Source organism: Brevundimonas sp. FV1ye7S, from assembly GCF_058680995.1.
The window spans coordinates 337492-391200 of the sequence record NZ_CM178726.1; the positions used below are offsets into that span (position 1 = coordinate 337492).

The window sequence follows — 53709 nt, forward strand, 5'->3', positions numbered from 1 at the left end:
GGATCAGTGGGTCGAGGGGCTCCTGCCTCATCTGGCGGCGGTGCTGCTGTTCCTGTTCGGCGCCTTCTATCTGGCGCGCGCCACGGTGTTGCGGCCCGCAACGGCCGGCGGCCCGACGATGGAGGCCGCGCCGCCGGCCGTGTCCGACAAGGCCGCCTTCCTGGGCCTGGTCGCCATGATGGCGGTGTCGCCGGGCGAGGTGCTGCTGCCCATCTATCTGTCTTCGGCCTCCCAGGGCCTGGCGGCCCTGGCTCTGCTGACCCTGGTCTTCGCCGTCGGCACCATCGCCGGCATGGCGGTGTTCACGGGCCTGGCCAGCGCGGGCGCGTCGATCCTGCGGATGGAGCGGTGGGCGCGCTATGAGGGGGCGGTGCTGGGCGTGGCCCTGATCGCCCTGGGGCTGGTGATCGTTCTCCAACCGCATTGATGGATATTACATGATAACATTCAATGCGTTATCAAGTACCAGCTTGGCCGTTGGCGCAAAAGGCGTATAGGCGGAGCCATGAACGTCTCGCTCGAACACGACCATTCCGATCATGGGCACGATCATGGGCACGATCATGATGATCACGGCCATGACTCTTCGCATGGCCATCACCACCATCATCATGGGCATGGGCACGCCCATGGACCGGTGGACACCGGCGACTGGCGCTACGCCGTCGGCCTGGTGGTCAATCTGGCCTTCGTGTTCTGCGAGTTCGGCGCGGGGCTGATCGCGGATTCGACCGCCTTGCTGGCCGACGCCGGGCATAATCTGTCGGATGTCCTGGGCCTGGCCATGGCGGGCGGCGCGGCCTGGCTGGCGCGGCGCGGGGCGCACGGGGCGGCGGGCGGCCGGCGCACTTACGGCTTCGGCAAGGCGACGGTGCTGGCGGCCCTGGGCAACGCCCTGCTGCTGATCTTCGCCTGCGGGGCCATCGCCTTCGAGGCCGTGCGGCGTTTTGCAGAACCCGCGCCGGTCGGCTCGGGCGTGATCATGACGGTGGCGGCCATCGGCTTCTTCATCAATCTGGGCACGGCCCTGCTGTTCATGAAGTCCCAGCACGACCTCAACGCGCGGGGCGCCTATCTGCACATGATGGCCGACGCCGGCGTGTCGCTGGGGGTGGTGGCGGCCGGCGGGCTGATCATGCTGACCGGCTGGTCCCTGGTCGATCCGATCGTCAGCCTGGTCATCGTCGCGGTGATCCTGTGGTCCACCTGGGGCCTGCTGAAGGATTCAGTCAATCTGGCCATGGACGGCGCCCCAGGCGACGTCGACATGATCGCGCTGGAACGCGCTCTGGCGGGGCTGGACGGGGTTCGCGAGGTCCATGACCTCCACGTCTGGGGCTTGTCCACCACCGAGACCGCCCTGACGGCCCACCTGGTCCATGACCGCGAAGACGGGGCGGCCTTGCTGATGGAGGCCCAGGCCGTGGCGAAACGCCATTCGATCCGCCACACGACGCTTCAGCTCGAGAGCGAGGCCCTGCCGGACTGTCCGGGGTGTTGAGTTCCACCCACCCCCACAACCGTCATCCTGGGCCTTGTGCCTAGGATCCATAGACTCAGGACCCGCCGCATAGCGAAGAGCGGCAAAGTCTGCGCCTCATAGTCCGACACCGGGAGTATGGATCCTAGGCACAAGGCCTAGGATGACGTGCGGTGGCGGAGCACCGCGTCGGCGCCGTGTCCGCCCCTACGCTTGGGCGAACGCCAGCGGCGCGCCCCAGAACTGCGACACCATCTCCGACTGCGGACCGGCCTGGCCCGTCGTCAGGAAGTCGCGGCGGCCGCTGTCGCCCAGTTCGAATTCGGGGTGCCGCGCGAAATACCGCTCCAGCGCATCGGCCACGGCTGTCGGCTGATTGATCAGCACCGTGGCCGCCGGCAGGGCCGAGGCGAACAGTTCGGCGATGATCTCATAGTGGGTGCAGCCCAGGATGGCCTTGTCCGGGTGGCGGCCGATGCGGCGGCGTAGGGCGTCGACGTGGTCGTCCACCACCACCTTCAGCTCCTCGCGCGGGGCGCCCAGCTCGATCAGGCCCGCCAGGCCGGGGCAGGGTTCGGAGAAGACGGCGATGTCCTCGCGCCGCTTGTCGATCTCGATTTCGAAGACGCGGCTGATGGCGGTGGCGGCGGTGCAGAAGACGCCGGTGACAGCGATCGCCTCGACTTTATCCCCTTCTGCGGCGCGCTCCGCCTCGAAGCTCCAGGGCTTGCCGGTGGCGGCCTCGATGGTCGGCACGATGATGCCCAGCACATTGACCGGACGGCCCAGACGTTCGCGCAGGCCGGGGATCCAGGTCTGCTGCAGACGGCGCAGGGCGATGGCGCTGGCGGTGTTGCAGGCCAGGACCACGACCGAGGCGCCGGCGTCGAACAGCCGCTCGCACCCCGCCCTGGTCAGTTCGACGATGTCCTCGCCGCCGCGCCCGCCATAGGGGGCGTGGGCCTGGTCGGCCAGATAGACGAAGTCCCGCTGGGGAAAGCGTCGGGTCAGTTCACGGTGGACGGTCAGGCCGCCCACGCCGGAGTCGAATACGCCAATAGCCATGACCGCGCTTTAGAACAGTGCGACGATCGATCCAACAAGATTACGGGCCTTTAAGGGGCGGGGCAGGTGACGATCCGGTCCGGTGCGCCTAAGTGTGACCCCGACATGATTTTTCCACGGAGCATTCCATGCACAGACGCCAGCTTCTCATCGCGGGCGGCAGCCTGATGGCCCTCTCGGCCTGCGCCTCCACCGGATCCGGCGCTACGCCCGCCGCCGGCGCGCCGACCGCCATGGACCTGGCTGAAGAAGGCCGCATCGCCCGCGCCGTCCTGCCGGCCGCGACGCCCAAGGCCGAACTGCTGCAGCCGTGGACCGGTTCGTATGACGGCCTGCCGCCGTTCGACAAGGTGACCCCGGCCAAGCTGCGCGAGGCCATGCTGGAAGGCATCGAGATGCAACGCGCCGACATCGCCGCCATCGCCAACAATCCCGAAGCCCCCACCTTCGCCAACACCATGGCGGCGCTGGAGCTGGCCGGCGAGCCGCTGGACCGGGCGTCCAACCTCTATGGCGTCATGACCTCCAACATCGGCGGCGAGGCCTATGACGCGGTCGACACCGAACTGTCGCCCATCCTGTCGGCGGCCTCGGACGAGATCACCTTCAACGCGGCCCTGTTCCAGCGCGTCAAGACCGTCGCCGACAACGCCGACGCCATGGGCCTGAGCGCCCAGCAGAAGCGTCTGGCCGAGCGTCGTCGCGACGCCTTCATCCGTTCGGGCGCGAATCTGGACGCGGCCGGCAAGGCCGAGCTGGGCCGGATCAACACCGCCCTGTCCAACGCCTTCACCCGTTTCGGCCAGAAGGTGGTGGCCGATGAGAACGCCTGGACCCTGATCCCGAACGAAGCCGGTCTGGCCGGCCTGCCCGCCTCGAACAAGGCCGCCGCCGCCTCGGCCGCACGCAGCCGCAATCTGCAGGGTTGGGCCATTCTGAACACCCGTTCGGCCGTGGACCCCTTCCTGACCTTCGCCGACGACCGGGCCCTGCGCGAGCAGGTCTGGAAGAAGTTCGTCAACCGCGGCGACAACGGCGACGCCAACGACACCAATGCGACCATCGCCGAGATCGTGAAGCTGCGCGACCAGCGGGCCAAGCTGCTGGGCTATCGCAACCATGCCGAACTGCGCATGCAGGACACCATGGCCAAGACCCCAGCCAATGCGCAGAGCCTGATGGACCGCGTCTGGGCGCCGGCCAAGGCGCGCGTCGCCGAAGAGGTCGCCGACATGAAGGCGATCGCCAGCTTCGACATCGAGCCCTGGGACTACCTCTACTTCGCCGAGAAGGTCCGCAAGGCCAAGTACGACCTGGATCAGAACCAGCTGAAGCCGTATTTCGAACTGAACGCGGTTCGCGCCGGCTCCTTCGCCATGGCCGAACGTCTGTACGGCTTCAAGTTCACCAAACTGCCCAAGGGTTCGGTCCCGACCTTCGAGCCGGACGTCGAGGTCTATGAACTGCACGACAAGGCCACCGGCAAGCTGATCGGCCTCTACTACACCGACGACTACGCCCGTCCGGGCAAGCGTTCGGGCGCCTGGATGACCACCTACCGGTCCTTCTCGACGCTGGACGGATCGAAGGTGATCCTGGGCTCGAACAACAACAACTTCACCAAGCCCGAGCCCGGCGAGCCGGTGCTGATCTCGCTGGACGACGCCGAGACCCTGTTCCACGAGTTCGGCCACACCCTGCATTACTTCTCGTCGAACGTGACCTATCCGTCGTTTGGCAATACGCCGCGCGACTTCGTCGAATATCCGTCGCAGGTGCACGAGCACTGGGTGCTGAGCCGGCCGATCCTGGACGGCTATCTGAAACACTATCAGACGGGCGAGGCCATGCCCCAGGCCCTGGTCGACAAGATCCAGGCCTCGTCGACCTTCAACCAGGGTTATGCGACCGTCAGCTATCTGTCCTCGGCCATCGTCGACATGGACCTGCACACCCAGGCCACGCCGCCGACCGATATCGACGCCTTCGAGAAGGCCAGCCTGGCGCGCATCGGCATGCCCAGGGAGATCGTGATGCGGCACCGCCTGCCGCAGTTCAATCACCTGTTCACGTCCGACGCCTATTCGGCCGGCTACTACAGCTACCTGTGGTCCGAGACGATGGACGCCGACACCTGGGCCTATTTCGAGGAGTCGGGCGACGTCTTCAATCCGGACATCGCCGGTCGCTTCAAGTCGATCATGCTGGCCCCGGGCAACACCACCGACCGCGCCGAAGCCTACCGCGCCTTCCGCAGTCGCGACCCGGACGTGGCGGCCCTGCTGAAGGTCCGCGGCTTCCCGGTGTCCTGATCGGGCAGGCTTGGGGCGAAAGCCTATAACGGGGACGCCGTCGGACGATCGGTCCGGCGGCGTCCTGCGTTCAGGCTTCAAAGGAGCGGCTGCCCCGGGCGTATTCGGTCCGGGCGTGCGCGGGCAGGTTCGACAGGGCTTCGTCGCGCACGCCTGCGCGGCAGGCGAGGCGTTCGAGGGGCGTGCGGTTTGCGCACAGTTGGTCGGCCACCTGACGAATGCGGGTGTCCAGCCGCGCCGCGCCGTCGCGGGTGGCCAGGTCCAGATCCCCATAGGAGATGCGAAGGTCGGATGCGGAGGCGGCGCTTGCGGCCAGGACGGCGGCGGCCGTTAGAGAGACAATCCTGAACATGATCCTGTTTCCTTTTTTCCCGCCCCTCTATCGGCTGGGGCAGGGAAGGGTGGCGCAGAACCGCATCCAAACGGCGAAGCTTCCGCGGCGGAAACACGGCTGATTCATAATTCGGCGTCATGACATTTCGGACAGGCGAACGTCCCCGCTGGGGCCGTCGATGCGAGGCGCCTCGCGCGTTGAGCGCATTTCGTCACGCGCCGTCCTGCACTAAGGCGTTAGCAACGCATCCGTTTTCGGGAGATTCCATGTCCGTCGTCGCCTCCTGTGTATATCGAGAGGGACAGCGCGTACGGGCGGCGCCCCTGACGGAAAAAGGCCTGACGATGAAACCCGGCGAATTCGTCTGGATCGGCCTGCACGAGCCGACCGACGCCGAGTTCGATGTCCTGGTGAAGCGGTTCCACCTTCACCCCCTGGCGGTGGAAGACGCCCTGTCGGCCCACCAGATGCCCAAGGTCGAGGTCTATGGCCACGAACTGTTCGTCGTCGCCCGCACCGCCGAAAAGGTGGACGATACGATCAGCTATGGCGAGACCCACGTCTTCGTCGGCACGGACCACGTCATCAGCATTCGCCACGGCTCGGCCCGGTCGCACACGGCCCTGCGCGCCCAGCTGGAGGCCTCCCCCGAACAGCTTCGCGCCGGTCCCGACTTCGTCCTGCACGGGGTGCTGGACTTCATCGCCGACGCCTATGTGCCGATCGTCGACGGAGCCGAGGACAGCGTGCTGGAGCTGGAGCAGCGCGCGCTGGAGGCCTTCCTGTCGCGGCGCGAGATCCGCCGCCTGTTCACCCTACGCCGCGAACTGCTGAAGTTCCGGCGCATCCTGGGGCCGATGGAGGAGGTGGCGGGTCGGCTGCAGTCGCTGGACCTGCCCTGTATCGACCCGGACATCCGACCCTATTTCCGCGACATCGCCGACCATGTGCGTCGGGTGAACAGCCGGTTGAACGGGCTGACGGACATCCTGGCATCGGTGTTCGAGGTCGCCAATCTGCTGGAGCAGCAGCGGCAGGGGGTGATCACCCGCAAGCTGGCCTCATGGGCGGCGCTGCTGGCCGTGCCCACCGCGATCGCCGGCATCTATGGGATGAATTTCGAGTTCATGCCGGAACTGCACTGGCGTTACGGCTATGCGGTCGTGATGGGTCTGATCGTCGCGGTCTGCGTCGGCCTCTACATCACCTTCAAACGCACGAAGTGGCTGTAGGCCGGCCGATGCGGCGAAGGGCGACGGGCGCCCTTCGCCGGTCTTGGATCAGCTGTTGGCGAACAGGCCGACGACCTGGGCGACCTGACGGGCGTCGCGCGGGGCGCGGGCGTAGTCGACCTGGCGCGAACGCGGCAGTTGGCGCATCGCCTCGGCGCGAACGGCCGAGCGGCAGGCGTGGCTGCGAACGATCCGGCTGCCCGTAACGGTGAAGTTGCGGCACAGGTCTGCGGCGGCCTGGTCGATGCGGCCGTCGAAGGCGGCGGCGCCGGCGGCCGAGGACAGGTCCAGATCGCGGAAGGCGATCCGCGCGTCATCGCTTTGGGCCAGGGCGGGGGACACGGACAGGACGGCGACGGCGAAGAGAACGGGGGAGAGAACCTTCATCGCTTTGCTCCTAAAGAGAAAGATAATCGCTCGAAACGGCGACGAAGGCGCAATACGCGTGTTGTGTAACAGCTCAATGAGGGTTCAGCCGCCGATCCAAGACAGGCGGATTAAATCGTCGTCATGGTTGCGGCTGTAATCAGCCGCTGTTGCGCAGCCCCGCCGCCACGCCGTTGATCGCCAGCAGAATCCCCTCGCGAACACGGGGGTCTTCATCCCCAGCGCGGCGGCGGCGGATCAGTTCGATCTGCACATGGTTCAGCGGCTCGACATAGGGCATCCGCAACCGGATCAGCCGATCCAGCTCGGGTTGGCCGCCCAGCAGCCTGTCATGGCCGGTGATGGCCAGGACGGCGTCGTGGGTTCTCTGCCACTCGTCGCGGATCTCGCCATAGATGCGCGCCGCCAGCGCCGGATCGGGCACCAGGGTGGCGTAACGGCGGGCGACCGTCATGTCCGACTTGGCCATGACCATTTCCATGTTCTGGACCAGGGTGCGGAAGAAGGGCCAGACCTCGGCCATGGCCTTCAGTTCGGCCATGTCCTGGCCCTGGACGGCCGAACCGAAACCGAACCAGCCGGGCAGCATGACCCGGCTCTGCGACCAGCTGAACACCCAGGGAATGGCGCGCAGATCCTCGATCCGGGTCGAGGCGGTGCGCGATGACGGGCGCGAGCCGATCTTCAGGTCGGCGATCTCGGCGATGGGGGTGGCGGCGCGGTAATAGTCGACGAAGCCGTCGGTCTCATAGACCAGCTTGCGATAGGCGGCCATCGACCGGGCGGACAGGTCCGACAGGGTGGCGCCGTGGTCGGCGGTGAACACGTGATCCTTGCCATGGTCCAGCGAGGCCAGGACGGCGCCGCAGGTCAGGGCGTCGAGGTTGCGCAGGGCGATCTCGGGCTCGCCGTACTTGTTGGCGATGACCTCGCCCTGTTCGGTGGTGCGGATCCGGCCCTGAACCGTGCCTTCCGGCTGGGCCAGCACCCCGGCGAAGGACGAACCCCCGCCGCGCCCGACCGTGCCGCCGCGCCCGTGGAACAGCTGCAGCTTCAGGCCGGCGGCCTTGGTCACCTCGACCAGGGCGCGCGAGGCCTCGTGCAGCTCCCAGCCGGACGTCAGATACGAGCCGTCCTTGTTGGAGTCCGAATAGCCGATCATCACTTCCTGAACGCCGCGCGCCTTGGCGACGGCCAGGGCGGACGGCTCCTTCAGCAGGCGCTCCAGCGTCGGACGCGAGGCGCGCAGGTCTTCGATGGTCTCGAACAGGGGGGCGGCCTGGATCGGGCAGGCGGCGGGATCCTCGGGGTGATAAAGGCCGACCTCCTTGAGCAGCAGATAGACCTCCAGCAGGTCCGAGGCCGCGTCGGTCTTGGACACGATATGGGTGCGGATCGCCTGGGGGCCGAAGGCGGCCAGGGCCTCGGCGGCGGCCTGAAGAATGCCGCGCTCCTTCAGGGTTTCAGCCGCATACTCGGCATAGGGGCTGAACAACAGGCGCGGCGAGGCCAGTTCTGCGGCCAGCACCGCAAGCCGCCCCTCTTCGTCCAGGCCGGAATAGTCGGCGCAGACCCCGGCCGTCTTCAGCAGGTCGGCGACGACCCGTTCGTGGACGTCCGAGTTCTGGCGCAGGTCCAGGGTCGCCATGTGAAAGCCGAAGATCTCGACGGCGGTGACCAGGTCGCTGAGCCGGTCGTCGGCGAAGACCTCGCCATTATACGCCACCAGGCTGTCGCGCATGATCTTCAGATCGGCCTCGAAGGCGTCGGGGCCGGGGTAGGGCTCGGCGGCGACAACGGCGCGACGGGGCGGCGGGGTTCCGCCCCGCGCCTCATAGGTGGCGGCCAGGCGGCCGTAGACGCCGGTCAGGGCGCGTCGATAGGGTTCGTCGGCGCGATGGGGGGACGGGTCGTGGGCGGCGTCCGCCAGGACGGCCAGTTCCGGCGAGACCTGGGCCAGTTCGGCCGCCAGACTGAGCTCGGCGCCCAGGGCGTGAACCTCTTCCAGGTAATAGCCCAGGACGGCGCGGGACTGGGTGCGGAAGGCGGCGGCCAGCACGGCGCCGTCAACGTTCGGATTGCCGTCCCGATCGCCGCCGACCCAGGTGCCGACCCGCATGAAGGGCTGAAGGTCCGGGGCGTCCAGCAGGCGCCGCCAGGCCGACAACTGCTTCGGCGCGACGCGCAGGAAGATGCGGTCCAGGAAGGAGACGACGGTGTCGATCTCGTCCTGCACCACCAGTCCCTGGGTGCGGACCAGACGCGTGGCCCACAGGATGACGATCTGGCGGCGCAGGGGTTGGTTGATCTGGGCGGCTGAACAGGCGTCGCCGGCCTTGTCGCAGGCGTCCAGCATGTCGCTGACGGCGGCGATCCGGTCGATGACGCTCTTGCGCCGCACCTCGGACGGGTGGGCGGTCAGGACCGGCGAGACCAGGGCCTCGTCCAGCAGGGCGCGCACCGCCGCCTTGTCCACCTTCTGTTCGGCCAGCCGTTGCAGGGCGCCTTCGGGCGTATCGGGACGGGCGCCGGCCACGACCTGGCCCTGGGCGCGACGACGGGTGGCGCGATCCTCGGCGATATTGGCCAGCAGGGAGAACAGGGCGAAGCCGTGGGCCAGGCCGGCGGCCTGATCCACCGTCATGGCGGTCAACAGCTTCTCCAGCCGCTTGGCCGGATGCGAGGCCGGGTCGCGGTGATAGGCGACCGAGGCCTGGCGCACCGCCTCGACATGATCGAACAGATCCTGGCCGCCTTCCTGACGAATGACCTCGCCCAGAATGCCGCCCAGCAGTCGGACTTCTTCACGCAGGGCGTCGTCGGCGGCGGGGGTCATCATCGGCATGTCCTAGTCGGCAGCGGGGAGACCGGCATGTGAAAGAGCCGAAACGCCGCCGTCAACGCACGTTCCATGACAGGTCGCGATAGGAAAGGTCATGGTGAACCCGCCGTTAGGGTTTCTTAACCGGCGCGATGCAAGACTGGGCGTGAAGGATTCCGCCCCGTGTCCATGTTCGCCAAACGCCAGTCCGCCCTCGCCGCCGCCGCCGGTTCTCCGCCCGCGGCGCGTGGAAAGCCGAGCCTGAAACCTGTCGTCGCCGCGCTGAAGAAGCCGCCGGTGATCGCGGGGCTTTCCGGCCTCTTCCTGCTGTCCGCGACGGCCCTGTTTCTGACCGTCCTCGGCGACCCGCGCGCCGGCACGCCTTCAGCCCGGATCGCCCTGCATCGTGAAGAGGCCGCGCCCGCCCCGGCCCCGACCGGGTTCGAGGCCTTCTCCATGGGGGCCATGGGCCTGTATCAGGACCTGACCGGAACCGGGGATCCCAGCGGCGCCGCAGGCGGCGAGGCGGTGATCACCCTGCCGGACGGGGCCACCGTCGCGGGCGGGGCCAGCTATAGCGCCCCCGTCCAGGCGGCGTCTCCGCTGGCCAAGGCCCCGATCGCCGGCCTGTCGCAACCCGGTCCCAGCGGCCCCCTGCCGATGATCGCGCCCGACGGCCGCGTTCCGGCTCAGGCCTATGCCCGGCCCTTCCGCTCGAACGGCAAGCCGCGCGTGGCCCTGATCGTCGGCGGCCTGGGGCTGAACGCCGTCACCACCCGCGCGGCCATCGAACGCCTGCCCCCCGAGGTGACGCTCAGCTTCGTGCCCTATGCCGACAATCTCCAGTCCTGGATCGACCAGGCCCGCGCCCAGGGCCACGAAGTCATGCTGGAAATGCCGATGGAGCCCACCGGCTATCCCGACAACGACCCCGGCCCCTATACGCTGCTGGCCAGCGGAACCCCGGACGACGTCCAGGCCAAGATGGACTGGCTGCTGGGCCGCGCTGTCGGCTATTTCGGCGTCACCAACTATCTGGGCGACCGGTTCGCCACCTCGGACACGGGGATGAGCGCCTTCCTGTCGACCCTGCGCCAGCGCGGGATCGCCTTCCTGGATGACGGTTCGTTCCAGCGCCGTCCCGGCGCCTGGGCCCGCGCCAGCGCCGACAAGGTCATCGACCAGACCCAGTCCCCCGCCGCCATCATCGCCGCCCTGAACAGTCTGGAAGCCCAGGCCAAGCTGCGCGGCTCGGCCCTGGGGACCGGCTTCTCCTATCCGGTGACGGTCGAGGCCGCCGCTCGCTGGACCGCCGGTCTGGAACAGCGCGGTCTGCAATTGGCCCCGGCGTCTGCGATGACCCTGCGGCCGGGGCGCTGAGAAGTGGCGAGTGGCGCGTGGCGAGTGGCGAGTGAGGACTCTCGCCGGCTAAGCGCGTCGATGTGGCCGCGCGGCCTCGCCACTCGCCACGCGCCACTCGCCACTCGATGACCGACCTCACCCTCTACCGCCCCAATGTCGGGGTCGTGCTGTTCAACGCCGACGGCCAGGTATGGTACGGACGGCGCCACGCCACGCCCGGCCCGCATAACTGGCAGTTTCCGCAGGGCGGGGTGGACGAGGGCGAGGATCTGCTGGCCGCCGCCCTGCGCGAACTGCGCGAGGAGACGGGGGTGACCTCGGTCGAATTCCTGGCGCGGACCGACGACTGGATCCTGTACGACTTCCCGCCCGAGGCGATGAACAACCCCAAGGCCTGGCGCGGTTTCGTGGGTCAGCGCCAGCAGTGGTTCGCCTTCCGCTTCACCGGACAGGACGGCGAAATCGACCTGCAAGCCGACGACGAGATCGAGTTCGACGCCTGGCGCTGGGGCACCCTGTCCGAGGCCTGCGACCTGATCGTGCCGTTCAAACGCCCGGCCTATGAACAGGTGGTCGCCGCCTTCGCGCATCTGGCGACCCAAAAGTCGGCATAGAAAAAGGGCGGCGCGAACGCCGCCCTTCCATAGTCTCGGGTCCGAAGGCGGATCAGGCCGCCTTGTCTTCCACCTTGGTCTGGGCCTTGCCTTCGATCAGGGGCTGGCCGGCGCCGATCTCGATGCGGCGGGGCTTGAGCGCTTCCGGCAGTTCGCGCTTCAGCGAAATCGACAGCAGGCCGTTGACCAGATTGGCCTCGCTCACGACCACATAGTCGGCCAGCTGGAAGCGGCGCTCGAAATCGCGCTCGGCCAGGCCGCGGTGCAGATAGGTCTTCTGCGCCTCGGCGTCGTCGTTGGCGGTCTTGCGGCCGGTCACGGTCAGCAGGTTTTCCTTCACCTCGATATTCAGCTCGTCGGGGGAGAATCCGGCGACGGCGATCTCGATGCGATAGGCGTTCTCGCCCGTGGTCTCGATGTTGTAGGGCGGATAGCCGCCGTCCTGGCTGGTCCGCGCGGCGGTCTCCAGCAGATTGGCCAGACGGTCGAAACCGACGGCCGAACGGTAAAGCGGGGTGAAATCATAGGTACGCATCAGCATCCTCCTGAGGATCAGCAAGGTTGAGCCGCCCGGCGGTTTGCCCGGACGGTTGGGGTTCAGCCCGGCGACCCGAAATCGGCGCCGTCGGTCTGGGAGCCCGGAACCGGCGCTCTCGGACACTGAAATGGGATGCGGCGAACCAGCGTCAAGGGGGTGGAATACGCGGCAAATCGTCGGCGTCTCGGGATCGTCATTTGCGCCGGCCGCGATGCTCCGTAAGGAGGGGCGAACCGGATCAAGGAACACGCCCATGCGTCTCGCCGCCCTCGGCCTCTCCGCCCTGCTGTCGACCGTCGCCCCGACGATGGCCGCCGCCCAATCTCCGGCGCCGCCGCCCGCCCAGACCGAAGGCGCCTGGACGCCGCCGCGCTCGGCCCTGTCCAGCGCCATGCCGACCTTCGAGGAGGATACGGCGCTGAAGGCCGCCGTCGCCGCCCAGACCCGTCCCGCCGCCGACCGGGCCCGCGACGCCGCCCGTCACCCCTATGAGGCCCTGACCTTCTGGGGCCTGACGCCGGGCATGACGGTGGTCGAGATCGAGCCGGGCGGCGCCAGCTGGTGGCGGCATATCCTGGAGCCCTATGCGGCGGCGACCGGCGGTCGCTATGTCGGGGTCGGTCGCCCGCTCGAGGGCATGGGGGTCGAGGCCGGCTCGGCCGACTTCATCCTGGTGGCCCGCGCCTTCCACAACTGGTCGCGCGACGGCCGCACCCAGCCCTATCTGAAGGCCTTCTACGCCGCCCTGAAGCCCGGCGGGATCCTGGCGGTCGAACAGCACCGCAGCGCCGAAGGCCTGAACGTCGCCGACGTCGCCTCGACCGGCTATGTGCCCGAAAGCTATGTGATCCACGAAGCCCAGGACGCCGGCTTCGTCCTGGAGGCCCGCAGCGAGCTGAACGCCAATCCCAGGGACGACCACGACCACCCGTTCGGCGTCTGGACCCTGCCGCCGGTGCGCCAGTCCCAGGCCCGCGACGGCTCGGCCGCCCTGACCCCCGATCAGCGCGCGACCTTCGATGCGGTCGGCGAAAGCGACCGCATGACCCTGCGTTTGCGCAAACCGGAATAGTCGGGTTTTGACCCGCGCCACGAACCTGCTTATGCCCGTTCGACCAAGGTTTGCCGGACACGGGGCCCGGCGTTCCGAGGGGGTGTTTTGATGGCTGCTCTTTCTGCGATTTCTAGCGACCCGTCGCGCCGGTTCCTGTTGTCCGGCGCCGCGGCTCTGGCCCTGATCGCCGTGGCCGGCTGCGGCCCCAAGAAGGATGAGGCCCCCGAGGCGCCGCCCGCCCCCGCCGGTCCGCCCGAAGGATCGCTGGAATGGGCCGTCGCCGGGCCGTGGCGCGCCCAGGACCGGCCCCGCGACGCCTTCCGCCATCCGATGGAGACCCTGCGCTTCTTCGGGCTGCAACCGCGCATGACGGTGGTCGAATTCTGGCCCGGCAGCGGCTGGTATACCGAAATCCTGGCCCCCTATCTGACGCGGGGCCAGGGGACCTATGTCGCCGCCCTGTTCCCCGAAGGTCCGACCGCCGATCCGGCCCAGGCCGCCCTGAACGCCGCCTTCCAGACCCGGTTCAGCGCCGACAAGAAACTGTATGGCGAGCCCCAGTTCACCACCTTCGGCGCCGCCTCCGGCCCGGTGGCTCCGGCGGGCACGGCCGACCTGTGCCTGTTCATGCGCACCCTGCACGGCTGGATGGCGGCCGGGATCGCCGAAAAGGCCTTCTCCGACGCCTTCGCCGCCCTGAAGCCTGGCGGCGTCCTGGGCGTCGAACAGCACCGTCTGGCCCCGGAAGAGGACCAGGATCCGGTGGCGGCCAACGGCTATGTCCAGGAGGCCTTCGTCCGACAGCTGGCTGCAGAGGCGGGCTTCGTCTTCGTCGCCGCCTCCGAGGTCAACGCCAACGAGAAGGACACCAAGGATCATCCGTTCGGCGTCGACACCCTGCCGCCGACCCGCCTGACCGCCCCCCGCGGCGACCCCGCCGACCCCGCCTTCGACCGATCCAAATACGAGGAGATCGGCGAGAGCGACCGCATGACCTTGAAATTCAGGAAACCCGAGTGAACCGCGCCCAAGCCTTCGCCGCCAACGCCCCCCTGATGGGGGTTCCAGGCGCGTCCTCGCCGCCGGGCGGCAAGGGCGACTGGTACCGTGGGGCCGGCGGCATGCGGCTGCGCGCCGCCCTGTGGACGCCGTCGCACCTGACCGCCGAAAAGCCGCGCGGCACGGTGGTGCTCAGCCCCGGCCGCACCGAACCGATCGAGAAATATTTCGAGGTCATCGGCAATTTCCTGGCGCGCGGCTGGTGCGTCCTGGCCCACGACTGGCGCGGCCAGGGTCTGTCGGCGCGGCTCCTGCCCGACCGCCTGAAGGGCCACGCCCGCGCGGTGGAAGAGTTTCTGGACGACTACGGCCGGCTGCTGGACGCCTTCGAGGACCAGTGCCCCAAGCCCTGGGTCATGGTCGGCCATTCGATGGGCGCCTGCCTGAACCTGTTGTCGCTGGAAGCCGGCGAGAGCCGGTTCTCGGGGGCGGTCCTGTCCAGCCCGATGCTGCGCATCAAGACCGGCAAACGGTCGATGTGGTCGGTCAAGCTGGCGGTGCGCTGGAACATCCGCCACGGCCACGCGGGCGACTATATCCTGGGCGACCCGGATGATCCGTTCGACCACACCTTCGCCGAGGACGCCCTGACTTCGGACGAGGCGCGCTACGAGATGTGGCGCCAGCAGCTGTACGCCTGCCCCCACCTGGCCATCGGCGGCCCCACCTACGGCTGGCTGGCCTTCGCCCTGGACGCCGGCGAGCGGGCGCTGAAGCCCAAGGCCCTGAAAGCGGTCAAGATACCGGTCGCCATCGTCCAGGCCGACAATGACGACGTGGTGTGGAAACAGACCAACCGCTGGGCCGCCAAACGCCTGGGCCGCGGCCGCTATGTCGAGGTCCCCGGCGCCCTGCACGAGGTGATCATGGAGGCCGACGACAAGCGCGCCGTCTTCCTGGACGAGTTCGACGCCATGGCCGACTATGTCTCGCCGATCCCCGATCTGTCCCCCGTTGATCCGTCGGCCAGGATCGAGGACGTGACGGAAGAGACGCCGTCGGTGGCCTAGAACTCGGTGCTCTGCGGTCGGGATTGAATTTGGCGTCTAGAAGGCCCGCGTGAAGCCGATCTCCATGGCTTTGCGGCTGTAGTCGTAAATCCCGACCGTGGAGTCGTTCTCTTCGAACGTCGCTCGAACAACCGGCGTCAGCTTGGCGACGGTCAGCGTTCGGAACGTCACGCCGGCCTTTGCTGTAACCAACCACTCTTCACGGCGCTCGGGAAATAGGAAAAGTCGAGCATCGCCGACTGTGCGCCTAAGACCGGTCGAGACAAAGACTGTCCCCCAGCGCATGTCCCGCCACCCACCGACCGTGATTCCTCCGGCCCATGTCGCATAGCCTGGATCCTCTGCGGTCTGGCGTGTCGCCGAGGCGCTGAGGGTCAGACCCGAGGCTGAGGTGATGGCGCGCTCATAGGCGACCGAGGCGTCATAGAGCCAGCCGTCCTGGAGCGCGTTCTGATCATATGTGGCGGCGCCGGCGCTGGCCGAGGTCACAATCTGGGATTTTGCGTCAATCATCCGGACCCAGTCCACAGCCACCGTGCGCGTTCGGGCATAGGCTTCGCCGCCGAACCACCGCCGGGTCTCTCCGATGGACGGACTGAAGCGATCCTTGCGGCCTCGCCATTCGATTCCGATCAAGGCGGACGCCGACACATCATTGAAGCGGTCATCGCCATAGAGGTTGGCCAGCCCGGCCACGCGCGGAAGCAACGACAGGCTCGGGCTCAAGGGCAGTTTGGCGAAGCCCTGTCCTGCTGTTCTTACTCCCAGGCCGGACTGGGCCCGTGCGTCATCTGACAGGGTGAGCGGGGCGATGATGGTGTCGAGCGTGCGAGCCTGTGTGGCGCGATTGATATTGCTGTCCGGCGCAAGGCTCCATTCGACCGAGCCACCGAACCTCTGTGGGGACCGCAAGGCGGCGGCGAATTGCTGGACCATCGGCGCCGCGTCTGGCGGGATCCCGGCGGCCTGAGCCTGCCTCAACTCTCTGCGCGCTTCATTCTCAAGGCCCAGGGCCGCAAGCATCCGCGCCAGTTCAAGCCGCGCGGCCAGGGCGTCCGGCTTTTCGTTGAGCAGGGCTCGGAACGCCAAGGCGGCTTCTGCGTAGCGTCCCAGGTCCGCCAGCATCAGCCCCTTGCGGTATCGCGCCTCGGCGCGGATGTCGGCGTCGGCGTCCTGAGCAAGGGCGTCATAGGCGGCGACGGCGTCCGCCACGGCGCCGGCCTGGCGTCGCGTCTCCGCGAATTCGAAGACCTGAGCGGCTGAAAGCCCTTCGACGACGTCCTGGGCGCGTAGCGGCGTTGCGACCAGCACTGTGCTGATCGCCACGAGCAAGGTTTGCCGCCAAGCGCGCGGCATATTGCGCGGGGTCACCGACGACGTGCGATCGTTACTCCGCTGATCCGAGTTTGCCCAGACTGAACGCTCCCTGGCACGAAGATCTCAAAGTCGCCGCCGATCTCTTCGCCGGTCGGCCCGTAGAAGCGCGTGATGATGTCGCCGGCGGCGGCCCCACCGTAGGTGAGGTTCGCAGAACTGGTTTTGCCCGTGCTGCTCAAACGGCCTGCGAAGTCATACCGTCCGAAATCGACCGTACCTACGCTACTGCGACCGTTCAGGGTCAAATCCCCCGAATAGGTCTGCCCGCTAAAATCGACGTTGAAAACCGACGTCCCGCGAACGTCGTACTCTACGCCGCTGACCGCATTTGCGCCCGCGCCGTACGCGACGCCCTCGTACCGCGCCGATCCGGTCCGAGTGGTCAGCAGACGCTCCGGCGTTTCAAGGCCATACACGAAATGATGATACTGGCTCTTCGATCCCACCCCGAAAGGTGCTGCGCTCTGCCAGCGTCCCAAGGTCGAATAGGTCAACGCTAGCTGGGTGTTGGCGGCGCCGATCTTAAACAGCTCCAGTCGCACCTCCCGATCACCAAAAGTCTTTTTATATGTCGTGAAATTGGGGTCAGAGGAGCTGACGATTGAATTGACGGTGAATTCACCGCCCGCCATGTCCGAACTGCCAGGCCCGTACGAAAAATTGCCACTGGTGCGGTCTTGAAGCTGGCCGATCAATCGCGAGGTCCGAACTTGGTAGTTAAAACCTTGGACCGGGTAGACCTCCAAGCTAATCCCCGACACGTAAAATAGCTGGGAGGTGACCATGTCGGTCAGGGTCAGGTTGACCGCCGGGCCTGTACCCCGCTGTCCGGTGAAGCTGCCTGTAAATGACGCCCCGTAGCTGTTCGCCGCGCTGAAACTGGCCCCGATTTCCTCGGCGCCCGGTCCGTAGAACAGGCCCGACAGAGACCCCGTCAGCTTGGCGTTACGGCTGCCTGCCGTCACATTGCCCGAAAATCTGGGCTCGGTGCTGGACAGAGTGCCGGCGCCGATCAGCTCTATGCCGCCGCCGCTCACGCCAGAGTCCGTTATAAGCCCCGTCTCGGTCAAATAGGTCTGGGTCGAGAAGACGCCCGCCATGAAATCCACGTCGAAATTGCCGCGGCCCTGAAGGGCGCTGGGCTCAAATCCAGGCACAGACGACATGCCGAAGACGTCGATGGCGAAGTTCGCCCGTCCCGCCCGCGGCATGGCGGCGGCTGGCGTATTCAGGCCGTAGACGAAGGTTGCGAACTGATCGTTCTGCCGGTTGCCGACCGTGTTCGACCGTTGCCAGATCCCCATACCCACATATCGATTGCTGGTCTGGCTCGAATACGGCGTCGTCAACAGCGTAAGGCGATCCTTGCCGGCGGCGCCGTCCTTCTGAAAGCGGGTTTCGCCAGTTGCGGTAGCGGTCACGTCGCCCGGCGCAAAAGTCTGGGTTCGGCCGGCGACTGAGACCGTGTAGCTCTTGGCGGAGGCGTCATATGAGACCGACAGGGTGTCGGCTGCGCCGCTGCTGTTTACCGTGGTGCCCGAGGTCAGATTGAACTCGTTATTGGCTGTTGCGGCCGGTCCGGTGAAGGTCTGGTTGACCGTCAAGGCGGCGATGTTGCTGTTTGTGGGGGCAACAGGGGGAGTGACCACTCCTCCGCCGCTGCCGCCGCCTCCGCCGCCACAGGCTGTCAAAGTCGTCGCCGCCAAGGCGATCAACCCGGTTCGAATAAGACGCATACCATCCCCCATACGCTGCCCGGCATTTAGCGGGGGGCGTCCCGCCGGGTCAATCCACAACTGCGGGTAGACGGCAAGTCTCCATAATGGGCCGGGTCACGCGCCTTCGCCAGATTGGCTTCCGCTGCTACCCCGCCGCGCGTTTCAGCGTCACCAGCGCCTGATCGATCAGCCGCTCATCCCCGACCGCCAATATCTGCCCGCTGCCGTCCGGCGCATCGCCGCGCCAGTTGACGACCCGACCGCCGGCGGCCTCGATCACCGGAACCAGGGCGGACCAGTCCCAGGATTTCAGGCTGGCCTCGGCGACCAGGTCCATCTGGCCCGCCGCCACCATGGCGTAGGCATAGGCGTCGCAGCCCAGGCGGGCCAGGCGGGCGGCGGCGCGGACCTGGGTCCAGGCGCCCCGTTCGGCGCCGTTGAAGATGTCGGGGTCGGTGGTCGAGATGACGGCGTCGGTCAGGTGTTCGCAGGCCCGCACGGCCAGGGGCCGCTCGGTCGCGCCGCGCAACAGGCGGGCGCCGGACGGGCCGCCGATGAAGATCTCGTCCAGATAGGGCTGGGCGATCAGGCCCACAGTCGGCTTTTCGGCGACGCGCAGGGCGATCAGGGTGGTCCACAGCGGCAGGCCCGAGATGAAGGCCCGCGTCCCGTCGATGGGATCCAGAACCCAGACGTGCTCGGCGTCCGGCCGGTCCTCGCCGTATTCCTCGCCGATCACGCCGTGGTCGGGATAGCGGGCGGCGATCAGGCGGCGGATCGCGGCCTCGGCCTGTTTGTCCCCCTCGGTGACGGGGTCGAAGCCCGCCGCCCCGCCCTTGTCCTCATGCCCGATCCCCGAGCGGAAGAAGGGCAGGGTGACGCGCGCGGCCTCGTGCGCCAGTTCAACGGCGAAGGATTCGAATTCGATCATGGGCGCTCTTAGCGCGGATCGCCCCGTGCAGAGAACCCCGGCCGCAACGCCTGCGCCCTATTCGTTCAGGCGACGGCGTCGTTGACGTCGTGCAGGGACTTGGCCAGGTCCAGCAGGCGTCGGCGCGGGCGTTCGCCCAGCTGGTAGTAGGCCTGGATCAGGTCCAGCGTCTCCTTGCGCGAGAACATCTCGCCCCCTCCGGCGGACGTTCCCGGCGCCGCGTCCTTGCGCTCCAGCGCCTCGGTCACGCCGTCGTAGAAATAGCTGACCGGCGTCTCCAGCGCCTCGGCCAGTTGCCACAGACGGGCGGCCGAGATGCGGTTGGCGCCGCATTCGTATTTCTGGATCTGCTGGAAGCGGATGCCGACCTGAACGGCCAACTGCTGCTGGGTCAGGCCCAGCAGGCGGCGGCGGCGACGCAGGCGGCGGCCCAGGTGGAGATCGATGTCGGTGGCCATGACCCTCAATGCCTTATCTGAAGACCTGTCCCGACACGGGACGGTTCGCCCGCCACGCCGCAATCCGCGTGCCGCAGGTCGCGTCAGGGGCGAGTTTCGCGGCTCATCGAACTCTGCATGTCGTGATCGCAACCCAATCCGGCCGCGTGCATTTACTCCCCAGCTTGGCTTCACAGGAAGGAACCTACACCATGGGCATTATCGCCTGGATCATCATCGGCATCGTCGCGGGCTGGCTCGCGGAACAGATCATGGGCCGCAACCACGGCCTGATCACCAATCTGATCGTCGGCGTCATCGGCGCCCTGATCGGCGGCTTCGTCGCCAATGCGCTGGGCTTCGCCTGGGGCGGCTGGATCGGTTCGACCATCGTCGCCACCATCGGCGCCATCATCCTTCTGTTCCTTCTGGGTCTGGTCAAGCGTCGCGCTTGATCGTCCCTCTGGACTGAGAATGAACGAAAGGGCGGCTCGCGAGAGCCGCCCTTTTTGTATGTTTCGACCGGCTTATTGCGCCGCGGGGGCGGGACGGAAGTCGCCCTGCGCGGCGATCAGGACGCCGCCCTGCACCTTGGCGGCGTCGGCGGGCAGCAGGCGGGTCGATCCGTCGGGCAGACGGATCAGATAGCCGTCGATACGGCCGCCCGACCCCCGACTGACGCCCACGACCTGGCCCAGCGCCTCTCCGCTCGATCCCCGCGCCGTTGCGCCGACGGCGACCTCGGCGGGGGCGTCTTCCGAGCGGGCAGGGGCTTCGGCAGGCGTATCGACATGGCGCGAGGGCGGCGCTTTGTCCTGACCCTCAACCTGAGTCGACGCGGTTTGGGCCCACGCGGTTTGGGCCAGGACGGCTGCAGCCGCCAGGGCCGCGAGGGTTGCGAAACGCATCGTGGAACGGTCCTTCCTGTCAGGTGACAATGGAAAAGGCGGCCGGGATGTCCCGGCCGCCTTCTCGACGTCTGTGGCTCAGGCTCGAGCCCAGGCGGTCATGGATCAGCGCTGGGGCTGGTCGCCGGTCGGCGGGGCCATCGGGTCGCTGCTGCCCGACGGATCGGCAGGCTCGGTCGTGGTGGGTTCCGTGGGGATCGGCCCAGTCGGTGCCGGTTCGGCCGTCATCGGCGCGGCAGGCTCGGCGGGCATGGCCGAAGGATCGGCGGCGGGGGCGGGCGCCGTTGCGGCGGACGGAGGCGGCGGCGCGCCAGCGATCGGGGCGGCGGCGTCGTACTCGGTCTTGGTATAGGCCACCACCACATTGGCGCCGTCCTGGCGGATGCCGTTCAGCGGCACGGCGCGAAGCTGGCCGTCGGCGCCGCGAACTGTCAGTTCCTGGGCGCCTGAGGCGTTGTTCTGAACGCCTTCAAGCTTGCCCAGTTCGCCGTCGGGACCGTGCACCGAAGTGCCGGGCGTCAGCGACAGGCTGGGCTGAGCGGGGGCGTCTTGGGTTGCGGGGGCCGCGGGAGCGATTTCCTGCGCCAGGGCGGGCGAGGCGATCAGGAAGGCGGCGGCGGCGCTGCTCAGAATGGCGGTCTTGAAGTTCATGGGAGAACATCCGGTTGCACGGGCCCGGCGCCCGCAATCACCAAACCCACCATGTTACGGATTGTTTCGTCGGCCCCAAAATGACCCTGAACCTGCCCCGGTTGGACGATTCCTGGTCTAAGGTGCGGCATTGCGTCGAATCGGCAGGAGGCCGCGTGAATCGCCGGAACGCCTATGTCCCCGGCCTGCTGCGCAGGCTGTTGGGTCTCGCCTATGAGCTGACCCCTCAGGTTTTCGCCGTGGTGGCCTTCTGCGCCGGGGCGTTGATGCTCATTTCGGCGGTGACGCCCGAGTTCGATGACCGGTTGCGGCAACTCACCGGCGTCGTGTCGCCGATCCTGATCGACCTGTCCCATTTCGTGGCCAGCATCGCCGGATTCATGCTGATCCTGCTGTCGGCCGGTCTGTGGCGACGGCGCCGCGGCGCCTATTGGGCGGCCCTGGCGGTGCTGGCCGTCGGGGCGGTCTTCTCGGTTCTGAAGGGGCTGGACTGGGAAGAGTCCGTCGATCTGGCGCTCGTCGCCGCCCTGCTGGCGCCGTGTCGCACGGCCTTCAACCGCCGCTCGCGTCTCAGCGAGCCCCTGAGGCCCGGCTGGCTGCTGCTGCTGATCGCGGTGGTGGGGTCGATGCTGTGGCTGGGCTTCTTCGCCTATCGCGACGTGGCCTATTCGGACGAGTTGTGGTGGCGGTTCCTGGTGGATCGCCAGGCCTCGGGCTTCCTGCGGGCGGGTCTGGTCCTGTCCCTGCTGACCCTGCTGGTCGCAGGACGCTCCCTGCTCAGTTCGCCGGGCGCCGACAGTCACGGTCCGGCCTCGAAGGACCAGATCGAACGCGCCCGCATCGCCCTGGAGGCGGCGGAAGAGGCCACGCCTGAGGCCTGGCTGGCCATGCTGGGCGACAAGGCCCTGTTGTTCAGCCCCTCGGGCCGCAGCTTCCTGGCCTATCGGGTGCGGGGCCGGCGCTGGATCGCCATGGGCGAGCCGGCGGGCGCCCTGGAGGAACGTCAGGAGCTGTTGTGGGCCTTCGCCGAACTGGCCGACAGCTACGGCGGGGCGGCGGTCTTCTATTCGGTCGGGGACGACATCCTCAGCGAACTGGCGACCATGGGCCTGGCCATGCGCAAGGTCGGCGAGACGGCCGTGATCCGCACAGAGGCCTTCGCCCTGGAGGGCAAGAGCAAACAGAACCTGCGCACGGCCGTGAACCGGGCCGAACGCGAGGGGGCCAGTTTCGACATCCTGCCGGCCGGCGCCGCCAGGGCGCTGGAGCCCGAGCTGAAGGCGATATCGGACGCCTGGATGAGCCTGCACAACGGGGCGGAGAAGTCCTTCTCCCTCGGCCGGTTCGACATCGACTATCTGAACCTGACGCCGTTGGCGGTGGTGCGCGAGGGCGAGCGGATCGTGGCCTTCGCCAATCTGCTGGTCACGCCGGGCGAGGCGGCGGTGGACCTGATGCGCTATACGCCCGAAGCGCCGCATGGGGTGATGGACTATCTGTTCATCCGCTGCGTCCAGTGGGCCAAGGCCGAGGGGATCGCCACCTTCGACCTGGGCATGGCGCCCCTAGCCGGGCTGGAGGATCGTCGCGTCGCCCCCGTCTTCGCCCGCGTCGGCGCCCTGGTGTTCGAGGAGGGCGGCGCCCTCTACGGCTTCCAGGGTCTGCGCAGCTACAAGGCCAAGTTCGCGCCGGACTGGAAGGCCCGGTTCATCGCTGCGCCCGTATCCACCCCCCTGCCCCTGGCCCTGCTGGACGTGGCCCTGCTGACCAGCGGCGGCTGGCTGGGCATGTTGGGCCTGCGCAAGGGCCGCTAATATCGACGGGCGGCGCCGAAGCGGTCATGGTGCGCCCATGTCGTTCAAGCCCCTCTTTTCCCGCGCCCTGGCCCTTGCGCCGGAGCGCCTGCATTTCGCCGCCCACAGCCATCACCTGTGGCCCGACGTCAGTTTCGATGCCCAGCAACAGGCCTGGCTTGACGCCAATCGGCACGCCGACCGCAAATGGGACCTGATCTTCGACGAGATCGTCCCCCAGGCCCAGGCCGAGGTGGCGCGCGAACTGAGCCTGGCCTCGCCGGACAGCGTGGTGTTTTCGCCCAACACCCATGACCTGCTGCTGCGGGTCTTTTCGGCCTTCGAGACCCAGCCGGTGCGGATACTGTCCACGGACGGCGAGTTCCACTCGTTCCGGCGCCAGGCCGAGCGCTGGGAGGAGGCGGGTCAGGCCGTGGTCACCCGCGTGCCGCTGGCGCCCTTCGACACCTTCGCCGAGCGGTTCGTCGCGGCGGCCGCAGCGGGCGGTCACGACTGGATCCTGGTCAGCCAGATCTTCTTCCGCACCGGCGGCCTGTTCGACGGGATCGAGGCCCTGGCCGCCCTGGCCCGGCCCGAGGGCCCGTGGGTCCTGATCGACGGCTATCACGGCTTCATGGCGACCCCGACGGATCTGTCGGCCGTGGCGGACCGGGTCTTCTATGTCGGCGGCGGCTATAAATACGCCATGGCGGGCGAGGGGGCCTGTTTCCTGCACGCCCCCGACGGCTTTGCGCCCCGGCCGGTGGTCACCGGCTGGTTCGCCGAGTTCGGGGATCTGTCCGGCCCGCCGGGCGGGGTCCAGTATCGCTCGGACGGCGGCCGGTTCTGGGGCGCGACCTTCGACAGTTCGGCCCTGTACCGGTTCAACGCCGTGCGCCGGATGTTGAGAGAAGCCGGGCTGACCACGGCGGACGTGGCGGACCACAGTCGGGCTCTGGCGATGCAATTCCAGGCGGCGCTTCAGGCCGGAGAGGCCGGAGCGGTCGGCGCAGCCGAGATGCTGAACCCGGTCCAGGGCGACGACGCCCGCGCCCGTTTCCTGGCCCTGCGCCACGACGACGCTCCGGCCTGGCGGGCGGACCTGCTGGCGGCCGGCGTGGTGACCGACGTGCGCGACGACGTGATCCGGTTCGGCTTCGGCCTGTATCAGGACGCCGCTGACGTGGATCGGCTGATCGCGGCCTGCCGCGCCCTGTAGGGTTTCAGCCTCCCCTAGAAGAAGGTGGTGTCGTCCTGCTTCTTGGCCTGGGGCGCGGCGCGGGGCGTCGTCGCCGGCGGGGTTTGGCGCGGCGCCCCGGCGTTCGGCGGCGTGTTCGGCGATTGGCCGCTGGGTGATTGGCCGCTGGGCGTTTGGCCGTTGGGCGTTTGGCCGTTCGCAGGCGGGATCGCCGGCAGGGCCGGATAGGGCATGGCCGGGGTCTGGCCCGCTTCGGCCGGACTTCCGTCGCCCGGATAGGCTTCCGCCGCCGGGAGCTCGTCGACCGGCGTCGCCTGACCCACGCGGTCGGGCGCGTTCAGATCGTCGCGGATGAAGGCCCAGGACCGGCTGTCGGCGCAACCGCAGGCCTTCAGGAAGCCGTCGCGGTCACGCCACAGGATCAACGGATAGGTGATGTGCACCCCGGCGTCGCTGAGCAGGGCGGTCAGGCGTTCGTCGAACTGGCGGCTGGCGTCCACCACGGCCGAGCGGGCCAGATTGCCGTCCGCCTGGGGGATGCCGGCGGCGGTCCAGTTCCGCGCGGGCGTCGCCGTCCAGCGTTGGTACAGGGACCAGTCGCGGGTCAGCCACAGTTCCGCGATCGTGGCTCGTTCGGCGGCGGTGGACTGGGCCAGGCCCTCGCGGTCGGCGCGAGCGAACAGGATGACGCGCGGCTCGACCCCTGCGGCCTGAAGTTTGGCGACCTCCTCCTGCTCATAGCGCTGGGCCGACGCGCTATCGCGATAGCCGACGATATAGAGGGGTTCGCCCCCGCCGCCGCCCGACACCCAGGAGGCCTCGTCGAGAAGTTGCTGGATCTGGGCCTGGTTGCGGCTGATCGTGACCGGCTGGAACCGCGAATAGAAGTTCCAGTAGGCCCAGTAGCCGAGCCCCGCCAGGATCAGGCCGATCAGGGCGGCCAGGGCGGACCAAATGAGGAATCGACGCATGGGGGAGGAGTGCTCCAGCTTCACCGTTGGCACGGGTTAACGCATAGCACCGAAATCCGTTGTCCGCTCATTCGCCGTGCCGTTTTCCCCGGCGAAATCCGCAGGTGACGTTCGCACGCCACACCCGCCCATCCCGGCCCGCGCCGGGGATGGGCGGGGGATTTCAAGGCTGCCAGCCCGAGGTCTGGTCGACGTCGCTTTCGCCCGCCAGGGCGCCGCGGGTCTTCTTCACCTCGGCCCAGGCGGCGCGCAGCAGGGCCGCCACGCCTTCGCCCGACACGCCGGAGACCAGCATGGGCCGACGACCGGCGACGGCCTCCAGCTCGGCCGCCTTCTCCTCGCGCGCCTCGGGCGTCAGGGCGTCGATCTTGTTCAGGGCCAGGATCTCGGCCTTTTCGGCCAGACCTTCGCCATAGGCTTCCAGCTCGCCCCGGATGATCCGGTAGGCGGCGGCCACGTCGTCCTGGGTGCCGTCGATCAGGTGGATCAGGCTGGCCGAGCGCTCGACATGGCCCAGGAAACGCGTGCCCAGGCCCGCGCCCTCGCTGGCCCCCTCGATCAGACCGGGAATGTCGGCGATGACGAACCGCTCGGACGGCGACAGGTCCACCATCCCCAGGTTCGGCGCCAGGGTGGTGAAGGGATAGTCGGCGATCTTGGGCTTGGCCGCGCTGGCCGCAGACAGGAAGGTGGACTTGCCCGCATTGGGCAGACCCGCCAGGCCGATGTCGGCGATCAGCTTCAGCCGCAGCCAGATCCACCGTTCCTGACCATCCTGGCCGGGGTTGGCGTAGGTCGGCGCCTGGTTGGTCGGCCCCTTGAAACGCACATTGCCCCAGCCGCCGTTGCCGCCCTTCAGCAGTAGTTCGATCTTGCCGGGCGTGTCCATGTCCAGGAGCACGGTCTCCTTGTCCTCGTCCAGCACCTGGGTGCCGACCGGCACCTTCAGATGCACGTCGTCGCCCTTGCCGCCGTGCATCTGGCGACCCTGGCCGTGGTGGCCGGTCTGGGCCTTGAAATGCTGCTGGTAGCGATAGTCGATCAGGGTGTTCAGCCCATCGACCGCCTCGATCCAGACGTCGCCGCCCTTGCCGCCGTCGCCGCCGTCGGGGCCGCCGTTGGGAATGAATTTCTCGCGTCGAAACGACACGGAGCCCGCGCCGCCGTTGCCGGAGCGGATATAGATCTTGGCCTGGTCGAGGAACTTCATCGCGGGCTTATGCCGCAAGACGACGGCGAATTACAGGCGTGACCTTCGGTTCAGCGTGTCTCGAACGTCAGGGTGATTTCGCGCATCCCTGCCTGACCGGATTGAGCCCGGCCAGTCCTGACCCCGCGCAGGGCTTCGCGGCCGAAACCCTGGCCGACCGGCGTCTCGGACACGATCAGGCAATTCGTGGGGATGCCGTTGGCCGTGACGTCGCACCGGAGAACCACGACGCCGGATTTCACGCCCGTCTCAAGCGCCTTGGCGGGCATTTCAATGCGGGGCGGAGTTTCCCAAACCACGGGCGGCGCTGAAGCCGTGGCCTGGGCGGTCGTCAGGGCGGCCAGAAGAGCGAACAGGGTCATGTTTCAGAGCTAGATGACCACGCCTGTCGTCGCAACCCCCGATTTTACTGTCTGCTTCCTAGCCGAGCTGTGCCGTTCATGGAGCGTTAAGCGTTGCAGACGAGATTCTCGGTCATGAACGTGTCCAGCGCGACATCCATGACCAGCGTCCTGGCCGAGGGCCGGGTCCAGCGCGAAAAACAGGCGCAGGAGCGCGCCGAGGCCAGGCTGCGCGATGCGCGCTCCGCCGTCGAAACGTTGAAGCAGCGCAACACCGCCGCCGCTAAGGACGCCCAGGAACAGCGCAAGGCGGCCGCCAAGCAGAAGATCGAACAGATCAAGGCCCGCATCCGCATGTTGCAGATGAGCGGCTCGGCCGATCCCAAACTGCTGGCCCAGTTGGCGAAGGAACTGAAGTCCGCAGTCAAAATGTACGGCGGATCGGGCGGCGCGTCGGTGGAGATCGGCGGCGCCGACGCCGGTTCTTCGGCGGCCTCCAATGCGGCGCCGGCGGCGGACCCCAGCGTCGGTGCGACCGAGACCGCGTCCACGGAGACGCCCATCGCGGCGGAGCCTCCCGCCCCGCCCGCGAATGAGGATGCTGCGGCGCCCAAGGGCGAGGGCGAGGGCGAGAAAAATCCCGAAACCACCAAGTCTGAAGACAATCCGTATCGGCGCATGGCGGCGGAAGCCCAGGCGCGCGTCGCTGAGCAGTCACGACGCGGGGCGGCGCAGCAGGAGGACCGCGACTTCCTGTCCGACGCCCGCAATCTGGCGAGCCAGATCAAGAGCATGGCGAAGCGGGCGCAGCACCAGGCCGAGACCGACCCCGCCCTGCGCCAGCACGCCGACCAGGCGGCGCAGGCTGCAGCCGAGGCCGTGCGGGCGATCGAGAGCGCCGGCCGCGATCTGGGCGCGGCCGGGGTCTCCCTGACGGTCTAGATCAGCCGCGCGCCCAGACGCCGAACGGATCGCTCCATTCCAGGCCAAGGGCCTGGGCCACGGCCGGATAGGTGATCTCGCCCTTCAGCACGTTCAGGCCACGCGCCAGGTGGGGATCGGCCTTCAGGGCGTCCAGACCCTTGTCGGCCAGGGCCAGGCCGAAGGGCAGGGTGGCGTTGTTCAGGGCTTCGGAACTGGTGCGGGGCGCGGCGCCCGGCATGTTGGCGACGCAATAGTGGACCACGCCGTCGATGACATAGGTCGGGTCTTCGTGGGTCGTGGCGTGCGAGGTCTCGAAACAGCCGCCCTGGTCGATGGCCACGTCGATCAGCACCGATCCCGGCTTCATCGTCTTCAGATGTTCGCGCTTCACCAGTTTCGGGGCCGAGGCGCCGGGCACCAGGACGGCGCCGATCACCACATCGGCCTTGATCAGTTCTTCCTCGATCGCGCCGATCGAGGAATAGCGGGTGATGACCCGGCCGCCGGTGATCTCGTCGATATAGGCCATGCGCGGAATCGACCGTTCCAGCACCACCACCTCGGCGCCCAGGCCCATGGCCATTCGCGCCGCGTTCAGCCCGACCACGCCGCCGCCCAGCACCAGCACCCGCGCCGGGGCCACGCCGGGAACGCCACAGAACAGCAGGCCCATGCCGCCGTTATGCTTCAGCAGGGTCTCGGCGGCCGAGAAGACGGCGATCCGGCCGGCGACTTCGGACATGGGCGCCAGCAGCGGCAGGCCGCCCCGTGCGTCCGTCACGGTCTCATAGGCGATGGCGGCGCATTTCGACGCCAAGAGACCCTTGGTCTGTTCCGGGTCGGGGGCCAGGTGCAGATAGGTGTAGAGGATCTGGTCCTCGCGCAGCATCTCCCACTCGACCTTCTGCGGCTCCTTGACCTTCACGATCATGTCGTTGTTCGCGAAGATGGTCGCCGCGTCGGCGGCCAGGGTCGCGCCCGCCTTTTCGTAGTCGGCGTCGGTGAAACCGGCGCCCAGGCCGGCGCCGGTCTGGACCGAGACCGCATGGCCGTGGGCCACATATTCGCGCACCGCCGTCGGCGTCAGGCCGACCCGATGTTCGTTCTTCTTGATTTCGCTGGGAACGCCGACGCGCATGGGGAACCTCTCCGGAAATAATGGGAGCGTCCGTCTCTGCGGGCGGATCGCCGTTGCGCCACATATAGCGCCGAGCGGGCCGCAGAATCCTGTTCATTTGACGACCTGATCGCCGTACATGCGCAGTCTCTGCGATGGATTGACCAAATGAAGACTGTTTCCGCCGTCGAACTGGACGGAACTGACAGGAAGATGCTCCGCCTGCTGCAGCAGGACGGACGGATGACCAATGCCGACCTGGCGCGCCAGGTGGCCCTGTCCGAAAGCGCCTGCTTGCGTCGACTGCGAGCGCTGGAGGCGGCGGGGGTGGTCGATCACTATGCGGCGGTGATCAGCGAACGGGCCGTGGGCCTGCCGATCAGCGTCTTCGTCACCGTCACCCTGTCGTCCCAGTCCGAGGCGGTTCTGACCGCCTTCGAACAGGCCGTGGCCGCCGCCCCCGAGGTGATGGAATGCTATCTGATGACCGGGGGCGCCGACTATCTGCTGCGGCTGGTGGTGCGCGACGTCGACGATCTGGAACGGGTCCACGCCAAGACCCTGACGCGCCTGCCCGGCGTCCACCGCGTCTCCTCCAGCGTGGCCATGCGGTCGGTGGTCAAACGGGGGGCCTTGCCGGTGTGAGCGGCGGTTCCCAGATCGAATGAGGACATCTGGTCTGGGGGATATATGGATCGCGACGGTTTGATCTGGTTCGGCCTGGCGATCACCGCCGCCTTGGTCGCCATGCCGGGGGTGCTGGCGGGCGGACTGGCGCTGCTCCCGTTGTTTATCGTCTGCGTCGGCCTGGCCTGTACTCTCCATTCGGGCTGTCGCCGTCTGGTCGTGAGCACCACCCTGCGCCTGTTGTCGCGCGGTGCCCTGCGCACCGCGATCATCGTGCTGGGCGCCGTGATGCTGATTCAGCTTCTGCCGCTGGAGTTGGCGTTGTTCATGGCCGGCGACGTCCTGGCCTATGTCGAGGTGCTGGCGGCTGTCGGACTGATCGCGGCGAACGCTCGCGTCCGGGTCATTCGAGGGATGATCGAAGCGAAGACGGATCAGTGGCGGGCCGCGGTCCGGCGTCGGATCGCCAATCGCACGCCCCGGGTCGCGCGGCCTTCGGCCCGTCGTCGCCCGCCGTCACCGGACGACGACCCGGCGGCCGGTTGGGCCTTCGCGTGATTTGACTCGTACGGTTCAGTGTGGATCATACGACCTATGGGTGTTGAAGAGAGCATCGTCGTCTGGACGGATCGCAAGCCCACGCTCGATGAGGAACTGCGCGCTCTGGGCGAGGAGGACGTCGTCGAGATGACTAATCTCCCGCCTGACTGGACCGGCGTGCTGGCGACCATTTTCATTTCGACCGCATTGGGCGGCCATGGTCCGAGGATCAAACTGTACCTCAAGACGGGTAGACACCAGCCCAGCGCCTCAATCTCGATAGGTCCAAATCCTCGCGTCCTAGCGAGCAGTCTGGAGGAGCGCGATCTTAATCGGATCGCGCCCAAGGCTCTGGAGTGGGTCGCCCTGAACCATGAAGCTCTGACGCGTTTCTGGTTCGAAGGTCAGGACTTGATGATCCAGGACGTGGCCGATTTCAGCCGGTCCCTAAAAAGGGTGTGACCCTCACCGCAACGCCAGGGTCACCGTCTTCACCTCCACATATTCGTCGATGCCGTGGATCGAGCCTTCGCGGCCGTAGCCAGACTGTTTGACCCCGCCGAACGGGGCCACGGCGGTGGAGATCAGGCCGGTGTTGACCCCGCACATCCCCGCCTCGATGCGGCGGCTGAAGCGCATGGCCCGGTCCAGGTCGCGGGTGAACAGATAGGAGGCCAGGCCGTAATCGCTGGCGTTGGCCTTCTCCAGCACCTCGTCCTCGCTATCGAACGGGAAGACCGGGATCATCGGGCCGAAGGTCTCCTCCTCGCGGAACAGGGCGTCGTTTCCGCCCAGGGTCACCGTCGGCTGGAAGAAGCGACCGCCCAGTTCATGGCGTGATCCGCCGGTCAGCGCCCGCCCGCCGTCGGCCTGCACCGCCGCGACGTGCTTCTCGACCTTGTCGATGGCCTTGTCCTCGATCAGGGGGCCGACCTTGACCCCGTCTTCGAAGGCGTTCCCGACCTTGATCTTCGCCACCTCGGCCGCGAGCTTCTCGGCATAGGCCTCAGACACCGACCGTTCGACATAGACGCGGTTGGGGCAGACGCAGGTCTGGCCCGAGTTGCGGAACTTGCCCTTGATGGTCTCGGCCACGGCCAGGTCCAGATCGGCGTCGGCGAAGACGATCAGCGGGGCGGCGCCGCCCAGCTCCATCGACACCCGCTTCAGGGTCGGGGCGCACTGTTCCGCCAGTTTCCGACCCACGCCGGTCGATCCGGTGAAGGACAGTTTGCGGATCAGGGGACTGTCGGTCAGGGCCTTTCCGATCACCGCCGCCTCGCCGGTCACGATCGACAGGGCGCCGGCCGGCAGGCCCGCCTGATAGGCCAGCTCGGCCAGGGCGATGGCCGTGAACGGAGTCTGGCTGGCCGGCTTGACCACGGCGGTGCAGCCTGCGGCGAAGGCCGGGCCCAGTTTGCGGGTCAGCATGGCCGCCGGAAAGTTCCAGGGCGTGATCAGGGCGCACGGCCCGACGGCCTCGCGATAGGTCAGCAGCAGGTGGCCCAGCGGGCTGTCCTGGGTCTCGCCGATCAGGCGTTCGGCCTCGCCGGCGAACCATTTGATGAAGCCGTTGGCGTAGACGACCTCGCCCTTCGCCTCCTCGAACGGCTTGCCGTTCTCCAGCGCCATCAGGGCGCCCAGCCCTTCGACGTTCTCGTCGATCAGCTCGGCCCATTTGCGCAGAAAGGCGGCGCGCTTGTGTGGGTCGGTGCGGGACCAGGCGGGAAAGGCGTCGGCGGCGGCCTGAATGGCGGTCTCGGTCTCGGCGGCGCCCAGATCGGGAACATGGCCGAGAATGTCTCCCGTCGCCGGATCATCGACCGCGATTCCCCCGCCGTTGGCCGGCACGCGCTCTCCGGCGATCAAGGCGTGCTGGCGAAGCAGGGCGAGGCCGGCGTTCCGGGCGGTCTGGTTCACGGAAATTCTCCTGGTGCAGTCCTGAAACGAACAAGGCCCCGACGAAGCGGGGCCTTGCAAGCATCTTCAATGCGACATTCGCCGCCGAAAGATCAGTTCTTGGCGTCTTGGGCGGCGCCCGAAACGGCCGAACCGGCGGCCTGGGTGTCACGACCCACGCCTTCGACCGTGTTGCAGGCGGCGGTGGTCAGGGCGGCGGCGGCGGCGACCAGTACGAAAATCTTGCGCATGAGAAAGCTCCGGTTGAGCCGACATGGGAGTCTGTCGGTCTTGGCCTATCAACGCGACCGCACAGTCCCGGTTCCGTCCTGACCGCCCGACGTGTCTGCGGGGTCCGTCGGCGACAGGGCTTCCGGCGTGGCGAAGGTCATGCGGGCGATCGCCCCGCCGCCGGGCGACTCGATGAACTCGGCCTCGCCGCGCAGTTGTTTGGCGAAGGCGCCCATCAGGGTGCGTCCGACGCCGACCTCCGCCCCGGCCGCGGCGCCAGGTCCGTCGTCCTCGACTTCCAGCGTCGAGGTGTCGCCAAGGACCCGGAACCGGACCTTCAGCACGCCGCCCCGCCCGGCGAAGGCGTGTTTCTGGGCGTTGGTCACCGCCTCCACCAGCCACAGGGCCAGGGGCGCCAGCTTGTCCGGATCGACCAGCAGCGAATCCGCCTCCACCGAACTGACGACGACCGGGCCGCGCCCCGCCTCGCTGGCGACCAACTGGCCGACCAGTTCCGTCAGGAAGTCGCGCGCATCGGCATGACGGATGTCGTCGCTCTGATACAGGGTGCGATAGATCAGGGCCAAGGCCGATATCCGCTGGCGCGTATCGCCCAGAGCGGCCTTGGCCGGGGCGTCGGTCAGGGCCCGCTGCTGCATCGACAGCAGGGACGAGATGATCTGAAGATTGTTCTTCACCCGGTGATGGATCTCGCGCATCAGCGCGTCCTTCTCGGCGATCGAATTCATCAGCTCGCGGTCGCGCACCGTGATGGCCTCGGCCATCTCGTCCAGGGTGCGGGCCATGGTGCGGATCTCGGCCGGGGCGTTCATCGCCTGCAGCGGCCGCACCGAGAACCGGCCCTTGGCGTAGAGGGCGGCGATCCGCTCCAGATAATCCAGCCAGCGAATGAAGATGCGCTCCGACAGCAGCATGACCGCGGCAAAGGCCGTCAGCCAGGCGCCCAGCGGCAGCAGCAGACTGCCGATCGGATTGAGCCGCGCCCAGGACAGCAGGCCGGGAGCCGGGGCCGACAGCAGGGCGTACAGGTCGCCGCCCGCCAGCACGGCGCCGGCGTAGTCGCGACGCTGGTTGCGGCTGTCCTTGGCCGCGAACACCGCCGTCCCCTCGTCGCGCGCCCGGGCGACCCAGCCCGAAACGTCGCCGCCGTCCGCCAGGCGGAAGGCGGCGGGATCGCTGGCGACCAGGATCCGGCCGGCGCCGTCGGTCAATGCGGCTTCGGAGGCCGAGGGCAGGGCGGGGTCCTCGATGTCCGGCTGAAGCGCGGACAGGGGGATCACGGCGGCCATGGCGCCGTCGAACCGGCCCATGGGGCGTTCTGAACGCACGGCGACGATCAGGGCCGCCGGATAGCCGGCGTTGGCCGGCGCGCGAACCACGACCAGATCCTCGCCACGCCGCAGTCTTTGGAACCAGTCGGCGCCGGCGGCGGGGGCGAGGCCGGCTCGAACCCCGTCCGGCCGCCCCGACGCGCAGACCGCCTCGCCGGTGGGGCTCAGGCGGTACAGGCCCTCATAGCCCTCCAGCCGATCAACCAGCGCCGTCAGACGCGGCGCGCAATAGGGACCGAGCGCGTCGGGGCTCAGCGCGCGCAGCAGGACCTGCGCGCCGTCCAGCCGCGCCTTGGCGCTGCCGGCGCTGCGCTCGGCGGCCAGCTGCAGATCGACCTTGCGATCTTCGGCCTGCTGGCTGAAGTCGGCCTGGGTCTGGATCAGGATCAGGATGAAGATCGGCAGCAGGGCCAGGGCCATGGCCACGCCGAGGCGAAAGCGGATGCCCTGGAACCGGGCGGTGTTCAATTTCCGACCGAGGCGCGGCTGCGCGTCCGCGTCCCCCGCTCTGGTCTCTTCCGCCACCGGGGATCAGGACCGGGCGCCGGCCAGCCTGTCGGCCTCGCCGAGAATCGACCGCATCGCGTCGCCCGCCGCCTTGCCGTCGCGGCCGTAGCCGCCTTTTTCCAGCGTGGCCGCCAGGGCGCGGCGCGCCCGGCTGACGCGGCTCTTCACCGTACCCACCGCGCAGCCGCAGATCTCGGCCGCCTCTTCGTAGGCGAAGCCGCCGGCGCCCACCAGGATCAGCGCCTCGCGCTGCTCTTCAGGCAGGGTCTTCAGCGCCTGGCGCAGTTCGTCCAGGGCGACCGGCGCCTCGGGGTCGTCGACCGCCACCAGGGTCCGTTCGGCCGCTTCCTGATCCAGTTGGGACTGGCGCCAGGACCGGCGCTTCTCGGAATAGAATTGGTTGCGCAGGATCATGAAGGTCCAGGCCTTCATGTTGGTGCCCATCTGATAGCTGGCCCGCGCGTCCCACGCCTTCATCATGGCGTCCTGCGCCAGGTCGTCGGCGGCGGTCGGATCACCCGTCAGGGTCCGTGCGAAGGCGCGCAGATGAGGGATCAGCTGAACCAGTTCCCGCTTGAAGCCGTCGTCGTCGGCCGAAGCGGGTTTCGGGGCGGCTCCCAGGCGAGACGTGCTCATGCGCCACCGCCCGACGCCTTGGCGTCGGCGCGCTTCAGAATTTCCAGGAATTCGTCAGGCACTGGCTCGTTGACCACCTCGTCGAACATGTGGCGCAGCTTGACGCCGATGGCCTGTTGGCGAAGTCGAGCTTCCTCGAGCCCCGCCTCCCCCGCATTTTCGACGTCCTTACGCCGCGAGGAATCGGAAGAATTGATCATAGACAGAACACCGCCCACCCAACTGCAGTGCAGAAATGCGGACTGGATAACGTCGCCCCTGCCGCCGGGTTCCTCCCATTTCGGGAATAAATACTCAAGCTTGCGGCTTGGTGCGGAACCGTGGTGGATTTGATACGTTTCAACCCGCTGTAGCGCTGCGCCCTGGTCGGGCGAGACAGCGATTTTTGTCGGGGACTATCTAGCATGAGCCTTCTGGCCAGACTTGCGCCGCATCTGCCCTATGTCCGTCGGTATGCACGGGCGCTGACCGGAGACCAGGCGACGGGCGACAACTATGTGCGTGTCGCGCTCGAGGCCCTGGCGGCCGGCGAGCAACAGCTTTCGACGGACATGACGCCGCGCGTCGCCCTCTATCACGTCTTCCACGCCATCTGGTCCTCGACCGGGGCGCAGTTGGAAGACGTCAGCGGCGTCGATGGCCTTACCGACGCCTCGAGCCGTCTGCTGCGGATTGCGCCGCGCTCGCGCCAGGCCTTCCTGCTGACCGCGCTGGAGGGCTTCACGCCGTCGGAAGCGGCGCAGATCCTGTCGGCCGACGCCCGCGACGTCGAGCGGCTGATCGCCGAAGCCCAGTCCGACATTGACGCCGAACTGGCGACCGATGTTCTGGTGATCGAGGACGAGGCCATCATCTCGGCCGACATCCAGAGCCTGGTGAAGGAACTGGGGCACCGCGTCACCGGCGCGGCCACCACCCATGACGAAGCCATTGAGGCCGTGGCTCGCCACAAGCCGGGTCTGGTCCTGGCTGACATCCAGCTGGCCGACGGGTCTTCGGGCATCGATGCGGTCAAGGAAATCCTCAAGGACATGGACGTGCCGGTGATCTTCATCACCGCCTTCCCCGAGCGCCTGCTGACCGGCGAACGGCCGGAACCCACCTTCCTGATCACCAAGCCCTTCCAGCCGGAAACGGTGAAGGCGGCGATCAGCCAGGCCCTGTTCTTCCACCCTTCGCGTCACAAGCAAGCGGCTTGACCGCCCTTTCGAACTGAACGCCGTCAGGGCCCCGGTCGCTTGCGCGCCGGGGCCTTTTTCTGTCCGCTAGTTCGACGGCGCGGTCGGGGCGTTGACGTTCGGCGTCTCGCCTGTCGGGGCGGGCTGAGCCTCGCCCGCGGGGCCGGTGGGGGCGTCGGCGGTCGGCGGGGTCTGGGCGTCGCCCTGGAAGGCGCGGGCGTCCACCGCCTGGTCGCCGTCGTTGGCGTTGGTGGTCGACATGCCGCCCTGGCTGAAGGCCCAGATGGACAGCAGAAGCACCGCCGCCGCCCCGCCGGAGAGGATCAGCAGCCACAGAATGCGCACACCGGACCGGCCCTGGCGGGTGGACTGGGCGTCGATCGGCCGGTTGGATCGATCCGCGTCCGTTATCTTCGTCTGGGGGTCTTGGTGGCTCATGCTCGGCCTCCCTTGTTCTGTTTTCTGGTCGCGCCTCAACGCCCTGCCGGTGGCGACGTTCCGATTGACGCGCGGCTCCGGCGAACCTTGTTCGTGGGAAGACGAAAAATTGCACGCAACCTCTGGAACCACTCTCCCAGCCTGCCGTTATCGGCTTGCGGAGGCGGCGACGCCCCCCCGACTTGAGATTGGCGAAAGCCAATCTGTCGCCTCCGCGCCTCATTCTCGATGATGCCACTTGAAGGCGGCCCGCAGGGGTCGCCTTTTTCTTTTCGCTCTCGACCGCCGGGGGCGGCAGGGTCAGGATGGCCTCAAAAGACAATCCCAGGAGATAGACGCATGGCTTTGAACGGCAAGACGAACCGCCAGTGGGTGCTGCGCCAGCGGCCGAAGGGTCTGATTCAACCGGGCGACCTGGAACTGGTCGAAAGCCCGATCCCGGATCTCAAGGAGACCGAGGTTCTGGTCCGCACCGTCTATCTGTCGCTGGATCCGACCAATCGCACCTGGATGAACGATTCCGAGGGCTATCTGCCGCCGGTGGGTCTGGGAGAGGTCATGCGCGGCCTGACCCTGGGCGTGGTCGAACACAGCCGATCCGACCGGTTCAAGGTCGGGGACGTGGTCATGCCCGCCTCGGGCGGCTGGGCCGATTACGCCGTCGTGCCCGAGGGCGGGCTGCGTCCGGTCCACCGCGCGCCAGGCCTGCCGTTGACGGCCAATATGTCGGTCCTGGGCATGACCGGCCTGACCGCCTATTTCGGCGTCACCGACGTGCTGAAGGCCAAGGCCGGCGAGACGATCGTGATCTCGGCCGCCGCCGGCGCCGTGGGCTCCATCGCCGGCCAGATCGCCAAACAGCGCGGCTGCCGCGTCATCGGCATCGCCGGCGGACCCGAGAAATGCGCCTGGCTGACCGACGAACTCGGCTTCGACGCCGCCGTCGATTACAAGAACGAGGATGTCGGCGCGGCCCTGGATCGGCTGGCGCCGGACGGGATCGATCTGAATTTCGAGAATGTGGGCGGCGACATCATGATCGCCGTCTTCAACCGGCTGAAGGTGCACGGCCGGATGGCGGTGTGCGGCCTGGTGTCGTCCTACAACGCCACCAAGGCGCCGCCGTCGCCGAACTTCGCCCGCATCATCACCCACCGTCTGACCGTCCAGGGCTTCCTGGTGCTGGACTACGCCCCGCGCGCCCGCGAAATGGTCGCCGAGATGGGACCCTGGCTGGCCGAAGGCAAGGTGAAGTGGAAGGTCCACGTCGATGACGGGCTGGAAGGGGCGGTGGAATCGCTGAATCGCTTGTTCACCGGCGATCACGACGGCAAGCTGCTGGTTCGCGTCTCCGAAGAACCGGCCTGAGGATATCCATGAGCGACCCCCTGCTCGTCCATTACGAGGATCTGGAGACGGGACAGGTCGTGCCCCTGGGCGCCTGCGCGGTCGATCCGGCCGCGCTGGACGTCTTCGTTGAGCGGTTCTCGCCCGGCTGGGACGCCGCCTATGGCGCGCCGGACGCCATGGTCTACGCCCTGTGGAGCCGGCTGGCGGCCGAGAAGGCCGGCGGCTGGGCCCAGACCAAGGTCCTGGCCGTCGATGGGCTGCGCTATATGCGCAATCCGCCGCCGGGCGAACTGCTGCGCGGCCGCATGACGGTGATGGGCAAGGATCCGGTCGGGGACGAGAAGGGCATCGTCATCGCCTCGCACGACCTGCTGGATGAAGGCGGTCGGCTGGTCTTCTCCTGCCTGACCCGCGCCGTCTTTTCGCGCCGCTGAAACGCAGAACGCCCCGCCGGCGAACCGGCGGGGCGTTCCATTTCGATCGGAGGGCGGGTCTTAGTTGACCGTGCCCGGGGCCTGGCGAAGGAAGGCCAGGGCGATCAGGCGGTCCCAGCCCAGCAGCGACACCAGGTGGGCGTAGATCTGGCCCAGAGCGCCATTGTCGCGCAGTTCGGCCAGCTTCTCGGCCGGCAGGGCCTTCAGCTTGTCTTCCGACACGGCGAAATATTCGGCCAGCTTCTGCGGCGCGCCCGGCGTGCCGTCCGGGTTGCGCGGCGTGAAGACGGCTTCGCGCACGTCCAGCAGATCCAGGTCGGTGACCAGCTTGACGAAGGCCTCGGTGCGCTGACGCTCCTGCTCGAAGTTGTTGCAGAACTCCATCGCCATGGTGGTGTAGTCGCTGGCCTGGCCGTTGACGAACAGCGGGTTCTGGCCGCCCTCGGCGACGATCTCCGCGCCGCGGTCGATGCACAGGATCAGGCGCTGGTTCTGCTTGTCGTCGGCGAAGACGAACGGATAGCGGCGCACATAGGCCGGGATATAGGCGTCGGGACGGAACTCGCCGTCGGCCGCCACGAACAGGTTCTCGCCCTGGCGCAGGCCCATGACCACGACCGGCTGGCGGTTCTCGCCGGTGAAGATCACCGGATAGGACAGGGCGGCGGCGGCGAACTCGGTCACCGTCAGCGGCACGACATTGGTCTGGCCGACGAAGGCGTAGGGCTTGTCGGCCGGATTGACGCCCAGCGCGCCGTGCAGGCCCGGATCCAGCGGCTCGGGGTTCTTGTAGAAGAGGACATTGCCCTCGAGCGGCGAGTTGGTCGTGTCGGTCATGAGAAGCCAGGCGCTCTGGAATGGAAACGAGGCGGGCCTTCTAGCCCAAGCGCGTCCCAGCGGCAAACGGAGGCGACGCCCGGCGGCGTCTCATGTTGCGGCCAGGCCGCTCAGCCATTAGCTGTGGCGCATGACCTCCACCTGCGACCACGATCACGATCATGCGGGCCTGCACGGCGCGGCCCTGATCCGCGCGCTGGAGGGGGCGGAAGCGCGCATGACGGCGGCGGGCGAGCGGATGACGCCGCCGCGTCGACGGGTGCTGTCCCTTCTGCTCGAGACCGGCGAGCCGGTGAAGGCCTATGACCTGATCGCCCGCTTCGGCGAGGACGGCCAGGCCGCCAAGCCGCCTACCGTCTATCGCGCCCTGGAGTTTCTGGAACGCCAGGGCATGGCCCACCGCATCGCCTCCATCAGCGCCTATGTCGCCTGCGCCGGACATGAAGAAAACACCGCGCCCCATGCGGCGGCCTTCCTGATCTGCGACTGCTGCGGGGCGACGCGCGAGATCAACGGGCCGGACCAGGGCGCCATGGACGCCGCCGCCGCCGCCGCCGGCTACGCCATCGCCCGCACCACCATAGAGGCGCACGGACTCTGCGCCGCCTGTCGTCAGGCCGCATGATCATGGATGCTGCGCTGATGTCCCCGCCCCGTCGACTCAGCGTGCCGATCAACAATCACTGGGGCGCGGGCCGGATGTCCGTGATGGACTTCGGCGACCCGAAGCGGCCCGTGGACCTGATCTTCTCCCACGCCAACGGCTTCAACGCCGCCACCTACCGCAGCCTGCTGTCGCCCCTGTCGGCCAGTCTGCGGATCTGGGCTCCGGATCTGCGCGGCCACGGCGGGTCGGACCTGCCGGTGTTCGCCCGGCCCAAGTCCAGCTGGCTGGATCACCGCGACGACATCCTGGCCCTGATCGAGGCCATCGACGGGCCGCCGGTGGTCCTCGCCGGCCATTCGATGGGCGGAACCGCCTCGCTGCTGGCGGCGGCCGAACGGCCGGATCGGGTGTCGAGCCTGGTCCTGTTCGATCCGGTGATCTGGCGGCGCGCGGCGGTCTTCGCCTTCAACCTGCCCTTCGCCCACCGGCTGATGAAGGACATCCCCATCGCCAGGGCCACACGCCGCCGTCGCCCGGTGTTCGATAGCCGCGAACAGGCCATGGCCGCCTATCGCGGACGCGGCGCCTTCAAGGGCTGGCCCGACCGGGTGCTGGCCGACTATCTGTCCGAGGGCCTGGTCGAGACGCCGGACGGTCTGACGCTGACCGCCACCCCGGTCTGGGAGGCCGCCAACTACGCCGCCCAGGCGCATGATCCCTGGCGGGCCCTGCGCCGCTATCCGGGGCCGATCCATATTCTGAAGGCCGAGCACGGCGCCCTGACCCATGTGCCGGTCGCGCCGCGCGGCCTGCCGAACGTGACGGTCGAGGTGGTCGCCGGCGGCGGCCATCTGTTCCCCATGACCCATGCCGACGTCGCCCGCGACGCCCTGTTCGAGGCGGCGGTCTGAGGGCGGACGATTAATCGGGGGACAGGCGCCGAGCCCCATGATAAGGGCGCCGCTGAGCATAACTCCCCGAGACGTCCCGCTTGTCCTTCTTTCACGCCGGTCCCGCGCCCAAAGGCGCCGGCCCCCGATCCGGGGGGTTGCGGGACGGTTTGATCCTGACGCCGGGAATGAAGGTCGGCCTGTTCGGCGGCTCCTTCAATCCGGCCCACGACGGTCACGCCCATGTGGCCGAGACGGCCATGCGCCGCCTGGGGCTGGACCGGGTCGTCTGGCTGGTCTCGCCGCAGAACCCGCTGAAGGACGCCCGCCAAAGCGCCCCTCTGGCCGAACGCATGGCTTCGGCGCGCGAACACGCCCGCGGCCCGTCGATGATCATTTCGGATTTCGAGACCCGCACCGGCGTGGCCTGGACCGTCGACACCCTGCGCCTGCTGGTCGCGCGGCATCCCGGCGTGCATTTCGTCTGGCTGATGGGGTCGGACAATCTGGCCAGCTTCCATCGCTGGCGCGGCTGGACCGACATCATGCGGCTGATGCCGGTGGCGGTGATCGCCCGGCCGGGCTCCCTGCTGGACAGCCGCACGGCGCCGGCGGCCGCGCGGTTCGCGACCTTCCGCGTTCCGGCCGAACAGGCGGGTCTGTTGCCGACCCTGTCGGCGCCCGCCTGGACCTATCTGACGGCGCCGCTGAACCCCCTGTCCTCGACCGCGATCCGCACCGGAACCGGACGACGCGCGGCCTCGTGATCGGGGCGCTGGTTCACGGACCGGCCTATCCGTGCTAGAGGGCTTCTTTAGTCAATGCTCCTGGAGCCCTCCGCTGACCCCCTCGCCCGCGTATGATACGCAAGACGCCGCCGTTTCGAACACGGCGCACGAGATGGATGCCATAGAACCTCTGCATTCCGAAGACGGCTTTGAATCCGACGGCGCGCCCAGCGCCTTCGGCGATTCCGCACCGCGCCCGATCGGCTCGACCCCGCTTGAAGAAGCCATTCTGAGCCGCCTCGACGAGGACAAGGCCCAGGAGATGGTTCTGATCGATCTCAAGGGCAAAAGCGCCATGGCCGACACCATGATCGTGGCGTCGGGCCGGTCGCACCGCCATGTCGGCGCCATCGCCGACCACCTGCTGCGCACGCTGAAGGAACAGGGCCTGGGCAAGGCCAAGGTCGAGGGCTTGCCGCATTGCGACTGGGTCCTGATCGACGCCGGCGACGTGATCGTCCACCTGTTCCGCCCGGAAGTGCGCACCTTCTACAATATCGAGAAGATCTGGGCCGTCGATTCCGCCCACCGCATGGTCCGCGACTGAGACCATGAGGCTGGGGATCGTCGCCATCGGCCGACCGGGCCGAGGGCCAGAGGCGACCCTCGCCGACGACTACGCCAAGCGCGCCACCCTGTCCGGACGCGCGCTTGGCCTCGGCCCCCTTGAACTGATCGACCTGGAAGCCAAGAAGCCGGGCAAGGGGCCGGAGGCCGAACTGATCCTCGCGGCCGCGGAAGGGTCGCATCTGATCGCCTGCGACGAGCGCGGAAAGACCTATTCCTCGCGCGCCTTCGCCGACCATGTCGCCAAACTGCGCGATCAGGGCGAACGCCGCCTGGTCTTCGCCATCGGCGGGGCGGACGGGCTGGACGACAGCGTGCGCGCGGCCGCTTCCTCGACCCTGGCCTTCGGTCCCCAGACCTGGCCCCACGCCCTGGCCCGCGCCATGCTGGCCGAACAACTGTATCGGGCCGTGACCATCCTGGCCGGATCGCCCTATCATCGCGACTGACATGGGTCGCGCCGCCACACTCTCTCTCGCCCTGCTGACGGGCCTCGTGCTCGCCGCGCCCGCCGTGGGCCGGCAGGCGCCTGAAAGCGAGCTGGCCCGCACCCAGGCCGAATACCGCGACGAGGCCGTGCGGGCGCGCCGCCTGCGCGCCGACGCCGATGCGGCCAAGTCCGAACTGGCCCAGCTGGAGCGACGCCTGGCGGCCTTGCGCGCCGACGAACGGACCGACGACCGCCAGATCGACGACCAACGCGCCCGCCTGCGCCAGCTCAGCGAACGCGAGGCCGAACTGGTCACGAACCTGGCCCGGGAGCGCGGGGCTCAGGGCCGGCTGCTCAGCGCCCTGCAGATGATGAGCCGTCGCCCCCCGCCGCCCCTGCTGATTCCGGCGGACAAGGCGGTGGATACGGTGCGCGCCTCCATCCTGCTGCGGGCCATGACGCCCGACCTGGAAAGGCGCGCCCAGGCCCTGGCCGCGCGTCAGGCCGAGATCATGCGCATCCGCCGCCTGGCGGTCCTGTCTTCCGAACGGCTGCTGACCACGGAAAGCGCCCAGGGCGACCGCCGCGCCGAGATCGAGGGGCTGACGGCGCGCAAGACCGCCCTGACCGCCGTCCTGAACGCCGAGGCCCGCACCGCCGAACGCGCGGCCCGCGTGCTGGAGAACCGTATCCGCGAACTGGGCGGCGACGTCCCCGCGGCCGAGACGGCCGAGGCGGCGCCCACGCGCCTGCCCGCCGGCCGCACCCGCCTCAGCTCGCCCGTCCAGGGCGCGCCCAGCCAGACCTGGGGGGCAGGGACCTCGGGGTGGCGCTGGCGGGCCGACCGCGCGGCCGTGACCGCCCCCGCCGACGCCAAGGTCGCCTATGCCGGCCCCCTGACCGGCTGGGGCCAGGTGGTGATCCTGGATCTCGGCCCCGGCTGGCGGGCGGTCATCGCCGGGCTGGAAAGCGTGGACGTGGCGCACGACGCCCGCGTCTCGGACGGCCAGACCCTGGGACGCAGCGGCCCCGACGGCGACGTCTATTTCGAACTGAGGCGCGAGGAACGGCCCATCGATCCCGGTCCCTGGCTGAAATAGGCTCCGACAGGCGTCATTTGCGGCCTCTTGCCTCTGACGGCGAGTTGGGAGGCGGCGAAATGGCCGAGATGCGATAAGGCCTTGCTTTCCAACCTGACGCTGATTTTATCGGCGTGACGCTGCGCCGCCACGATTTCGTCGTGTCTGCGGGGCCTTACCCTTGCAACGGGCGCCTTTCATGATCGGCCCGACCGAAAGAGACCGAATGCGTAAACTGCTCCTCGTCGGCTGCGCCGCCCTGGTTCTCGGCGGCTCGGCCGCCGTCGCCACCAGCCAGACGCCCCGCAACGAAACCTTCCGGATGCTGGAGCTGTTCGGCGACGTGGTCGGCATCGTCGAGCAGGCCTATGTCGTCCCCGTCGACAACAAGAAGCTGATCGAGGCGGCCCTGGCCGGCATGATGACGGCGCTGGATCCCCACTCCAACTATCTGCCGCCGTCCAACTATGACGAGCTGCGCGAACGGACCGAGGGGCAGTATTCGGGCGTCGGCCTGACCATCACCTCCGAGGGCGGGCTGGTGAAGGTCATCTCGCCGATGGACGAAAGCCCCGCCGCCAAGGCCGGGGTTCAGGCCGGCGACGTCATCTCATCCATCGAGGGCCAGAACGCTTCCGGCCTGACCGTCAGCCAGGTGTCCGAGAAACTGCGCGGATCCGTCGGCACCAGCGTGCGCGTCACCTTCCTGCGCGACGGCGAGGACCCGCTCGAGGTCGTCCTGACCCGCGAGATCATCAAGGTTCAGTCGGTCACGGGCCGGGTCGAAGGCGATTTCGGCTATCTGCGCGTCTCGACCTTCAACGAGAACACCGGCCGCGAACTGACCGAGGCCATCGCCAAGATCAAGGCCGAGAAGCCCGGTGTGAAGGGCTATGTCCTGGACCTGCGCAACAATGGCGGCGGTCTGCTGAACGCCGCCATCGACGTCTCCGACGCATTCCTGGAGCGCGGCGAGATCGTCAGCCAGCGCGGCCGCAAGCCCGAACAGATCCAGCGCTATTCCGCCAAGCCCGGCGACCTGACCGGCGGCCTGCCGGTGGTGGTCCTGGTCAACTACGGCTCGGCCTCGGCCTCGGAAATCGTCGCCGGCGCCCTGAAGGACCATGAGCGGGCGACCATCGTCGGCCTGACCAGCTTCGGCAAGGGGTCGGTCCAGACGGTGATCCCGCTGCGCCAGGGCCAGGACGGCGCCCTGTCGATCACCACGGCCCGCTACTACACCCCGTCCGGCGCCTCCATCCAGAAGATCGGCATCGAGCCGGACTTGGAGGTCGCCCGGTCCGAGGCCGAGGCCCGCATCGTCTCGCGCTCCAGCTTCATCTATTCCGAAGCCGCCTACGCCACCGCCCTGGACTCCTCCATCGGCGCGGAACGCAAGGGGCCGCACACGCCGCGCGAGGCCCCGGGCAAGGACTTCGACAAGGAAAAGGACTACCAGCTGCAACGCGCACTAGACGTCCTGCGCGCCGGCGGCGACCTGTCCAAACTGTCCGCCCCGCCCGAGACGATCGTCGTCACCGAGCCGGGCTCCGAACCGAAGAAGGACGAGACGCCGACCGAGACGCCTGAGGACTGATTTCGGCACGCGGGTTGCATTCTCCTCTCGCATGGGTCGCCAAGACGGTCCGTGCGGAAGGAGATCGTCATGTCGATTCCGTCGGTTAGCGGCTTCCTTGGCGCTATGGGTACGGCGGGGACCCCCTATCTCGCCCGGCAAGAAAAGCCTCCGTCGATCCTGGATCGGGATCTGGACAAGATCCGCGAGAAGGGGTTGCAGGCCTGGGCGCAGGAAGAACGGCTCGAGAAGCTGAAGGACAAGATCCGGCAGGAGCTCCTCAAGGACAAGAAGCTGACTGAGGACGACCTGGCGGCGATGCCCGAGGAGCAGCGCCTGTCGATCGAGGCGGAGATTGAGGAAATCATCGCCAAGATGATCGAGGAAGCCATCAGAACCGCCGTTGAAGAGGCGATGAAGAAGGGCAAGACCCAAGGGGTGGTGCTCGATATCTCCGTCTGAGTTCCCTTCCTTTTCGTCATCCTCCGGGCCGCAAAGCGGAACCGGGGGACCCAGCGGCGCCGAAGGCGATGTTTCAGTCTCGCGATTCTGACCACGGTGTACGCGACAGGTTCGCGCTCCCGCGCGCCGCTGGGTTCCCCGGTTCCGCTACGCTCGCCGGAGAATGACGAAAGAATCAAGGGCGCGCGAGAGTCGACATTCCCCTTGTTTTCCTTCATAAGCCGCCGCTTCCGACGCAAGTGAACCTCGCGTCTCCACCGGGACGACAGCTTTTCTGTTGTGCTATCGCGCTTAGCGCTACTTGAGCACGGCCCTTTCGGGCTCAAGTAGGCCGAAGGCCGGTAGCCCTAAGGAAAGAACGAGCCCGGCGAGAACCCTCTGCCGACGTGATCGTCGCCAGAGGCCGTTGTCGTATGGAGCCGCTTCACCCGTCGCCACGAGGTAGTGAATGTTCGAGGCTCTGAACGAGCGGCTGACAGGCGTCTTCGACCGGATCACCGGCCGCGGCGCCCTGTCCGAAAAGGATGTCGCCGAGGCGATGCGCGAAGTGCGCGTGGCCCTGCTCGAGGCCGACGTCGCCCTGCCGGTCGTCAAGGAATTCATCGCCTTCGCCACCGAGCGCGCCACCGGCGAAGAGGTCATCCGTTCGGTCCGCCCCGCCGACCAGGTGGTCAAGATCGTCTATGACGGCCTGATCGAGATGCTGGGCGGCGAAGAGCCGGTCCCGCTCAACACCAACGCCACCCCGCCTGCCGTGGTGCTGATGGCCGGCCTGCAAGGCTCGGGCAAGACCACGACCTCGGCCAAGCTGGCGCTGCGCCTGACCAAGTTCGATCGCAAGAAGGTCATGATGGCCTCGCTGGACACCCGTCGTCCGGCTGCGATGGAACAGCTGGCCCAGCTGGGCAAACAGATCGACGTCGCCGTCCTGCCCATCGTGGAGGGCGAGAGCGCGGTCCAGATCACACGCCGGGCGCTGCAGTCGGCCAAGCTCCAGGGCTTCGACGTCCTGATCCTCGACACCGCCGGCCGCATCACCCTGGACGAAGGGCTGATGAACGAGGTGGCCGAGGTCGCCGAGATCGCCAAGCCGGTCGAGACCCTGCTGGTCGCCGACAGCCTGACCGGCCAGGACGCGGTCCGCACCGCCGCCGCCTTCCACGCGCGCCTGCCCCTGACCGGCCTGGTCCTGACCCGCGCGGACGGCGACGGTCGCGGCGGCGCCATGCTGTCGATGCGGGCCGTCACCGGCCTGCCGATCAAATATCTGGGCGCCGGCGAAAAGGTCGATGCGCTGGACGTGTTCGACGCCCGCCGCGTCGCCGGCCGCATCCTGGGTCAGGGCGATATCGTCGCCCTGGTCGAGAAGGCGTCGCAGGACCTGGACCAGGCCAAGGCCGAGAAGATGGCCCGCAAGCTGGCCAAGGGTCAGTTCGACCTGGACGACCTGGCCGGCCAGCTTCAGCAGATGAAGCGGATGGGCGGGCTTCAGGGCATCATGGGCATGCTGCCCGGCGTGGCCAAGATGAAGGGTCAGATGGCCGAGAGCGGCATCGACGACCGCATGATCCTGCGCCAGGAAGCCATCATCTCCTCGATGACCAAGGTCGAGCGCAAGAAGCCCGACCTGCTGAACGCCAGCCGCAAGAAGCGGATCGCCGCCGGCGCCGGCGTCGATGTCCAGGACGTGAACCGGGTTCTGAAACAGCACCGCCAGATGGCCGACGTGGTCAAGCAGATGGCGCGCGGCGGACCCAAGAAGATGCAGCAGATGGCCGCCATGCTGGGCGGCCTCGGCGGCGGCGGCGGCGGCGGCATCCCCGGCATGCCGGGCATGGGCGGCGGCCCCGATCTGAACCGATTGAAGGCCCTGGGCGGCGGCAAGACGCCGGAACCCAGCGCCGACGACCTGAAAGCCATCCAGGACCGCCTCGCGGGACTTGGAAACCCCCTCGGGGGCGGCGGACAACTTCCGGGAGGCCTTCCGGGCCTGCCGGGCTTCCCTCCCAAGAAATAACGACTTCCTAGAAAGAGACTCAAAATGCTGAAGATTCGTCTGGCCCGCGGCGGCGCCAAGAAGCGCCCCTACTACCACATCGTCATCGCTGACTCGCACTCGCCCCGCGACGGCAAGTTCATCGAGAAGGTCGGCAGCTACAACCCGATGCTGCCCAAGGACGGCGCCACTCCGCGCGTCGCCCTGAAGGTCGAGCGTATCGCCGAATGGCTCGGCAAGGGCGCCCAGCCGACCGACCGCGTCGCCCGCTTCCTGTCGCAGGACGAGACCCTGGGCGCCAAGGTGAAGTGGACCCAGTCCAACAACCCGAACAAGGCCCAGCCCGGCAAGAAGGCGCAAGAGCGCGCCGCCGAACGCGCCCAGCGCGAAGCCGACCGCCTGGAAGCCGAAGCCGCCGCCAAGGTCGAGGCCGCTGAAGCCGCCGCCCGCGCCAAGGAAGAAGCCGCCGCCGCCGCGGCTGCTCCGGCTGTCGAAGAAGCCCCGGCCGAAGAAGCGCCCGCCGCTGAAGCCGCTGCTGAAGAGGCCCCCGCTGCTGAAGAAGCAACCGAAGAAAAGACCGAAGCCTAAGATCTTCGGTCTCGACACGATCAAGGCGGCGTCCTTCGACGCCGCCTTTTTCATGCGCTACTAGACCCTCTCCCGCTTGCGGGAGAGGTGGCCCGGCGATCGGCGCAGCCGATCCAGGGTCGGAGAGGGAAGTGTCGCGACACTTCCCCCATCGTCAGCCGTCTCGCTGCGCTCGACGAGCTGACACTTCCCCCGCAAGCGGGGGAAGATCTAGGACGACGGACACAGACCATGACCACGGACAGCAAATTGATCCTCGTCGGCCAGATCGGCGGCGGTTTCGGGGTGCGGGGCGAGGTGCGGGTGACCGCCTTCACCGCCGATCCCCTGGCCCTGACCGCCTATGGCCCGCTGTTGCGCGCCGACGGCACGGTGGCCCTGACCCTGACCTCGACCCGCCCGGACAAGAGCGGCGTGGTCGGCCGGGCCAAGGAGATCGCCACCAAGGAACAGGCCGACGCCCTGCGCGGCCTGAAACTCTATGTTCCCCGCGACCGCTTCCCCGAACCGGACGAGGACGAATTCTATCTCGCCGACCTGCTGGGCGTCGAGGTCCGCGACACGGCGGGCGAGGTCATGGGCACGGTCAAGTCGGTCCAGAATTTCGGCGCCGACGACATGCTGGAGATCGCCCCCGCGACCGGCGGCCCGACCTGGTATCTGCCCTTCACCAAGGCAGCGACGCCCGAGCTGCACCTGGCCGACGGCTGGCTTCTGGCCGTCCCGCCGACCGAGGTGGGCGAGCGCGAGCCGGACTAGCTGTTGTCTTCGACCTCGGCGTCCGGGCCGTTCTTCTTGATGGAGTCGATGGCGTTCTGAGCCGAGGCCTTGGAGCTGTAGCCTTCGGTCGAGAACAGGGTCTCGGAATTGTATTTGAACCGGACCCGGAACTCGCCGGCCTTGTCCTTGTAGATCTCGAACTTGTGCGCCATCGGGCGTCTCCCTTCCTGCGACCTGTGATCGGTCACGGCCAAGCTGGCGCCGTCCTCGGTGCGTTTCCAGACACAAGCCCGCGACCAAATCGTGCCGATGACAGTTGCGAACCTCGCGCATGGCGCCGACATGGGTGTTCATCACCACGCCGAGGCCGAACCCATGACCGACCTGTCCGCCTTTCCGATCACCCACCGCTGGCCGGCCCAGCATCCCGACCGGTTGCAGCTCTATTCCCTGCCCACGCCCAATGGCGTGAAGGTGTCGATCATGCTGGAAGAGGTCGGCCTGGCCTATGAGCCGCACTTCATCGACATCATGGCCAACGAGACCTGGGGGCCGGAATTTCTCTCGCTGAACCCCAACGGCAAGATCCCCGCCATTCTCGACCCCGACGGCCCCGGCGGGCGGCCGCTGGCCCTGTTCGAGTCCGGCGCCATCCTGATCTATCTGGCGGAAAAGACCGGCAAACTGCTCTCGACCGACCCGGCGACCCGCTACGAGACGATCCAGTGGGTCATGTTCCAGATGGGCGCGATCGGCCCGATGTTCGGCCAGCTGGGCTTCTTCCACAAGTTCGCCGGCAAGGACTATGAGGACAAGCGTCCGCGCGACCGCTACGTCGCCGAAAGCCGCCGTCTACTGGGCGTGCTGGAAACGCGGCTAGAGGGCCGCGACTGGATCATGGACGACTATTCCATCGCCGACGTCGCTACGCTGGGCTGGGTCCGCAACCTGATCGGCTTCTACGAGGCGGGCGAGATCGTCGGCTTCAACGACTTCCCGCACGTCGCCGCCTGGCTGGAGCGCGGCCTGGCCCGTCCGGCGGTGCAGCGCGGCCTGGCCCGTCCGGCGGTGCAGCGCGGGCTGGCGATTCCGGCGCGCGGCTGAACCCTCGCCCATTGGCCGCGTTGTCTCGCCACACCAACAGGAGCGCGACCGATGGGCATCTTCTCTTCGATCTGGAACAAGATCACCGGCCACAAACCGAAGACGGCCCCCGCGCCGTCGCCGACCGTCGGCGGCGCGCCCCCCACGCCCGGCGCTGCGCCCATTGCGACGGCGGCGCCTGTCCTGCCCCCGGTCGATGTCGAGGCGGTGCTCAGCGATCTGGCCGAATCCAGGGGCGGCGGCGGCAACTGGCGCACCTCGATCGTCGATCTGCTGAAGCTGCTGGATCTGGATTCCAGCCTGGCCGCCCGCAAGGAACTGGCCGAGGAACTGAACGTCCACGCCGGCGAACACGGCTCGGCCGAGCAGAACACCGCCCTGTCCAGGGCGGTCTGGAACAAGCTGGCGGAAAACGGCGGCCAGGTCCCGGCGTCGCTGCGGGACTGAGGCGACCCGGCGGGCCGGGGCGCTGGATCAGGCTTTCGGTCTGATCCAGCGCAGCGCGCCCAGGGCTGCGAAACCGACGACCAGGCCCCAGAAGGCCGAGCCTATGCCGAACAGGGCTATCCCCGATCCGGTGGCGGCGAAGGTCAGGACGGCGGCTTCGCGCTCGTCGGCCTTGGCCAGCATGGCGCTCAGCGCGCCCGTCAGGGCGGCGATCAAGGCCAGGCCCGTGATGATGGCCAGCACCGCCGGCGGCATGGCGATGAACAGTCCCGCCAGCGGCGCCGCGAACAGCGCCACCAGGATATAGAAGCCGCCATAGATCACCCCGACGATCCAGCGTCGCGCCGGATCCGGGTGGGCGTCCGGTCCGGTGCAGAGGGCGGCGGTTATGGCGGCCAGATTGACTCCGTGCGCCCCGAACGGCGCGGCGATCACGCTGGTCAGGCCTGTCGCCAGGATCAGGAGGTTCGCCGGGGGCGCATATCCGGCGGCCCGCAACACCACCAGGCCCGGCAGGTTCTGCGACGCCAGCGTCACCAGGAACAACGGCAGGCCCAGACTGGCGGCGACCTTCCAGTCAAAGGCGGGGATGACGGGCGACAGCGTCCCGAACAGGCCGGTCCCCGGCGGCAGGCCGATCTGGTTCCTGAGCATCAGCACGACGAAAGCCGCGCCCAGGACGGCGGGCAGGGCCCAGGCGGGCCACAGGCGGCGCACGACGATGAAGACGGCCAGCAGGCCGGCCGCCAAGGTCAGTTCGTCGGGCGCGACCTTGAACAGTCTCAGCACGAAGGGCGACAGCACGCCCGCCAGCATGGCCGAGGCGACCGAGGCCGGGATTTTCTGGGCCAGCCGTCCCAGGACCGGCAACAGGCCTGTCAGCACCATCAACACGCCCGCCACCACGTAGGCGCCGACGGCGTTGGCCCAGCCCAGCCCCAGAGTGGAGGCCGCGAGCAGGGCCGCGCCGGGCGTCGACCAGGCCAGAACGACCGGCATCCGCAGGCGCCAGCTCAGCACCATGCCCGGCACGCCTATGCCCAGGCACAGGGCTGTGACCATCGACACGATCTGGGCGGGGTGGGCGCCCAGCGCCTGACCCGCCTGCACCACCAGGGCCACCGTGCCGCCGAAGCCGACGACGGTCGCCACCGCCGCCGCCGAAACGGCGGACGGCGTCAGCAGGGGGACGGACGGTTCGGAAATGGACAGGGGACGCCCCTATTCCTCGTCGCCGGCCAGACCCATCATGTGGAAGCCGGCGTCGACGTGGACGACTTCGCCCGTGGTCGACAGACCCAGGTCCGAGCACAGCCACAGGGCCGCCCCGGCGACGCCTTCCATCGAGGTGTCTTCCTTCATGGCCGACATGGCGCGGCCCTGGCTGATCATGCCGCGGCCGCCCGAGATGCCGGCCAGCGACAGGGTGCGCATGGCGCCGGCCGAGATGGCGTTGACGCGGATGCCCTTGGGCCCCAGGTCGCGGGCGATATAGCGGGTCGCCGCCTCCAGCGCCGCCTTGGCCACGCCCATGGTGTTGTAGTTGGGGATGGCCCGTTCCGAGCCGAGGTAGGTCATGGTGATCATCGACCCGCCGTTCGGCATCAGTTTCGACGCGCGCTTGGCCACGTCCACGAAGCTGAAGGCCGAGATGTTCATGGCCAGCAGGAAGCTGTCGCGGCTGGTGTTCTCGACGAACGACCCCTTCAGCTCGTCCTTGTTGGCGAAGGCGACCGAGTGGACGACGAAGTCGATCGTGCCGAACTCCTTTTCCAGCTCGGCGAAGGCGGCGTCCATCGAGGCGTCGTCGGTGACGTCGGCCTGGATCAGCAGCCTGGCGCCCACGCTCTCGGCCAGCGGCCGCACCCGACGCTCAAGCCCCTCGCCCAGATAGGTGAAGGCCAGTTCCGCCCCCTGGGCCGCCAGTTGCGAGGCGATGCCCCAGGCGATGGAATTGGCGTTCGCCACCCCCATGATCAGGCCCTTCTTGCCCTTCATGAGTTCGCCGGTCGGCATGTTCCAGCCTTCGGAAGCGGCCATGATACGTCTCCTGATGATTTGCGCGGAGGGTTAGCAGGCGCAGGCCACGGGCTCAACGTCTTCTCCCTCCCCCTGCGGGGGAGGGGGGCGAAGGCGGAGCCGAAGCCGGGTGGGAAGGGCCGCGCGACCTGTCCCCGACATTAGAAGATCCGAGCGGCGTCGCCTTGCCGCCCCCGCCCCGTCGCTGACGCGACGCCCCTCCCCGCAGGGGGAGGGAGATCGTCGGTCTGTGCTTAAAGCAGGGCCGAAATCGCCGCCCGCGCCGCCTCGCCCAGGTCGGGGCGTTTCAGGGCCAGGGCCACATTGGCGCGCAGCAGGCCGATCTTGTCGCCGCAGTCGTGGGTGACGCCCGCGTATTCGACGGCGGTGAAGGCCTGGCGCTCCATCAGGCGGGCCATGGCGTCGGTCAGCTGGATCTCGCCCCCGGCGCCCTTCTCCTGGGTCGCCAGCAGGTCGAAGATCTCCGGCTGAAGGATGTAGCGGCCCGAGATCGACAGATTGGACGGCGCCGTGCCGGGGGCGGGCTTCTCGACCATCCCCTTCATCTCGATCCGGTTGCCCTGACGGCCGACCGGATCGACGATGCCGTATTTGTGGGCCAGTTCGACAGCGACGGATTCCACGCCGATGATGTTGCCGCCGGTCTCGGCATAGACCTCGGCCAGCTGTTTCAGGGCGCCGGGCTGCGAATCGACGATGACGTCGGGCAGGATGACGGCGAAGGGCTCGTCGCCGATGATGTCGCGGGCGCACCAGACGGCGTGGCCCAGCCCCTTGGGCTGCATCTGGCGGGTGAAGCTCATCTCGCCGGCCGAGGCCAGCTCGGCGTTCATCATCTCGAGGATCTCGATCTTGCCCTTGGCCAGCAGTTGGGCCTCAAGCTCGATCTGGTGATCGAAATAGTCCTCGATGGCGCCCTTGGAGCGGCCGGTGACGAAGACGATGTGTTCGATCCCGGCTTCGCGGGCTTCTTCCACGATATAGGACAGAATCGGCCGATCGACGACGTTCAGCAGTTCCTTGGGCGTGGTCTTGGTGCCGGGAAGAACGCGGGTGCCGAGGCCCGCGACGGGCAGAACGGCCTTGCGCAGACGCGCGGGCTTGGTGGTCATCAATGAATCCTGACAGCTATCCCGCCCCTCTTAGCCGGTGCGGACCGGCGAAAGAAGGGGCGGGACGGCCGTCGGTTCCGCCCTACTTGGCGGGCCGCTGCATCGGGGTCATGGCCGATGCGGTCGCGCGCTGGGCGACCAGCTGGTCTTCGGGCAGCGGGATCAGGCCGCGGTCGGCCAGATAGCCGCCCTTGCCTGCGGCGCCTTCCGACAGGAATTCCTGAATATACTGCTGCAGGCCCGGGATTACGCCGATATGGGCCTTCTTCACATAGATGAAGAGGCTGCGCGACAGCGGGTATTCGCCGCTGGCGATGGTGTCGGCGTTGGGGGTGACGCCGTCGATGGTCTCGGCCTTCACCGTGTCCAGGTTCTGTTCCAGGAAGGAATAGCCGAACACGCCCAGCGAGCCGGGGGTGCGGGTCAGGGT

At 68.0% G+C, this 53709-nt stretch carries 60 protein-coding genes (2 of these 60 cut by a window edge); 32 read left to right on the forward strand and 28 right to left on the reverse strand.

Going from position 1 to position 53709, the window contains the following annotated elements; all coding sequences use genetic code 11:
• Positions 1–427, forward strand: the 3' portion of a protein-coding gene (locus tag ACW18C_RS01570; protein ID WP_008262528.1) for a hypothetical protein. The gene continues 230 nt to the left of window position 1, outside the view; the window shows 427 of its 657 coding nt (coding positions 231–657); the start codon falls outside the window, past its left edge; it ends in the stop codon at positions 425–427.
• Between the two features lie 6 nt (positions 428–433).
• Here the strand turns inward: ACW18C_RS01570 and ACW18C_RS01575 are convergent, their stop codons facing one another.
• Complete coding sequence (locus ACW18C_RS01575) at positions 434–619, reverse strand: hypothetical protein (RefSeq protein WP_492072416.1); 186 nt, start codon at positions 617–619, stop codon at positions 434–436.
• Positions 620–637: 18 nt separating this feature from the next.
• Between ACW18C_RS01575 and ACW18C_RS01580 the strand changes: the two genes are divergently transcribed.
• Positions 638–1501 (forward strand): cation diffusion facilitator family transporter, encoded by an 864-nt coding sequence (locus ACW18C_RS01580; RefSeq protein WP_492072418.1) that lies wholly within the window; start codon positions 638–640, stop codon positions 1499–1501.
• Positions 1502–1687: 186 nt separating this feature from the next.
• On the opposite strand, the gene ACW18C_RS01585 is transcribed toward ACW18C_RS01580, so the two are convergent.
• Positions 1688–2545 carry a glutamate racemase gene (locus tag ACW18C_RS01585; protein WP_492072420.1) on the reverse strand — a complete coding sequence of 286 codons (858 nt, stop codon included), beginning with the start codon at positions 2543–2545 and terminating at the stop codon, positions 1688–1690.
• A 128-nt stretch (positions 2546–2673) separates the two neighbouring features.
• On the opposite strand from ACW18C_RS01585, the gene ACW18C_RS01590 reads away from it, so the two are divergent.
• Positions 2674–4857 (forward strand): M3 family metallopeptidase, encoded by a 2184-nt coding sequence (locus ACW18C_RS01590; RefSeq protein ID WP_492072422.1) that lies wholly within the window; start codon positions 2674–2676, stop codon positions 4855–4857.
• A 70-nt stretch (positions 4858–4927) separates the two neighbouring features.
• On the opposite strand, the gene ACW18C_RS01595 is transcribed toward ACW18C_RS01590, so the two are convergent.
• Entirely contained in the window at positions 4928–5209 is a 282-nt protein-coding gene (locus tag ACW18C_RS01595) for a UrcA family protein (RefSeq protein WP_008259287.1), read from the reverse strand.
• Positions 5210–5457: 248 nt separating this feature from the next.
• On the opposite strand from ACW18C_RS01595, the gene ACW18C_RS01600 reads away from it, so the two are divergent.
• The gene (locus ACW18C_RS01600; RefSeq protein WP_492072424.1) at positions 5458–6423 is read left to right on the forward strand and encodes a magnesium and cobalt transport protein CorA; all 966 of its coding nucleotides are present in this window, start codon (positions 5458–5460) and stop codon (positions 6421–6423) included.
• 48 nt (positions 6424–6471) lie between these two features.
• Here the strand turns inward: ACW18C_RS01600 and ACW18C_RS01605 are convergent, their stop codons facing one another.
• Complete coding sequence (locus ACW18C_RS01605) at positions 6472–6810, reverse strand: UrcA family protein (protein WP_035308186.1); 339 nt, start codon at positions 6808–6810, stop codon at positions 6472–6474.
• A gap of 139 nt (positions 6811–6949) precedes the next feature.
• Positions 6950–9649 carry a phosphoenolpyruvate carboxylase gene (ppc, locus tag ACW18C_RS01610; RefSeq protein ID WP_492072426.1) on the reverse strand — a complete coding sequence of 900 codons (2700 nt, stop codon included), beginning with the start codon at positions 9647–9649 and terminating at the stop codon, positions 6950–6952.
• A 171-nt stretch (positions 9650–9820) separates the two neighbouring features.
• Here ppc and ACW18C_RS01615 point away from each other — a divergent pair, with 171 nt between their 5' ends.
• Positions 9821–11011: a divergent polysaccharide deacetylase family protein gene (locus ACW18C_RS01615; RefSeq protein WP_292149452.1), complete on the forward strand. Its 1191-nt coding sequence runs from the start codon at positions 9821–9823 to the stop codon at positions 11009–11011.
• 107 nt (positions 11012–11118) lie between these two features.
• Positions 11119–11607 carry an RNA pyrophosphohydrolase gene (locus tag ACW18C_RS01620; RefSeq protein WP_492072428.1) on the forward strand — a complete coding sequence of 163 codons (489 nt, stop codon included), beginning with the start codon at positions 11119–11121 and terminating at the stop codon, positions 11605–11607.
• Positions 11608–11659: 52 nt separating this feature from the next.
• On the opposite strand, the gene ACW18C_RS01625 is transcribed toward ACW18C_RS01620, so the two are convergent.
• Positions 11660–12142 carry an Hsp20 family protein gene (locus ACW18C_RS01625; protein WP_035308211.1) on the reverse strand — a complete coding sequence of 161 codons (483 nt, stop codon included), beginning with the start codon at positions 12140–12142 and terminating at the stop codon, positions 11660–11662.
• Positions 12143–12398: 256 nt separating this feature from the next.
• Here ACW18C_RS01625 and ACW18C_RS01630 point away from each other — a divergent pair, with 256 nt between their 5' ends.
• The 3 genes from ACW18C_RS01630 (at position 12399) to ACW18C_RS01640 (ending at position 15268) form a co-directional block, all read left to right on the forward strand.
• Positions 12399–13217, forward strand: a complete 819-nt coding sequence (locus tag ACW18C_RS01630) for a class I SAM-dependent methyltransferase (protein ID WP_492072430.1) — start codon at positions 12399–12401, stop codon at positions 13215–13217.
• Between the two features lie 90 nt (positions 13218–13307).
• Positions 13308–14219 carry a class I SAM-dependent methyltransferase gene (locus tag ACW18C_RS01635; RefSeq protein ID WP_492072432.1) on the forward strand — a complete coding sequence of 304 codons (912 nt, stop codon included), beginning with the start codon at positions 13308–13310 and terminating at the stop codon, positions 14217–14219.
• On the forward strand, positions 14216–15268 hold the full coding sequence (locus ACW18C_RS01640; RefSeq protein WP_492072434.1) for an alpha/beta fold hydrolase: 1053 nt from the start codon (positions 14216–14218) through the stop codon (positions 15266–15268). The genes ACW18C_RS01635 and ACW18C_RS01640 overlap by 4 nt, the downstream gene beginning before the upstream one ends.
• A gap of 36 nt (positions 15269–15304) precedes the next feature.
• Here ACW18C_RS01640 and ACW18C_RS01645 read toward each other — a convergent pair whose 3' ends face one another.
• The 4 genes from ACW18C_RS01645 to ACW18C_RS01660 all read right to left on the reverse strand — a co-directional run bounded on the left by ACW18C_RS01645 (position 15305) and on the right by ACW18C_RS01660 (position 19752).
• Positions 15305–16594: a surface lipoprotein assembly modifier gene (locus tag ACW18C_RS01645; protein ID WP_492072436.1), complete on the reverse strand. Its 1290-nt coding sequence runs from the start codon at positions 16592–16594 to the stop codon at positions 15305–15307.
• Positions 16595–16635: 41 nt separating this feature from the next.
• Entirely contained in the window at positions 16636–18381 is a 1746-nt protein-coding gene (locus tag ACW18C_RS01650; protein WP_492072438.1) for a transferrin-binding protein-like solute binding protein, read from the reverse strand.
• A 127-nt stretch (positions 18382–18508) separates the two neighbouring features.
• On the reverse strand, positions 18509–19294 hold the full coding sequence (gene hisN / locus ACW18C_RS01655; protein ID WP_492072440.1) for a histidinol-phosphatase: 786 nt from the start codon (positions 19292–19294) through the stop codon (positions 18509–18511).
• A gap of 65 nt (positions 19295–19359) precedes the next feature.
• Positions 19360–19752 carry a helix-turn-helix transcriptional regulator gene (locus ACW18C_RS01660; RefSeq protein WP_035309925.1) on the reverse strand — a complete coding sequence of 131 codons (393 nt, stop codon included), beginning with the start codon at positions 19750–19752 and terminating at the stop codon, positions 19360–19362.
• 191 nt (positions 19753–19943) lie between these two features.
• Between ACW18C_RS01660 and ACW18C_RS01665 the strand changes: the two genes are divergently transcribed.
• Entirely contained in the window at positions 19944–20186 is a 243-nt protein-coding gene (locus ACW18C_RS01665; RefSeq protein ID WP_008258823.1) for a GlsB/YeaQ/YmgE family stress response membrane protein, read from the forward strand.
• A 72-nt stretch (positions 20187–20258) separates the two neighbouring features.
• On the opposite strand, the gene ACW18C_RS01670 is transcribed toward ACW18C_RS01665, so the two are convergent.
• Positions 20259–20639: a hypothetical protein gene (locus tag ACW18C_RS01670; RefSeq protein ID WP_492072443.1), complete on the reverse strand. Its 381-nt coding sequence runs from the start codon at positions 20637–20639 to the stop codon at positions 20259–20261.
• 105 nt (positions 20640–20744) lie between these two features.
• A complete protein-coding gene (locus ACW18C_RS01675; protein ID WP_035309927.1) occupies positions 20745–21290 on the reverse strand; it encodes a hypothetical protein in 546 nt (181 codons plus the stop codon).
• Between the two features lie 155 nt (positions 21291–21445).
• Between ACW18C_RS01675 and ACW18C_RS01680 the strand changes: the two genes are divergently transcribed.
• Positions 21446–23104, forward strand: coding sequence for a GNAT family N-acetyltransferase (locus tag ACW18C_RS01680; RefSeq protein WP_492072445.1), 1659 nt, complete (start codon positions 21446–21448; stop codon positions 23102–23104).
• A 37-nt stretch (positions 23105–23141) separates the two neighbouring features.
• The gene (locus tag ACW18C_RS01685; protein WP_492072447.1) at positions 23142–24302 is read left to right on the forward strand and encodes a kynureninase/PvdN C-terminal domain-containing protein; all 1161 of its coding nucleotides are present in this window, start codon (positions 23142–23144) and stop codon (positions 24300–24302) included.
• Positions 24303–24316: 14 nt separating this feature from the next.
• Here the strand turns inward: ACW18C_RS01685 and ACW18C_RS01690 are convergent, their stop codons facing one another.
• The 3 genes from ACW18C_RS01690 to ACW18C_RS01700 all read right to left on the reverse strand — a co-directional run bounded on the left by ACW18C_RS01690 (position 24317) and on the right by ACW18C_RS01700 (position 26824).
• Positions 24317–25252: a hypothetical protein gene (locus ACW18C_RS01690; RefSeq protein WP_492072449.1), complete on the reverse strand. Its 936-nt coding sequence runs from the start codon at positions 25250–25252 to the stop codon at positions 24317–24319.
• 163 nt (positions 25253–25415) lie between these two features.
• The gene (gene obgE / locus ACW18C_RS01695; RefSeq protein WP_492072451.1) at positions 25416–26462 is read right to left on the reverse strand and encodes a GTPase ObgE; all 1047 of its coding nucleotides are present in this window, start codon (positions 26460–26462) and stop codon (positions 25416–25418) included.
• A gap of 50 nt (positions 26463–26512) precedes the next feature.
• A complete protein-coding gene (locus ACW18C_RS01700; protein WP_492072453.1) occupies positions 26513–26824 on the reverse strand; it encodes an energy transducer TonB in 312 nt (103 codons plus the stop codon).
• 93 nt (positions 26825–26917) lie between these two features.
• Here ACW18C_RS01700 and ACW18C_RS01705 point away from each other — a divergent pair, with 93 nt between their 5' ends.
• Positions 26918–27745, forward strand: coding sequence for a hypothetical protein (locus ACW18C_RS01705; RefSeq protein ID WP_492072455.1), 828 nt, complete (start codon positions 26918–26920; stop codon positions 27743–27745).
• Between the two features lies 1 nt (position 27746).
• Here the strand turns inward: ACW18C_RS01705 and ald are convergent, their stop codons facing one another.
• The gene (ald, locus tag ACW18C_RS01710) at positions 27747–28865 is read right to left on the reverse strand and encodes an alanine dehydrogenase (protein ID WP_492072457.1); all 1119 of its coding nucleotides are present in this window, start codon (positions 28863–28865) and stop codon (positions 27747–27749) included.
• A 147-nt stretch (positions 28866–29012) separates the two neighbouring features.
• Between ald and ACW18C_RS01715 the strand changes: the two genes are divergently transcribed.
• The 3 genes from ACW18C_RS01715 to ACW18C_RS01725 are packed head-to-tail and all read left to right on the forward strand — an operon-like array spanning position 29013 to position 30473.
• Positions 29013–29489, forward strand: a complete 477-nt coding sequence (locus tag ACW18C_RS01715; protein ID WP_008258826.1) for an Lrp/AsnC family transcriptional regulator — start codon at positions 29013–29015, stop codon at positions 29487–29489.
• 45 nt (positions 29490–29534) lie between these two features.
• Positions 29535–30029 carry a hypothetical protein gene (locus tag ACW18C_RS01720; protein WP_492072459.1) on the forward strand — a complete coding sequence of 165 codons (495 nt, stop codon included), beginning with the start codon at positions 29535–29537 and terminating at the stop codon, positions 30027–30029.
• 36 nt (positions 30030–30065) lie between these two features.
• Positions 30066–30473 carry a hypothetical protein gene (locus ACW18C_RS01725; RefSeq protein ID WP_492072461.1) on the forward strand — a complete coding sequence of 136 codons (408 nt, stop codon included), beginning with the start codon at positions 30066–30068 and terminating at the stop codon, positions 30471–30473.
• 3 nt (positions 30474–30476) lie between these two features.
• On the opposite strand, the gene ACW18C_RS01730 is transcribed toward ACW18C_RS01725, so the two are convergent.
• The 5 genes from ACW18C_RS01730 to nepR form a co-directional block, all read right to left on the reverse strand.
• Complete coding sequence (locus ACW18C_RS01730; RefSeq protein ID WP_492072463.1) at positions 30477–31931, reverse strand: NAD-dependent succinate-semialdehyde dehydrogenase; 1455 nt, start codon at positions 31929–31931, stop codon at positions 30477–30479.
• A gap of 92 nt (positions 31932–32023) precedes the next feature.
• On the reverse strand, positions 32024–32161 hold the full coding sequence (locus ACW18C_RS01735) for an entericidin A/B family lipoprotein (protein WP_008264300.1): 138 nt from the start codon (positions 32159–32161) through the stop codon (positions 32024–32026).
• A 48-nt stretch (positions 32162–32209) separates the two neighbouring features.
• A complete protein-coding gene (gene phyK, locus ACW18C_RS01740) occupies positions 32210–33913 on the reverse strand; it encodes a sensor histidine kinase PhyK (protein WP_492073947.1) in 1704 nt (567 codons plus the stop codon).
• Between the two features lie 111 nt (positions 33914–34024).
• Complete coding sequence (locus ACW18C_RS01745; RefSeq protein ID WP_008259301.1) at positions 34025–34636, reverse strand: sigma-70 family RNA polymerase sigma factor; 612 nt, start codon at positions 34634–34636, stop codon at positions 34025–34027.
• Positions 34633–34836, reverse strand: a complete 204-nt coding sequence (gene nepR, locus ACW18C_RS01750; protein ID WP_292150044.1) for an anti-sigma T factor NepR — start codon at positions 34834–34836, stop codon at positions 34633–34635. The genes ACW18C_RS01745 and nepR overlap by 4 nt, the downstream gene beginning before the upstream one ends.
• 204 nt (positions 34837–35040) lie before the next feature.
• Here nepR and phyR point away from each other — a divergent pair, with 204 nt between their 5' ends.
• The gene (gene phyR, locus ACW18C_RS01755) at positions 35041–35835 is read left to right on the forward strand and encodes an anti-anti sigma factor/receiver protein PhyR (RefSeq protein WP_492072466.1); all 795 of its coding nucleotides are present in this window, start codon (positions 35041–35043) and stop codon (positions 35833–35835) included.
• 66 nt (positions 35836–35901) lie between these two features.
• Here phyR and ACW18C_RS01760 read toward each other — a convergent pair whose 3' ends face one another.
• On the reverse strand, positions 35902–36252 hold the full coding sequence (locus tag ACW18C_RS01760; protein WP_492072468.1) for a hypothetical protein: 351 nt from the start codon (positions 36250–36252) through the stop codon (positions 35902–35904).
• A 339-nt stretch (positions 36253–36591) separates the two neighbouring features.
• On the opposite strand from ACW18C_RS01760, the gene ACW18C_RS01765 reads away from it, so the two are divergent.
• Together ACW18C_RS01765 and ACW18C_RS01770 are read left to right on the forward strand one after the other, a co-directional pair.
• Complete coding sequence (locus ACW18C_RS01765; protein ID WP_492072470.1) at positions 36592–37620, forward strand: NADP-dependent oxidoreductase; 1029 nt, start codon at positions 36592–36594, stop codon at positions 37618–37620.
• Positions 37621–37628: 8 nt separating this feature from the next.
• Positions 37629–38036, forward strand: coding sequence for an acyl dehydratase (locus ACW18C_RS01770; RefSeq protein ID WP_492072472.1), 408 nt, complete (start codon positions 37629–37631; stop codon positions 38034–38036).
• A gap of 60 nt (positions 38037–38096) precedes the next feature.
• Here ACW18C_RS01770 and ACW18C_RS01775 read toward each other — a convergent pair whose 3' ends face one another.
• Entirely contained in the window at positions 38097–38873 is a 777-nt protein-coding gene (locus ACW18C_RS01775; protein ID WP_492072474.1) for a SapC family protein, read from the reverse strand.
• Between the two features lie 130 nt (positions 38874–39003).
• On the opposite strand from ACW18C_RS01775, the gene ACW18C_RS01780 reads away from it, so the two are divergent.
• The 11 genes from ACW18C_RS01780 (at position 39004) to rimM (ending at position 48615) form a co-directional block, all read left to right on the forward strand.
• Positions 39004–39498 carry a Fur family transcriptional regulator gene (locus tag ACW18C_RS01780; RefSeq protein ID WP_008262920.1) on the forward strand — a complete coding sequence of 165 codons (495 nt, stop codon included), beginning with the start codon at positions 39004–39006 and terminating at the stop codon, positions 39496–39498.
• Between the two features lie 17 nt (positions 39499–39515).
• Positions 39516–40391: an alpha/beta fold hydrolase gene (locus tag ACW18C_RS01785; protein WP_231492530.1), complete on the forward strand. Its 876-nt coding sequence runs from the start codon at positions 39516–39518 to the stop codon at positions 40389–40391.
• Between the two features lie 167 nt (positions 40392–40558).
• A complete protein-coding gene (locus ACW18C_RS01790) occupies positions 40559–41137 on the forward strand; it encodes a nicotinate-nucleotide adenylyltransferase (protein ID WP_492073949.1) in 579 nt (192 codons plus the stop codon).
• A 133-nt stretch (positions 41138–41270) separates the two neighbouring features.
• The gene (gene rsfS / locus ACW18C_RS01795) at positions 41271–41705 is read left to right on the forward strand and encodes a ribosome silencing factor (protein WP_008264216.1); all 435 of its coding nucleotides are present in this window, start codon (positions 41271–41273) and stop codon (positions 41703–41705) included.
• A 4-nt stretch (positions 41706–41709) separates the two neighbouring features.
• On the forward strand, positions 41710–42174 hold the full coding sequence (gene rlmH, locus ACW18C_RS01800; RefSeq protein ID WP_008262378.1) for a 23S rRNA (pseudouridine(1915)-N(3))-methyltransferase RlmH: 465 nt from the start codon (positions 41710–41712) through the stop codon (positions 42172–42174).
• A 1-nt stretch (position 42175) separates the two neighbouring features.
• The gene (locus ACW18C_RS01805) at positions 42176–43255 is read left to right on the forward strand and encodes a murein hydrolase activator EnvC family protein (protein ID WP_492072477.1); all 1080 of its coding nucleotides are present in this window, start codon (positions 42176–42178) and stop codon (positions 43253–43255) included.
• 205 nt (positions 43256–43460) lie between these two features.
• Entirely contained in the window at positions 43461–44831 is a 1371-nt protein-coding gene (locus ACW18C_RS01810; RefSeq protein WP_492072479.1) for a S41 family peptidase, read from the forward strand.
• A gap of 69 nt (positions 44832–44900) precedes the next feature.
• Positions 44901–45272, forward strand: coding sequence for a hypothetical protein (locus ACW18C_RS01815; protein ID WP_492072480.1), 372 nt, complete (start codon positions 44901–44903; stop codon positions 45270–45272).
• A 448-nt stretch (positions 45273–45720) separates the two neighbouring features.
• On the forward strand, positions 45721–47289 hold the full coding sequence (gene ffh, locus ACW18C_RS01820) for a signal recognition particle protein (RefSeq protein ID WP_492072482.1): 1569 nt from the start codon (positions 45721–45723) through the stop codon (positions 47287–47289).
• Positions 47290–47313: 24 nt separating this feature from the next.
• Positions 47314–47856, forward strand: coding sequence for a 30S ribosomal protein S16 (gene rpsP, locus ACW18C_RS01825; RefSeq protein WP_008263068.1), 543 nt, complete (start codon positions 47314–47316; stop codon positions 47854–47856).
• 231 nt (positions 47857–48087) lie between these two features.
• Positions 48088–48615, forward strand: a complete 528-nt coding sequence (rimM, locus tag ACW18C_RS01830) for a ribosome maturation factor RimM (protein ID WP_492072484.1) — start codon at positions 48088–48090, stop codon at positions 48613–48615.
• On the opposite strand, the gene ACW18C_RS01835 is transcribed toward rimM, so the two are convergent.
• Positions 48612–48788, reverse strand: coding sequence for a YegP family protein (locus tag ACW18C_RS01835; protein WP_008260025.1), 177 nt, complete (start codon positions 48786–48788; stop codon positions 48612–48614). The two genes, rimM and ACW18C_RS01835, sit on opposite strands and share 4 nt — an antisense overlap.
• 163 nt (positions 48789–48951) lie before the next feature.
• Here ACW18C_RS01835 and ACW18C_RS01840 point away from each other — a divergent pair, with 163 nt between their 5' ends.
• Complete coding sequence (locus tag ACW18C_RS01840) at positions 48952–49680, forward strand: glutathione S-transferase N-terminal domain-containing protein (protein WP_492073950.1); 729 nt, start codon at positions 48952–48954, stop codon at positions 49678–49680.
• 51 nt (positions 49681–49731) lie between these two features.
• Positions 49732–50127: a DUF3597 domain-containing protein gene (locus ACW18C_RS01845; RefSeq protein WP_008264261.1), complete on the forward strand. Its 396-nt coding sequence runs from the start codon at positions 49732–49734 to the stop codon at positions 50125–50127.
• A 27-nt stretch (positions 50128–50154) separates the two neighbouring features.
• On the opposite strand, the gene ACW18C_RS01850 is transcribed toward ACW18C_RS01845, so the two are convergent.
• The 4 genes from ACW18C_RS01850 to ACW18C_RS01865 form a co-directional block, all read right to left on the reverse strand.
• Positions 50155–51339, reverse strand: a complete 1185-nt coding sequence (locus ACW18C_RS01850; RefSeq protein ID WP_492073952.1) for a benzoate/H(+) symporter BenE family transporter — start codon at positions 51337–51339, stop codon at positions 50155–50157.
• A 9-nt stretch (positions 51340–51348) separates the two neighbouring features.
• Positions 51349–52143 (reverse strand): enoyl-ACP reductase FabI, encoded by a 795-nt coding sequence (locus ACW18C_RS01855; RefSeq protein ID WP_164952750.1) that lies wholly within the window; start codon positions 52141–52143, stop codon positions 51349–51351.
• Positions 52144–52400: 257 nt separating this feature from the next.
• Positions 52401–53279, reverse strand: a complete 879-nt coding sequence (gene galU, locus ACW18C_RS01860) for a UTP--glucose-1-phosphate uridylyltransferase GalU (RefSeq protein ID WP_492072486.1) — start codon at positions 53277–53279, stop codon at positions 52401–52403.
• 82 nt (positions 53280–53361) lie between these two features.
• Positions 53362–53709, reverse strand: partial view of a substrate-binding domain-containing protein gene (locus tag ACW18C_RS01865; protein ID WP_492072487.1) — the 3' end only. It continues 720 nt past the right edge of the window; only the last 348 of its 1068 coding nucleotides appear in the window; its start codon lies off the right edge, out of view — the gene reads right to left on this strand; it ends in the stop codon at positions 53362–53364.

Excerpts from the sequence above, each read along its gene's own strand:
- ACW18C_RS01575 (WP_492072416.1), bottom strand. The coding sequence starts at position 619 with ATGCCCATGATGATGGTGGTGATGGCCATGCGAAGAGTCATGGCCGTG.
- ACW18C_RS01585 (WP_492072420.1), bottom strand. The coding sequence starts at position 2,545 with ATGGCTATTGGCGTATTCGACTCCGGCGTGGGCGGCCTGACCGTCCAC.
- ACW18C_RS01590 (WP_492072422.1), top strand. The coding sequence starts at position 2,674 with ATGCACAGACGCCAGCTTCTCATCGCGGGCGGCAGCCTGATGGCCCTC.
- ACW18C_RS01595 (WP_008259287.1), bottom strand. The coding sequence starts at position 5,209 with ATGTTCAGGATTGTCTCTCTAACGGCCGCCGCCGTCCTGGCCGCAAGC.
- ACW18C_RS01600 (WP_492072424.1), top strand. The coding sequence starts at position 5,458 with ATGTCCGTCGTCGCCTCCTGTGTATATCGAGAGGGACAGCGCGTACGG.
- ACW18C_RS01605 (WP_035308186.1), bottom strand. The coding sequence starts at position 6,810 with ATGAAGGTTCTCTCCCCCGTTCTCTTCGCCGTCGCCGTCCTGTCCGTG.
- ppc (WP_492072426.1), bottom strand. The coding sequence starts at position 9,649 with ATGATGACCCCCGCCGCCGACGACGCCCTGCGTGAAGAAGTCCGACTG.
- ACW18C_RS01615 (WP_292149452.1), top strand. The coding sequence starts at position 9,821 with ATGTTCGCCAAACGCCAGTCCGCCCTCGCCGCCGCCGCCGGTTCTCCG.
- ACW18C_RS01620 (WP_492072428.1), top strand. The coding sequence starts at position 11,119 with ATGACCGACCTCACCCTCTACCGCCCCAATGTCGGGGTCGTGCTGTTC.
- ACW18C_RS01625 (WP_035308211.1), bottom strand. The coding sequence starts at position 12,142 with ATGCGTACCTATGATTTCACCCCGCTTTACCGTTCGGCCGTCGGTTTC.
- ACW18C_RS01630 (WP_492072430.1), top strand. The coding sequence starts at position 12,399 with ATGCGTCTCGCCGCCCTCGGCCTCTCCGCCCTGCTGTCGACCGTCGCC.
- ACW18C_RS01635 (WP_492072432.1), top strand. The coding sequence starts at position 13,308 with ATGGCTGCTCTTTCTGCGATTTCTAGCGACCCGTCGCGCCGGTTCCTG.
- ACW18C_RS01650 (WP_492072438.1), bottom strand. The coding sequence starts at position 18,381 with ATGCGTCTTATTCGAACCGGGTTGATCGCCTTGGCGGCGACGACTTTG.
- hisN (WP_492072440.1), bottom strand. The coding sequence starts at position 19,294 with ATGATCGAATTCGAATCCTTCGCCGTTGAACTGGCGCACGAGGCCGCG.
- ACW18C_RS01660 (WP_035309925.1), bottom strand. The coding sequence starts at position 19,752 with ATGGCCACCGACATCGATCTCCACCTGGGCCGCCGCCTGCGTCGCCGC.
- ACW18C_RS01665 (WP_008258823.1), top strand. The coding sequence starts at position 19,944 with ATGGGCATTATCGCCTGGATCATCATCGGCATCGTCGCGGGCTGGCTC.
- ACW18C_RS01670 (WP_492072443.1), bottom strand. The coding sequence starts at position 20,639 with ATGCGTTTCGCAACCCTCGCGGCCCTGGCGGCTGCAGCCGTCCTGGCC.
- ACW18C_RS01675 (WP_035309927.1), bottom strand. The coding sequence starts at position 21,290 with ATGAACTTCAAGACCGCCATTCTGAGCAGCGCCGCCGCCGCCTTCCTG.
- ACW18C_RS01685 (WP_492072447.1), top strand. The coding sequence starts at position 23,142 with ATGTCGTTCAAGCCCCTCTTTTCCCGCGCCCTGGCCCTTGCGCCGGAG.
- ACW18C_RS01690 (WP_492072449.1), bottom strand. The coding sequence starts at position 25,252 with ATGCGTCGATTCCTCATTTGGTCCGCCCTGGCCGCCCTGATCGGCCTG.
- obgE (WP_492072451.1), bottom strand. The coding sequence starts at position 26,462 with ATGAAGTTCCTCGACCAGGCCAAGATCTATATCCGCTCCGGCAACGGC.
- ACW18C_RS01700 (WP_492072453.1), bottom strand. The coding sequence starts at position 26,824 with ATGACCCTGTTCGCTCTTCTGGCCGCCCTGACGACCGCCCAGGCCACG.
- ald (WP_492072457.1), bottom strand. The coding sequence starts at position 28,865 with ATGCGCGTCGGCGTTCCCAGCGAAATCAAGAAGAACGAACATCGGGTC.
- ACW18C_RS01715 (WP_008258826.1), top strand. The coding sequence starts at position 29,013 with ATGAAGACTGTTTCCGCCGTCGAACTGGACGGAACTGACAGGAAGATG.
- ACW18C_RS01720 (WP_492072459.1), top strand. The coding sequence starts at position 29,535 with ATGGATCGCGACGGTTTGATCTGGTTCGGCCTGGCGATCACCGCCGCC.
- ACW18C_RS01725 (WP_492072461.1), top strand. The coding sequence starts at position 30,066 with ATGGGTGTTGAAGAGAGCATCGTCGTCTGGACGGATCGCAAGCCCACG.
- ACW18C_RS01735 (WP_008264300.1), bottom strand. The coding sequence starts at position 32,161 with ATGCGCAAGATTTTCGTACTGGTCGCCGCCGCCGCCGCCCTGACCACC.
- phyK (WP_492073947.1), bottom strand. The coding sequence starts at position 33,913 with ATGGCCCTGGCCCTGCTGCCGATCTTCATCCTGATCCTGATCCAGACC.
- ACW18C_RS01745 (WP_008259301.1), bottom strand. The coding sequence starts at position 34,636 with ATGAGCACGTCTCGCCTGGGAGCCGCCCCGAAACCCGCTTCGGCCGAC.
- nepR (WP_292150044.1), bottom strand. The coding sequence starts at position 34,836 with ATGATCAATTCTTCCGATTCCTCGCGGCGTAAGGACGTCGAAAATGCG.
- phyR (WP_492072466.1), top strand. The coding sequence starts at position 35,041 with ATGAGCCTTCTGGCCAGACTTGCGCCGCATCTGCCCTATGTCCGTCGG.
- ACW18C_RS01760 (WP_492072468.1), bottom strand. The coding sequence starts at position 36,252 with ATGAGCCACCAAGACCCCCAGACGAAGATAACGGACGCGGATCGATCC.
- ACW18C_RS01765 (WP_492072470.1), top strand. The coding sequence starts at position 36,592 with ATGGCTTTGAACGGCAAGACGAACCGCCAGTGGGTGCTGCGCCAGCGG.
- ACW18C_RS01770 (WP_492072472.1), top strand. The coding sequence starts at position 37,629 with ATGAGCGACCCCCTGCTCGTCCATTACGAGGATCTGGAGACGGGACAG.
- ACW18C_RS01775 (WP_492072474.1), bottom strand. The coding sequence starts at position 38,873 with ATGACCGACACGACCAACTCGCCGCTCGAGGGCAATGTCCTCTTCTAC.
- ACW18C_RS01780 (WP_008262920.1), top strand. The coding sequence starts at position 39,004 with ATGACCTCCACCTGCGACCACGATCACGATCATGCGGGCCTGCACGGC.
- ACW18C_RS01785 (WP_231492530.1), top strand. The coding sequence starts at position 39,516 with ATGTCCCCGCCCCGTCGACTCAGCGTGCCGATCAACAATCACTGGGGC.
- ACW18C_RS01790 (WP_492073949.1), top strand. The coding sequence starts at position 40,559 with ATGAAGGTCGGCCTGTTCGGCGGCTCCTTCAATCCGGCCCACGACGGT.
- rsfS (WP_008264216.1), top strand. The coding sequence starts at position 41,271 with ATGGATGCCATAGAACCTCTGCATTCCGAAGACGGCTTTGAATCCGAC.
- rlmH (WP_008262378.1), top strand. The coding sequence starts at position 41,710 with ATGAGGCTGGGGATCGTCGCCATCGGCCGACCGGGCCGAGGGCCAGAG.
- ACW18C_RS01805 (WP_492072477.1), top strand. The coding sequence starts at position 42,176 with ATGGGTCGCGCCGCCACACTCTCTCTCGCCCTGCTGACGGGCCTCGTG.
- ACW18C_RS01810 (WP_492072479.1), top strand. The coding sequence starts at position 43,461 with ATGCGTAAACTGCTCCTCGTCGGCTGCGCCGCCCTGGTTCTCGGCGGC.
- ACW18C_RS01815 (WP_492072480.1), top strand. The coding sequence starts at position 44,901 with ATGTCGATTCCGTCGGTTAGCGGCTTCCTTGGCGCTATGGGTACGGCG.
- ffh (WP_492072482.1), top strand. The coding sequence starts at position 45,721 with ATGTTCGAGGCTCTGAACGAGCGGCTGACAGGCGTCTTCGACCGGATC.
- rpsP (WP_008263068.1), top strand. The coding sequence starts at position 47,314 with ATGCTGAAGATTCGTCTGGCCCGCGGCGGCGCCAAGAAGCGCCCCTAC.
- rimM (WP_492072484.1), top strand. The coding sequence starts at position 48,088 with ATGACCACGGACAGCAAATTGATCCTCGTCGGCCAGATCGGCGGCGGT.
- ACW18C_RS01835 (WP_008260025.1), bottom strand. The coding sequence starts at position 48,788 with ATGGCGCACAAGTTCGAGATCTACAAGGACAAGGCCGGCGAGTTCCGG.
- ACW18C_RS01840 (WP_492073950.1), top strand. The coding sequence starts at position 48,952 with ATGACCGACCTGTCCGCCTTTCCGATCACCCACCGCTGGCCGGCCCAG.
- ACW18C_RS01845 (WP_008264261.1), top strand. The coding sequence starts at position 49,732 with ATGGGCATCTTCTCTTCGATCTGGAACAAGATCACCGGCCACAAACCG.
- ACW18C_RS01855 (WP_164952750.1), bottom strand. The coding sequence starts at position 52,143 with ATGCCGACCGGCGAACTCATGAAGGGCAAGAAGGGCCTGATCATGGGG.
- galU (WP_492072486.1), bottom strand. The coding sequence starts at position 53,279 with ATGACCACCAAGCCCGCGCGTCTGCGCAAGGCCGTTCTGCCCGTCGCG.